We start from the raw sequence: 50,712 nt of genomic DNA, 5'->3' as shown, positions 1-50,712 counted from the left end.
CGTCTCCTCCGGGGCCGGCCCCGGCCCCGGGCCCCCGCCCCCGCGGGGGGGGCGCCCGGGGGGCCCCCCCCCCCCGCCCCCCCCCCCGGCCGGCCCCCCCCCCCCCCCCCCCCCCCCCCCGCGGACGCGTGGCACCGGACGGTAGTGGCCGGGCCGCTGCTGCGTCAGGGGCGTTCGAAGGCGAACCGCAGCGAGCGGACGCGGTTGTCGAAGTTCGACCCCGCCAGATCGGGCAGGCCCACCGCGCGCAGCCCCACCGGCCGGGTGAGCAGCTCCCGGAACAGCGCCTTCATCTCCACCCGGGCCAGATGGGCGCCCAGGCAGAAGTGCGGTCCGCCGCCGCCGAAACCCAGGTGCGGGTTGGGGGAGCGGGTGATGTCGAAGGCGTCCGGGTCGGGGAAGACCGCCTCGTCGCGGTTGGCGGACGCGTAGTACAGCACCACCTTGTCCCCGGGCTGGAACAGGTGGCCGCCCAGCGTGTGTTCGGCGGTGACCGTCCGGCGGAACTGGATGATCGGCGTCGAGTGCCGGATCATCTCGTCCACCGCGCCGTCCGCGTACTTCTCGAAGTCCGAGAGCAGCAGTTCCCGTTGGCCGGGGAAGTCGGTCAGCAGGGTCAGCCCGTGGCTGATGGCGTTACGGGTGGTCTCCACCCCCGCCACCATCAGCAGGCTGAAGAAGGCACCCAGCTGGCGGGCGCCGAGCGCCTGACCGTCCACGTTCGCGCGGACCAGGGCCGAGATCAGGTCGTCGGTCGGGTTCTTGCGCCGCTCCCGCCCGATGCCCGCGACCATCCGCTGCATCCGGGCCAGGGCCCGCAGGCCGCGGCCGGGCATCCGCAGCCGGGCGGCGAGGCCGCGTTCCACGCCGATGTTCTCGGAGGCGTGGTCGACCCGGGCGGCGATCTCGGCGCGGTAGCGCTCCGGGATGCCCATCATGTTGCAGATGACCTCCAGGGGCAGCCGCGAGGACACCGCCGAGACGAACTCGTCGGGACGCTCGGCCAGGACATCGTCCACGATCCGCGCCGCGACCGCGTGGATGTCCGCCTCGGCCGCCGCCAGCAGCCGCGGCGTGAACGCCCGCTGCACGATCTTCCGCAGCTGCGCGTGGTCCGGGCCGTCCAGGTTGACCATGGAGTCCCCGAACAGGGCCCGCACCCACCGGGCCGGCTCCGGCGTCGTGACCCCGGGGGCGCTGGAGAACACCTTCGGCAGCCGGCTCGCCTCCTGCACGTCCGCGTGGCGCACGAGGGCCCAGTGGCCGCCGCCGCCCCCCTCGGGGACGAACGCCGGGGAGTCCAGCGCGCGCAGCCGGGCGAAGGCCGCGAGGCGGTGGGCGGGGGGCCGCTGCCAAAAACCCGGCTCGGCCAGCTCCCCTCCGGGATCGGTACCGGAGCCGTGCCGTTGAGGAGGGAGTGTCATGGGGGCTGTCTCTTCCTGTCGCCGTTCTGCTGAGCTGCTGAACGGGTCCGGGGGCGTGGGGGTGACGGCCGGTCGCTCAGACTTCGGCCCCGGCACGGGCGGGTTGCCGGCCGCGGACGGCCAGGGCCATGCCGACCACCACCGTGGCCGTCGCGACCAGCCCCGCGTAGAGGACCGCGTACGAACCCGCCCAGGTGCAGGCCAGCAGCGCGAGGGCCGACACCGGCAGCACCATCTGCTGGGCGGGGCCGCGCTTGAAGTGGCGCGAGTGCAGCAGCCACACCATCAGCAGGAACAGTGCCGACGGGACGGTCACGGCGGCGTTCGCGGCGAGCTGCGAGACGTGCGCCTTGCCGACCGCGTGCTCCACCGCGACCTCGATGCCCGCACCGATCGCCGCACCCGAGGCGAAGACCAGCAGGTGGCCGTAGCCCCACGGAATCGCCTCCCGGTTGGAGGCCAGCCGCTCGTGCATCGGCGCCGCGAAGTAGATCCACCACGCCGCGAAGACGATCAGCAGTGCGCCCGCGGCGATGGGCAGCAGCTCACCCAGCGCCTCGTGCTCGTCGAGCGCCGACTTCACCGCCACCGTGCTCGCCGCGATGGTCTCGCCCAGCACGATGATGGTGAAAAGGCCGTACCGCTCCACGATGTGGTGGGCGTGCCAGGGCGTCTGGTGCCCGCGCTCCGCCAGCAGCGGCACCATCAGCTCGGCCACCACCATCACCACGAACAGCCAGCGCTTCGCGGCGTCCGGGGCGAACAGCAGCCCCACCCAGCCGGCCTGACAGACGACCAGACCGACCGCGTACTTCAGCGCCGTCGCACGCGCCTCACCGCTCTCCCCGGCCGCCGCGCGCAGCCACTGCGCGGTCAGCGCCACCCGCATGATCAGGTAGCCGATGACGGCCACCGTCCAGTCGTTCCCGTCGAAGGCCCGGCTCACCCCCGCCGCGTAGACGAGCACACCGGCGATCTGCACGAGCGTCGCGATCCGGTACGGCACGTCGTCGCAGTCGTAGGCGGAGGCGAACCACGTGAAGTTCATCCACGCCCACCACACCCCGAAGAAAACGAAGGCGTATCCGATCACCCCAGTCCCCGGATGGCCCTCCGCCAGCGCGTGCACCAGCCGCGCCCCCGCCTGGGCGATCGCGACGACGAAGCAGAGGTCGAAGAACAGCTCCAGCGAGGTCGCCGTCCGGTGCCCCTCGTCGCGGCTGCGGGCGGTCATCGGTACGTACGTCATACCGCCCAGCACACCAGGGCCCGCCCCCACCACCGGCGAGGCGCGCGGCCGACGCCCCCCGGGTACCCCGGGCGGGCCCGTGCCGGCCCGCCGACGACCGGCCCTGCCCGTGGCCTTCCTGGTCGGGCGCTACGGCGGCACCTTCGGGCCCTCCATCGGATTCGCCGCCGGCCTGCCCCTGCAGATCCAGAACGACTTCGAGACGCAGGCCGACCGCGCCACGACCAAGACCTGGACCGGACCGTTCATCGGCGCGAGAGTGACCATGCCGTCCTTCGGCGGCGTGGCCTCGGCCCTGGTCGTCGTGTTCCCCGCCCTGCCGTCCGGCGGCGACCAGGGAAGCTTCTGGGCGTTCTTCACGGGTTCCCTGGTGGCCTTCGCCTTCTCCGGACCGGGCAACGGATCGGCCTTCCGGCAGCTCCCGGTGATCTTCCGCGAGCAGCACGTGCGCCAGGCGGAGCGCCAGGGCCCCCAGGCGCAGGCGGCCGCTCTGAAGCAGCCGGAGAGGGAGGCGGGCGCCGTCACCGGCTCCTGCGCGACCTGTCTCGCGGTCTGCTGGTGCCGCTGCGCCCGCAAGGGCGCGGAGGCTGCCAGCTGACCGGAGCGGCGGCGAGGACCCGGGTAGGGGGCGCGGACGGCCGTACCCTGGAGGCATGAGCACTGCCCCAGCCTCCGACCCGCAGTCCCCGAAGCCCGAAGCCGGGGCGAAGCCCGAGACGAAGCCGAAGCCCAGGCCGAAGCTGGTCTTCGACGACCCGCTGGACCAGCAGTCGTCGGACGACACCGACCGGGGCTGGGGCGAGCGGCCACCCGCCGGCGGGAGTACGGGCGACTTGGCCCGCTTCCTCGACGAGAAGCCCCCGCACCACATCTGACCTTCCCCGGCGGTCAGAAGGTGTCGCGCGCTCCCGGAGTGCTCCCCGACGCCGTGATGCGCTCGCCGTTTCCGTTCCGCTGCGAGACCAGGACGTCGCGGATGTCCTTGAGCACCTCCAGCTCGGTGATCTCCATGTTTTCCTGCACGCCCTCCTTGGCCTTGCGGCGCGCTTCCACCCTGGCGAGGTACTTCGCCATGGGCAGGACCATCAGGAAGTACACGACCGCCGCGGTGATCAGGAAGCTGAGCGCCGCGTTGAGCACCGAGCCCCACATGATGTTGACGCCGGTCGGCTCGCCCTTCGCGTCGACCCCACAAGGTGCCTTCAGACACGAGGTGTAGACATCCAGGTTCTTGGTGCCGATGGCGCCCACGAGCGGGCTGATGATCCCCTTGACGATCGAGTTCACGATGTTCGTGAACGCCGCGCCGATGACCACGGCCACCGCCAGGTCGACCACGTTCCCGCGCATCAGGAAGGCCTTGAAGCCCGCCAGTACGTTTTCCCTCTTCTTCTCGCTCACCACTGAGCCTTTCCTCGTGCCTGCTGTAGACGGAGCTAACGGTTCCGAAAGCTACGGCAGTCACCGCACGGCGTGTCCAATCAGCGCCCTCGTCAGGGCGACTTGACTGCTCCTCAGTGCGAATCAGCACAGCGTCACCGCCAGCCGCGCCACAGCCCCCGCCCCCACGAGGGCGCGTGCCGTCTCCCGGGGCACGGACAGCACCACCAGCGCGCCACCGTCCCCGACGCCCGCCTCGGCGGCGGGCACCTCGGTCACCCGGGCACCCGTCGCCACCACCCGGGGCGGCCCGCCGCGCTCCGCCGCGACCACGTCGACCCGGTCCCCGGCACGCAGCAGCCGCACCGTCCCGGCGTCCGCGATGCGCACGGGCGCCGACACCATCCGCACCGCCGTGGGCGCCGGTTTCACCGCGGGCGCGGCCGCGGGCGCCCCCCGGGAGGCCTGCGCGTCCGTTCCGCCCACCGCCAGGGCGGCCGCCACCACGGCCAGCCCGGCCGAGGCGACCCGCCGCCGGCGGCGCACCGCGCGCCGCAGCCGCCCTCCGGCCCGGCCCACACGGAGCGGGGGAAAGGGAGGCACGGGGCGCCCGGGGGGACACGTGGAGGAGCAGACGGGACGCGAGCCCCCGCAGGAGGAAGCGGCGAAGGCGCCCGGGGCGGAAGCGGGGGACGAGGAAGCCGGGGACGAGGGAGAGGTCCTGGACATGATGAACACCGCCAAGCTGGTCGTGGTCCTTGAGTCCGGGCCCACTGCCCGGACTCCCTCACGATCCGCCTCTCCGCCAGGCCCCGCTCCAGCCTGTGGACAATCCCCAGGCTGTGGACAACGCCGTCACCTCCAGGGGTCAGCGCCCCGTCGGGACCTGGCAGGCATCCGAGAAACCCTGGCTGGTCAGCCCGAAAGCACTGTTGACCCGCGAACGCCAGTTCTCCAACGCGACGACCGCCGTGAGCTCGACGAACGCGGCCTCGCCGAGCCGGGAGATCAAATCGGCGGCCAGCTCGTCCGTGACCGCCGGCTCCGTCTCGGTCATCGCCTCGGCGTACTCCATGACCAGCAGCTCCAGCTCGGTGAACACCTCGCGCGACTCGCGCCACCGCGGCACCCGCTCGATCTTCTCCGGCGAGAACCCCTTCTCGTGGCCCTCCCAGTAGCCGAAGTCCATGCACCACGAGCAGTTGATGCGCGCGGCCGAAGCCATCACCGCCAGGTGCTTGAGGCCGGCGTCCAGCTTGTTCCACTTCGCGGCCCGCTGCTCCAAGCGGACGTACGAGAACAGCACGCGCGAATTGTGGCCGTACGCCTGACCCGGGTCGAGCACCTTGCCGTACGTGCGGCGCGAGTACCAAGCGCCGAGGCGCATGAGCAGGGTGCGGGGCGGGGTGAGCGAGATGCGCGGCATGACGGGCCTCTTCCGGCGCTGGGGGTCCCGGTGACCCCTTCGCCATGGAGACAGGACAGCCCGGCGGAATGTGACACCCCCAGGAAGTTCTTCCGCCAGGCGGTACGCGGGCCCGGGCGCCTGGGAAGGCCCGGGGAACGCCCCGACGGCCCCGGGGCCATCCCGCCGGCGCGCCCGGGACCGGGAAACGAGCCCCGAGCGGCGCCGACAGGGCTCAAGCGCTCCTCAGCCGGCACTACGGCAGTTCGATGCCCAGGTCCCAGCCGTCGTGAGCGTGCGTGCACAGACAGTCGCGCGCTTCGGTCGCCGGCAGCGCCGCCACCGCGTCGAAGAGGACCTCGCGCAGCCGGCCGACGTTCTCGCCGAACACCTTGAGGACCTCCGTGTGGGAAACGCCCTCACCCGTCTCGGCGCCCGCGTCCAGGTCCGTGACCAGCGCCATCGACGTGTAGCAGAGCCCCAGCTCGCGCGCGAGCACCGCCTCGGGGTGCCCGGTCATGCCGACCACCGACCAGCCGGCGGCCGCGTGCCACCGCGACTCCGCCCGCGTCGAGAACCTCGGCCCCTCCACGACCACCATGGTGCCGCCGTCCACCGGCTCCCACTCCCGCCCCCGCGCCGCGGCGAGCGCCACCGACCGGCCCACCGGGCAGTACGGATCGGCGAAGGTGGTGTGCACGACGTTCGGGACCGTGCCGTCGGGCAGCGGCTCGCCGTCGAAGAAGGTCTGCACCCGGGATTTCGTACGGTCGACCAGCTGGTCCGGCACCAGCAGCGTGCCCGGCCCGTACTCCGCCCGCAGACCGCCGACCGCGCAGGGGCCCAGCACCTGGCGAACGCCGACCGAGCGCAGTGCCCACAGGTTCGCCCGGTAATTGATCTTGTGGGGCGGCACGGTGTGGCTGCGCCCGTGCCTCGGCAGGAACGCGACCTGCCGTCCGGCCAGCTCGCCCACGTAGAGGGAGTCGCTCGGGGGCCCGTACGGCGTCTCCACCTGGATCTCGGAGACGTCCTCCAGGAAGGAGTAGAAGCCCGACCCGCCGATTACACCGATCTCTGCGTTCACCATGGCCTCACCCTAACGGGGGACGCACAAGGCCCCGCCGCCCAAGAGGGCGAGCGGGGCCTTGCGGCGAAACGGAAGACGTACGGGATCAGGCGGCGGAAGTGGAGCTGCTGCCCGTGCTCGAGGTCGCCGAGGAGGTCGAAGCGGCCGGGGCGGCGGAGGCGGTCGACGTCGTCGTGGACGACGAGGACGGCTTCGAGGCAGGCGTGCTGCTCGACGAGGCGCCGCGACTGTCGTTCCGGTAGAAACCGGAACCCTTGAAGACGATGCCGACCGCGGAGAACACCTTCTTGAGGCGTCCGTCGCAGCTCGGGCACACGGTCAGTGCCTCGTCCGTGAACTTCTGCACGGCCTCGAGGCCCTCACCGCACTCGGTGCACTGGTACTGGTAGGTCGGCACGAATTTCCTCCTGGCACTCTCACTCAATGAGTGCTAACGACGCTCCATGGTGACGTATTCCGGCGGATCAGTCCACCGTCACGGGCGTGCGGTGACCGATCCCACGCTCGTTCGCCGTGCCGCGGACGGCCGGCGCGGACGAGTTCACGATCCGGCTCGGGGCCTGCGGAGCCAGCTTCGCGCGCAGCGCCACCAGGGTGACGAGGGCGAGGGCCGTGGCGACCAGCGGCACCAGGAAGCCGTACGAGGACCCGTGCGCGTCCGTCAGACGGCCGGCCAGGGTCACGGCGGCGGCCTGCCCGAAGGCGACCGCTCCGGTCAGCCAGGTGAAGGCCTCGGTCCGCGAGGCGGCCGGGATCAGCTGCTCGATCATGGTGTAGCCGGTGATCAGCGCGGGGGCGATGCACAGGCCGACGACCAGGCCGAGCGCGCCCAGCAGGACCATGGAGTGCACGGCCCACAGCACGGAGGCGGCGGCGGTCAGGCCGACGTAGCCCAGGATCAGACGGCGGCGCGGGCCGATCTTCCAGGCGACGGCGCCCATCGTGATACCGGCGATCATGTTGCCGGCCGCGAAGATGCCGTACAGCAGGCCGTTGGCGCCCGGGTTGCCGATCTCGTTGGAGAAGGCGGCGAGCGAGACCTGCATGCCGCCGAAGACGGCGCCGATGCCGATGAAGGCGACGATCAGGACGCGCAGGCCCGGGAAGGACAGCGCGGACTGGTGCTTGCCGCCGGCCTCCGGCCGCGGGGCGACCTTCGGCTCGGTGGCGCGCTGCGCGGCGAAGAACAGGCCGCCGAGCAGGGTCAGGGCCGCCTCGGTCGCGAGACCGGCGGCCGGGTGGACGCCGGTGCACAGGGCGGTGGCGAGCACCGGGCCGACGACGAAGGTGAACTCGTCGGTGACGGACTCGAACGCGGCGGCCGTCGGCAGCAGCGGGGAGCCCTCGAGCTTGGCCGCCCAGCGGGAGCGGACCATGGGGCCGACCTGCGGGACGGAGGCGCCCGCCGGGACGGCGGCCAGTGCGAGCGCCCACAGCGGGGCGCCGAGGAGCGCCAGTGCCGTCAGCGCGGAGACCGCGGTGGCGTGCGCGAGGACGACCGGCAGCAGGACGGCGCTCTGGCCGCGGCGGTCGGTGAGCTTGCCCATGACCGGCGCGAACAGGGCCATGGAGACGCCGGTGACGGCGGCGACGATTCCCGCATCGCCGTAGGAGCCGGTGGAGTGCTGGACGAGCAGCAGGATGCTGATGGTCAGCATGCCGAAGGGCAGGCGGGCGGCGAAGCCGGGGAGGACGAAGGAGAGGGCGCCGGGCGTGCGCAGCAGCTGCCCGTAGCCGGGTCGGGCGGACTTGTCGGTCGTGACCGCGGATGTCACGGCCTGGCCTTTCCGCTGCCTGGTAGAGCGTCCCCGTCTGCGGACGGCGGGCCGCCTTGTGAGCGACCGCACCCGTACATGTGGGAGCCCCGAGAGCTGTCCTCTTGCGCAGAACCGAGTGATACCTGGGCGCCCACTGCGGAGTGGTGCCACGGCCGCTTTGCGGTCGCGCCAGCTCTGCGTCAGGCAGAGTTGGTTCGATCTGGTGTGCCTTCATCGTACAGGGAAACCCACTACCACGCCCTGTGATTACGGCGACAACGTATGCCTTCACCTGCGATTAACTGGAACTTTGCATTCCACGCCTCGGAAATAGGCGCAAGTCCTGCCGTAGGGCAGCGAAAATGGCCGAATTAGAACACCGCTCTAATGAAAAATGATCATTCGAGCGGCGTTCCGGCCACCGCCCGCTACCTACAGTGACGTTCCGCCACCGGTCCCCAGCCACCCCGCCAGCTTGCCGCCGCGCGCCACCGCCCGCAGCCGCGCCTCCGCCGCGTCCCGCACCGGATCGGTGGCCACCACCAGCAGCTCGTCCCCGCGCCGCAGCACGGTCGTCGGCGACGGAACGAAGCTCTTCGCGTCCCGGACCACCAGCGTCACCGACGCCCCCGCCGGCAGGCGCAGCTCGCCGACCTCCACGCCGTGCATCCGCGAGGCGGCCGGGATGGCGAAGGACAGCAGGTGCCCGCGCAGCTTCTCCAGCGGCGCCGACTCGATCCCGAGGTCCGAGGCCCCCGCGTCGCTGTCGCCCAGGTTCAGCTTGCGCGCCAGCCACGGCAGGGTCGGCCCTTGCACCAGCGTGTAGACGACCACGAGCACGAACACGATGTTGAAGACCCGGTCGCTGCCCTCGATCCCCGTCACCATCGGGATCGTCGCCAGGATGATGGGTACGGCGCCCCGCAGACCGGCCCACGACATCAGGGCCTGCTCCTGCCAGGGGATCCGGAAGGGCAGCAGGCTGACGAAGACCTCCAGCGGCCGCGCCACCATCGTCAGCACCAGTCCGATGATCACCGCGGGCCAGAAGTCGTTCACCAGCTCGTGCGGGGTCACCAGCAGGCCCAGCAGCACGAACATGCCGATCTGCGCGATCCAGCCCAGCCCGTCCGCGAACCCGCGCGTGGCCGGCCAGTGCGGCAGCTTCGCGTTCCCCAGCACCATCGCCGCCAGGTACACCGCGAGGAACCCGGAGCCGTGCGCCATCGCACCGGCCGCGTACGCGGTCACGGCTATCGCCATCACCGCGATCGGGTAGAGGCCCGAGGCGGGCAGTGCCACGTGCCGCAGGCCGTACGCCCCCAGGAAGCCCACCGTCAGGCCGATCGCGGCGCCGATCGCCAGCTCCAGCGCGATCTTGCCGAGCAGTACGTACCACTCGTCCACCGGGCCGACCGCCGCGAGGGACACCACCAGGATGACGACCGGAGCGTCGTTGAAGCCGGACTCGGCCTCCAGTACACCCGTCACCCGCGACGGCAGCGGAACCTTGCGCAGGACGGAGAAGACGGCCGCCGCGTCGGTCGAGGAGACGACCGCGCCGATCAGCAGCGCCTGACGCCACTCCAGCCCGACCAGGTAGTGCGCGCCCGCCGCCGTGACGCCCACGCTGATCGCGACACCGGCCAGCGACAGGACCACCGCCGCCGGCAAGGCGGGTTTGATCTCTTTCCACTTGGTGCCCAGACCGCCCTCGGCGAGGATGACGACGAGCGCCGCATAACCGATGACCTGCGTCAGCTCGGCGTTGTCGAATACGACGTTGCCGATGCCGTCCTGGCCTATCGCGACGCCTATGCCGAGGTAGATGAGCAGGCTGGGGAGGCCGCTGCGTGAGGAGATGCGCACCGCCGCGACGGCGACGAGCAGCACGAGCGAACAGACCAGCAGGAGCTCATTCAGCGTGTGGACAGTCAGCGGGCGGCCCTTTCCTCAGAGCGTGCCTGGGGATCGTTCCTCCGGCGGCACATTCGGCAAGTACTTCGTTACCTTACCTAATCTTTGACGCGCTCTTTACGCGATACCCACATTGTGAAACGCCTGATGCCGCCTGTCCTACGCACCTCGACCCCTGGCGGATCAACGAAGGCGGTCCTGCGCCTATGGTTGCTCCCAGCAATCCCAGGACCACCCTGCCCCTCTAAGGACAGCGATGCCCGCCAATGAATCCGGACCTTCCGTCAAGAAGAAGGGACGACGCGCACGCATGCTCGTGCTCGTCATGGTCCTGGCGCTCTTGGCGGGCCTCGGCTACGGCGCGTACTGGAGCGTGGACACCGTGCGCGCCTCCTTCCCGCAGACGACCGGCTCCCTCAAGGTCCCAGGCCTGACCGGGACCGTCGAAGTGAAGCGCGACGAGCACGGCATTCCGCAGCTCTACGCCGACCACGACGAGGACCTCTTCCGCGCGCAGGGCTTCGTGCACGCGCAGGACCGGTTCTGGGAGATGGACGTACGCCGTCACATGACCTCCGGCCGCCTGTCGGAGATGTTCGGCTCCGGCCAGGTCGAGACCGACGCCTTCCTGCGCACCCTCGGCTGGCGCCACGTCGCGCAGGAGGAGTACGACAAGAAGCTCTCCGCGGAGACCAAGAAGTATCTCCAGGCCTACGCCGACGGGGTCAACGCGTACCTGAAGGGGAAGTCCGGCAAGGACCTCTCCGTCGAGCACGCCGCCCTCAAGCTGACCGACGGCTACAAGCCGGCGCAGTGGACGCCGGTGGACTCGGTGGCCTGGCTCAAGGCGATGGCCTGGGACCTGCGCGGCAACATGCAGGACGAGATCGACCGCTCGCTGATGACGAACAAGCTCTCGCAGGCGCAGATCGACGAGCTCTACCCGCCGTACCCCTTCGACCGGAACAAGCCGGTCGTCGAGGGCGGCACCGTCGCGGGCGGCAAGTACGCGCCCCAGGGCACCCCGGGCGCCGGCTCGACCGGCACCGGCAGGGGCTCGGGCACCGGCACCGGCACCGGCACGGGAACCACGCCGGGCACCGGCACCGGCACGGCCTCCGGCTCCGGCTCGCAGACCACCCCCAACGGCGGCACCGGTACTCCCACCGGCCTCGCCGACAACGCCACCGCCCAGGGCGCGACCGTCGGCCTGCGCACGCAGCTCGGCGCCCTCGCCAAGACCCTGGACGAGATCCCGGCCATCCTCGGCCCCAACGGCAGCGGCATCGGATCGAACTCCTGGGTCATCTCGGGCCAGCACACGACCACCGGCAAGCCGCTCCTCGCGAACGACCCGCACCTGTCGCCGCAGCTGCCCTCGGTCTGGTACCAGATGGGCCTGCACTGCCGCGCCGTCTCGCCGCAGTGCCAGTACGACGTGGCCGGCTACACCTTCTCCGGCATGCCCGGCGTGGTCATCGGCCACAACGCCGACATCGCCTGGGGCATGACCAACCTCGGCGCGGACGTGACCGACCTCTACCTGGAGCAGGTCCGTCCCGAGGGCTACGTCTACGACAACAAGATCGTCCCCTTCACCACCCGTGAAGAGGAGATCAAGGTCGCGGGCGGCAAGAGCAAGAAGATCACCGTCCGCACCACCAACAACGGACCGCTGATCTCCGACCGCAGCGACGAGCTCGAGACCGTCGGCTCCCGCGCCCCCGTCCCCAGCTCGGCCCCGGACCGCGGCAACGGCTACGCCGTCGCCCTGCGCTGGACCGCCCTGGACCCGGGCAAGTCGATGGACGCGGTGTTCAAGCTCGACCGGGCCAAGGACTTCAACAGCTTCCGCGCCGCGGCGGCCGACTTCGAGGTCCCCTCGCAGAACCTGATCTACGCCGACAACAAGGGCGCGAACGGCAACATCGGCTACCAGGCCCCGGGCCGCATCCCGATCCGCAACCAGGGCGACGGCCGCCTGCCGGCGCCCGGCTGGGACCCCAAGTACGCCTGGAAGGGCGGCCGGGACGGCAACGCCGGCTACATCCCGCAGAACGAGATGCCCTGGGAGCTCAACCCGGCGCGCGGCTACATCGTCACCGCCAACCAGGCCGTCACCGAGTCCGGCACCGGCGCCGGCAAGTACCCGTACGTGCTGACCACGGACTGGGGTTACGGCGCCCGGAGCCAGCGGATCAACGACCTCATCGAGGCGAAGACCAAGGACAACGGCAAGATCTCCACCGACGACATGCGGACCATGCAGATGGACAACAGCAGCGAGATCGCCGCGCTGCTGACCCCGATGCTGGCCAAGATCCCGGTCTCGGACCCGGACGTGCGTTCGGCGCAGAAGCTGCTCGAGGGCTGGAACTACACGCAGGAGCCCGACTCCGCGGCGGCCGCGTACTTCAACGCGGTCTGGCGCAACATCCTCAAGCTGGCCTTCGGCGACAAGATGCCGAAGGAGCTGCGGGTCGAGGGCAGCTGCATGAACGTCAGCGAGGAGAGCACCGGCCCGAACGACGACCTCACCAAGACGGTCCGCGAGTGCGGTACGCGCGGCCCCGACTCGGCGCAGCCGGACGGCGGCGACCGCTGGTTCGAGGTGGTCCGCCGGCTGGTCAAGGACGAGAAGTCGCCGTGGTGGCAGGCCACCCCGAAGACCGTCCACGACAAGCCGATCAAGACCCGTGACGAGCTCTTCGCGCGGGCCATGGAAGACGCCCGCTGGGAGCTGACGGCCAAGCTCGGCAAGGACCAGTCGACCTGGAGCTGGGGCCGGCTGCACCAGCTGACGCTGAAGAACCAGACGATCGGCAAGGAGGGCCCGGGCTTCATGCAGTGGGTCCTCAACCGCGGCCCCTGGAACCTGGGCGGCGGCGAGGCCACCGTCAACGCGACCGGCTGGAACGCCTCCAGTGGCTACGAGGTCACCTGGGTGCCGTCGATGCGGATGGTCGTGAACCTCGGCGACCTGGACAAGTCCCGCTGGATCAACCTGACCGGCGCCTCGGGTCACGCGTACAACGGCACGTACACGGACCAGACGGCGCTGTGGGCCAAGGGTGAACTGCTGGAGTGGCCCTTCGGGAAGGACGCCGTCGACAAGTCGACAGTGGACACCCTGACGCTCAAGCCGTGATCACGAGACCGCGGCGGCGCCGGCTGGTCGGCTGACCGGCTCATCCGCTGATCGGTCGGCGGGCTGATCGGCTCATGGGCTGATCACGCGGTGAAGCGCACCACCCCCGACGGGGTGGCCACCGCCTGCACGGGGTGGTCGTGCGGTTCCTCCGGGACCCGCGCGACCACCTCTTCGTCGTACAGGAGCACCACCAGCGCGGGATGCGCGCCGGCGCGCTCCAGGCGTGCGAGCACCCGGTCGTACGAGCCCCCGCCGCGGCCCAGCCGCATCCCGCGCCCGTCCACCGCGAGCCCGGGCAGCAGCACGGCGTCGGCGCCGGTCACGGCGTCCGGGCCGAGCGGGGACCCGGAGGGCTCCAGCAGCCGCATCTTGCCCGGGTGCGCGGCTTCGGCGAGGCTGTCCGGGCCCTCGTACGCGGCCCAGTCCAGATCGTTGTCGGGCAGCAGCAGGGGCAGCAGCACCCGTTTGCCGGCCGCCCGCAGCGCGTCGAGCAGCTCGCGGGTGCCCGGTTCCGCGCCGACGGAGACGTACGCCGCGACCGTGCGCGCGCCGGCCAGTTCCGGCAGGGTGAGCGCGGACCGGGAGAGCGCGCGGGCCGCCGCCTCGCGGGCCCCGGGGGACAGGGCGCGGCGGGCGGAAAGGAGTTCCCGGCGCAGGGATGCCTTTTCGGGCACGACCGGGTGGTTCCCGGGCGAGTTCTGTACCACAGTCTCGTCACAATTCCTTTCACATATGGATCAAGTCGGGCATATTCGTCAGAACCGCGCTGAGCGCGCAGCGTGACCCACTATCGTTCTGCCCATGATTCAGTCGCACCCAGTGATCAAGAAGGCCGTTATCCCGGCTGCGGGGCTCGGCACTCGGTTCCTTCCGGCGACCAAGGCGACCCCGAAGGAAATGCTCCCGGTCGTGGACAAGCCGGCGATCCAGTACGTCGTCGAGGAGGCCGTATCGGCCGGCCTGGACGACGTACTCATGATCACAGGCCGTAACAAGCGGCCCCTCGAGGACCACTTCGACCGGAACTACGAGCTCGAGTCGGCTCTGATCGCCAAGGGTGACGACGACCGGCTGAAGAAGGTGCAGGAGTCCAGCGACCTGGCCACCATGCACTACGTCCGCCAGGGCGACCCGCGCGGTCTCGGCCACGCCGTCCTGTGCGCCGAGCCGCACGTCGGCAACGAGCCCTTCGCCGTCCTCCTCGGCGACGACCTGATCGACCCGCGCGACCCGCTGCTGCGCCAGATGGTCGACGTCCATGCCGCCACCGGCGGCACCGTCATCGCGCTGATGGAGGTCGACCCCTCCAACGTGCACCTCTACGGCTGCGCCGCCGTCGAGCCGACCGGCGAGGACGGCGTGGTCCGGGTCACCGGACTCGTCGAGAAGCCGGAGCCGGCCGAGGCGCCCAGCAACTACGCGGTCATCGGACGCTATGTCCTCCACCCCGCGATCTTCGGCATACTGCGGGAGACCGAGCCGGGCCGCGGTGGGGAGATCCAGCTCACCGACGCCCTGCAGAAGCTGGCCGCCGACGACAGCGTGGGCGGCCCGGTGCACGGCGTGGTCTTCCGAGGCCGCCGCTACGACACCGGGGACCGGGGTGACTACCTGCGGGCCATCGTCCGACTCGCGTGCGAACGTGAGGACCTTGGCCCGGAGTTCCGCACCTGGCTTCACCGTTACGTCACGGAGGAGATGTAGCACCTTGAGCAGTTCCGCACCGCAGGACGCCGGCCGGCACCGTCTGTGGTCGGTGGACGAGCACCTCGCGGACATCCTCGCCGCCGTCCGGCCGCTGGAGCCCATCGAGCTCCAGCTGCTGGACGCCCAGGGCTGTGTCCTGGTCGAGGACGTCACCGTGCCCGTCGCCCTCCCGCCCTTCGACAACAGCTCCATGGACGGGTACGCCGTCCGCACGGCCGACGTCCAGGGTGCGAGCGAGGAGTTCCCCGCGGTGCTCGCCGTCATCGGCGACGTGGCGGCGGGCAGCGGCGAGCTGCCCACCGTCGGACCCGGCCAGGCCGCCCGCATCATGACCGGTGCCCCGCTGCCGCCCGGCGCGGAAGCCGTCGTACCGGTCGAGTGGACCGACGGCGGCACGGGCGGAGGCGCCGCCTCCGGCATGACCCCGGCCAGCGCCGCGCCCGAGGGCGCGGCAGGCGAGGTACGCGTCCACCGCGCGGCCGAGGCACGGGCGCACGTGCGCCCGCGCGGAAGCGACGTACAGGCCGGAGACCTGGCGCTGGCCGCCGGCACCGTCCTCGGCCCGCCGCAGATCGCCCTGCTCGCGGCGATCGGCCGCGGCACCGTACGGGTCCGGCCGCGCCCGCGCGTGGTCGTCCTGTCCACCGGCAGCGAGCTGGTCCAGCCGGGTGAGGCACTGGCCCCCGGGACGATCTACGACTCCAACAGCTTCGCGCTGGCCGCCGCCGCGCGCGACGCCGGCGCCATCGCCTACCGCGTCGGCGCGGTCGCCGACGACGCCGACACCCTGCGCTCCACCATCGAGGACCAGCTGATCCGGGCCGACCTGATCGTCACCACGGGCGGGGTCAGCGTCGGCGCGTACGACGTGGTGAAGGAGGCCCTGACCGCCACCGCCAGCGGGTCAGGCGCCGACGGCGAGCCCTCGGGCGGCGGCGTCGACTTCCGCAAGCTCGCCATGCAGCCCGGCAAGCCGCAGGGCTTCGGCACCGTCGGCCCCGACCACACCCCGCTGCTGGCCCTGCCCGGCAACCCGGTGTCCTCGTACGTCTCCTTCGAGCTGTTCGTGCGCCCCGCGATCCGGGCGCTCATGGGCCTGCCGAAGTCCGAGGTCTCCCGGCCGAGCGTGCGCGCCGTGCTGAAAGCCGAGAAGCCGCTCGGTTCCCCGGCGGCCCGCCGTCAGTTCCTGCGCGGCAAGTACGACGCCGCGGCCGGCACGGTCGCCCCGGTCGGCGGATCCGGCTCGCACCTCATCGCCGCGCTGGCGCACGCCGACGCGCTGATGGTCGTACCGGAGGACGTCACCTCGGTGGAGCCCGGGGCCGAGCTGGAAGTGATCCTGCTCGGCTGAGCGGGGCCCGGTGCGGGTAGCGTGTTGCATCACACAGGCCCCAGGCTCAAGGGGGCCCGGAGCGGGAGCGGCACGCAGATATGAGTACGCAGAGCAGGCTGACGCACATCGACGAGGCCGGCGCGGCCCGGATGGTCGACGTCTCCGAGAAGGACGTCACCACCAGGACGGCGCGCGCCAGCGGACGCGTCCTCGTCTCGCCGCGGGTGATCGAGCTGCTGCGCGGCGAGGGTGTGCCGAAGGGCGACGCCCTCGCCACCGCCCGCATCGCCGGGATCATGGGGGCCAAGAAGACACCCGATCTGATCCCGCTCTGCCACCCGCTCGCGGTGTCCGGAGTGAAGGTGGACCTGAAGGTCGCCGACGACGCCGTCGAGATCCTCGCCACCGTCAGGACCACCGACCGTACGGGCGTCGAGATGGAGGCGCTGACGGCGGTCGCCGTCGCCGGCCTGACCGTGATCGACATGGTGAAGGCGGTCGACAAGGGCGCGGTCATCACCGACGTCCGGGTGGAGGAGAAGACGGGCGGCAAGTCCGGCGACTGGAGCCGCGCGTGACGCCCCCGCGCGGCGGCGAGGTGCACAGCCACGTGCCGCCGGAGACCGGCGGGGCCCCGGAGACGGGGCGGCCCGCCGCCGGGGCGCCCGTGGGGCGGGCCCTGGTCGTCACCGCCTCGAACCGCGCCTCCCAGGGCGTGTACGCCGACAAGGGCGGCCCGCTGCTGGCCGGGGCGCTGGAGAAGCTCGGCTTCACGGTGGACGGCCCGCGCGTGGTCCCGGACGGCGACCCCGTCGAGCGGGCGCTGCGCGAGGGCGTGGCCGCCGGCTACGACGTCATCCTGACCACCGGCGGCACCGGCATCTCGCCGACCGACCGCACCCCGGACGCCACCGGCCGGGTGCTGGACTACGAGATCCCGGGCATTCCGCAGGCCATCCGCGCGGAGGGCCTGGCCAAGGTACCCACCGCTGCCCTGTCGCGGGGCCTGGCGGGCGTGGCCGGGCGCACGCTGATCGTGAACCTGCCCGGTTCCACGGGCGGCGTGAAGGACGGCCTCGCGGTGCTGGCGCGGATCCTGCCCCACGCCGTCGACCAGATCCGGGGCGGCGACCATCCCAGACCCGACGCGGCGGCCGGGAGCCCGAGCTGAACGGCCCCTCCTGGCCGGTGGTGCTGACGGACGGCGATGTCACGCTCCGGCCGATAAAGCTGCGGGACCAGCGCGCCTGGCGCGAGGTCAACCAGCGCAACCGGGACTGGCTGCGACCGTGGGAGGCGACGATCCCGCCGCCCACGCCGTGGGGGCCGGTGATCCACCGGCCGACGTACCGGCAGATGGTCCGCCATCTGCGGGCGGAGGCGCAGGCGGGGCGGATGCTGCCCTTCGTCATCGAGTACCGGGGGCGTCTGGTCGGCCAGCTGACGGTCGCCGGGATCACCTGGGGCTCGATGTGCGCCGCCCATGTGGGCTACTGGGTGGACCGGGACGTGGCCGGCCGTGGGGTGATGCCGACGGCGGTCGCGCTCGCCGTGGACCACTGCTTCCAGAAGGTCGGGCTGCACCGGATCGAGGTGTGCATCCGCCCCGAGAACGGGCCCAGCCGCCGGGTCGTGGAGAAACTCGGGTTCCGTGAGGAGGGGCTGCGGCCGCGTTATCTACATATCGACGGGGCGTGGCGCGACCACCTGGTCTTCGCGCTGACGGCGGAGGAGGTTCCGCAGGGGCTGCTGCGCCGCTGGCAGCGGACGCGCAAGCGGGAAAGCCCGCCGTCGGCGCCCGCGTAAAAACAGGTAATCGCAAAAGCGTTCGAATTTATGGACGGCTCGCCCATAACCTGATCCGAAGAATCACAAAAAAAGTCGGTGATATCAGCCGGATCGTGCGACACACCGGCCCAATTGGCTGATCCCCTCGGCCGCGCCCCTCTACGGTGTGAGGTGTGAGCAGCAGCGGCCTCATCTACGCAGTCATCGTCGGGGCCTGGGCCGCCTACTTGGTGCCCATGTGGCTCCGGAGGCAGGACGAGCTGAACGAAGCGCGTCCGACGGAACGCTTCTCCACCGCCATCCGGCTGCTTTCCGGCCGGGCGGGAATGGAGCGCCGTTACGCCAAGGGGCTGCGGGAGCGCGGTGAGGATCAGGCTGAGGCCCAGCCCCACGCGGACCCGGAAGCGGCGACGGAAACGGTGAATTCCGTGGACGCCGACGCCCGGGCCATCGGCGTACCCCCGACCAGGGTGGAGCTGAGATCGGCCGAGGCCGAGCGGGCCCGCCGTCAGCAGCGCCTCCAGGTACTCGCACGCCGCAGGCGCACCACCGCGCTCCTGTTCCTCGCCTTCAGCGGCGGCGCGGTCGCCGCCGCCGTCGGCGGGATCCGGTACCTGTGGGCCCCGGCCGTGCCGGCCCTGCTGCTGAGCGCCTACATCATGCACCTGCGGGTCCAGGAGCGGCGGCGCTACGAGTTCACCATGGACCGCCGCCGGGCCGAGGCGGCCGCCCGCAGCCTGCGCGAGAACCGCACCCAGCGCCACCGCGAACAGCCGGAACCCCCCGCGGGCGCCGAACCGGACCCCGCGCCGCCGGTCTCCCCGCAGGAGGCCGGGCGCCGCGCGCTCGTCGAGCAGACCGACCACGCCGAGTGGGTGGACCAGCAGCGCGAGCGCGAGCGCGGCCCGGCGCGCGGTGACAGCTGGGAGCCGGTCCCGGTCCCGCTGCCGACGTACGTGACGGCCCCGGTCGCCCCCCGCGCCACCGGCCCGGTGAACCCGGACGGCTGGAGCGCGGCCCGCTCCAGCACCGCCGAGCCGACCGACCCCCGCCTGCGCGCCCAGCCGGCCGCCCCGAAGCCGGACCCGGCTCCGCAGCCCGCCCCGCCCCGCCCGCGCGGCCGCGACCTCGGCCGCACCCCGCTCTTCGACCAGTACGAGAGCGACGACCGCCCCCGCGCCGCCAACGAGTGACGGGTGACCTGCGCGGACCTCCGGACAACGCGTTTTGGAGCACCCGCGCGGGGATGCTAATGTTTCACACGTCGCAAGGGCCTGTGGCGCAGTCTGGTAGCGCACCTCGTTCGCATCGAGGGGGTCTGGGGTTCAAATCCCCACAGGTCCACAAACGACAGTTCTTGAGTAGCTCTCAGGAATCGTCTCGAGATCCCGTTCCGCCGAAAGGCGGGGCGGGATCTCGGCGTTTCCGGGGTGTGTTCGCGACGGTGTCGTCCGATCGCCCGTCCCGGTCGTGATTCAAGTAACCCTCGGCCTCGGCCGCAGCGACGCGTCGCACGGCCGGGCAGCCGACGCCGAGCAGACGACCGGTGGACGACCTCCGGCATGTCACCGGACCTGGACCGTGGCGCAGGTGAAGGTCGTGTTCTGGAGCAGGGCCGGAGTGACGGCCACGCCGGTCAGGTGCTCCGCCAGAGCGAACGCCGCCGGTGAGGACAGATCCGTTTCCGCAGACCCGTCCTCGAAGTGGAAGCCGATCCGTTCCATGACGTCGAGGAACTCGTCCGGTGCGGCGCCCCACCGGTCCTCCGGGAACATGGGGTCGAAGCACAGCCGCAGGACCTGGTCCTCCGCCCAGAGGAAGGTGCCGACGGCGTTGACGTTGACGAAGTGAGAGATCCAGCTCGTCCCGGCCGAGGCCGGCAGCACCCGGTCTTCGGTGACTCCGAGGTAGCCGTTGGGTTCGACCAGGAGCGTCCAGAGGCCCACGGTCGTCATGGCGACCAGCTGACGGGCGCCGTCCTCCAGGTCGTACTGGGCAAAAGCGGCGTCGGTGACGGCGGCTATGCCCCGCAGGGGAGCTTCCGGTCGTCCTTCGAGCCGGGCCGTCAGCTCAGCGGGCGACAGGCCCCGTACCAGGGTGAAGCAGTACGCCTCGGCAAGGTCGGGAAAGTCGCTTTCGAACCATGCGTAGTCCGCTCCGGTCTTCGTCATGCCGACCATCCTCGCTGCTGCGTCTGACAGCGGCGGGCCAGGGGGGAAGCGGCCTTCCCCGGTCTCTGGAGCGGCTGGTCAGCGCCGCGCCGAGTACGCCCGTGGCCAGGCCGGGGCCACCGGGGCGGCCGCGCAGCCCCACTGCCCCCGTGTCATTTCCGTACTCCCCTCGCCGACCACGCCACCCTGCGTGCCGCAGCCGCTCGAACGGCAACCCGTGACGCGGCGGACCCTGCGGGAGGGGGCGTCGGGACAATGGGGGCATGGTGGATGTGGATGGGGCCGTCGCGCAGGCGTGGGAAGCGTTGGGCGGGGACGGGGAGTTGGCCGGGCGGGTGCGTTTCCGGGGGCCGGGCGGGCTGGAGGGGCCGCTGCCGGTGCGGGAGTTGGCGCGGGCCTGCGTGGGGGTGTGCGGGCTGGCGGCGGCCGAGCTGGCCGCCGTACGGGCCGGGGGCACGGCGCTCGACGCGGCTCCGGTCGTGGTGGACGAGGGGGCCGTGGCCACGGCGTTCGTCAGCGAGCGGCACCTGCGGGTGGAGGGCAGGGCGCCGGTGAGCTTCGCGCCGCTGTCGGGGTTCTGGCGGGCGGCCGACGGGTGGGTGCGGACCCACGCCAACTACCCGCACCACGAGGCCGCCCTGGTGCGGGCGCTCGGCGTGCCCCGGACCCCGGAGGCGGTGCGGGAGGCGCTCGCGGGGCGGAGCGCGGTGGAGGCGCAGGAAGCGGTCTACGCCGAGGGCGGGCTCGCCGTCGCGGTCGCGCGGGAGTACGGGGAGCCGCAGCCGCTGGTCGAGTGGGTACGGGGGCCCGCGCGCGGCCGGCTGCCGGCGCCGGCCGGGCCGCCCGCGTCCGGGGTGCGGGTGCTGGACCTGACCCGGGTCATCGCGGGGCCCGTCGCGACGCGGACGCTGGGGCTGCTGGGCGCCGACGTGCTGCGGATCGACTCCCCGGGGCTGCCCGAGGCGGACGACGCGTACGCGGACACCGGCTTCGGGAAGCGTTCCGCGCTGCTGGACCTCGCCGGCGCGGCGGATCGGGCCGTGCTCGAGGGCCTCCTCGACACGGCCGATGTGGTGGTGACGGGGTACCGGCCCGGGGCGCTGGAGCGGTTCGGGCTGGGAGCGCGCGAGCTGCTGGAGCGCCGGCCGGGGCTGGTGGTGGCCGAGCTGTGCGCGTGGGGGTGGCGCGGGGCGTGGGCGGGCCGCCGCGGCTTCGACTCGCTGGTGCAGGCCGGGTACGGGGTCGCCGCCCGGTGCGCGGGGGAGGACGGTGCCCCGGGGGTGCTGCCGGCGCAGGCCCTGGACCACGGCACCGGGTACCTGGTGGCCGCGGGCGTGCTGCGGGCGCTGGCGGAGGGCGGCGGCCGCGCGCTGCGGTTCTCGCTGGCGGGGACGGCGTCGTGGCTGGTGCGGGAGGTTCCCGCCGCGGGGGCGGGGGCGCCGGGCCACTCGGCGGAGCCGTGGCTGCGCGAGGCGGATTCCGCATACGGGAGGCTGCGGTACGCGGCGAGCCCGTTCGGGGACTGGGTGCGGGGGCCGTCCCGGTGGGGTGCGGACGAAGCCGCCTGGCTCCGCCGCTGACCCGTCGGCACGGCCCCGCGGGGGCGGTTCAGGAGGCGGCGGCCGGCAGCGGCTTCGTCATGCAGCGGCTGGACTCGTAGAAGCGGTAGTAGCCGAACTTCTCGGACATGCTGTAGCCCGACGAGAGGTAGAGGGCGATGGCCTCCGGCTGCTGGTCTCCGGTCTCCAGGACCATGCGGCTGCGGCCCGCCGCCAGGGCGTTGGCCTCCAGCTCCGCCAGGATGCGGCGGGCCAGTCCCAGGCCGCGGGCCCGCGGGACCACGTACATGCGCTTGACCTCGGCGTCGCCGTCCGAGTAGCCCTCTTCGTTCTTGTCCTGGCTGCGCCAGGCGCCGCTGGCCACCGGGGCGCCGGAGGCGTCGTAGGCGATCAGGTAGAGGCCGTTGGGCGGGACGAACATCGCCGGGTCGAGGAAGGTGGCGTCGCCCTCGCCGTCGTAGCGCTGCTGGTACTCCACCTGGACCTGGGCGTCGAGCTCCGCCGCGTCCGGGTGGTCGTACGGCACGGCGCGGATGTTTATACCGTGAGACATTCGAATATCGTACGGATCCATCCCGCTATGGTGCAGGGATGCTCACCGTGACCACCGTGAATGTGAATGGGATCCGCGCCGCCGCCAAGAAGGGCTTCGTGGAGTGGCTCGCCGGATCCGACGCCGACGTCGTGTGCCTGCAGGAGGTGCGGGCCGAGGAGGCGCAGATTCCCGCGGAGGCCAGGGACCCCGAGGGCTGGCACACCGTGTTCGCGCCGGCCGCCGTCAAGGGGCGGGCCGGCGTCGCCCTGTACACGCGGCGGGCACCGGAACGGGTGCGGGTGGGATTCGGGAGCGACGAGTTCGACGCGAGCGGGCGGTACGTGGAGGTCGACCTGCCCGGCGTCACCGTCGCCAGCCTGTACCTGCCGTCCGGGGAGGCCGGCACCGCGAAGCAGGACGAGAAGTACCGGTTCATGGAGGAGTTCGCCGCCTACCTCCGGGCGCTGAGGGCGAGGGCCGCCGCCGACGGGCGGGAGGTCGTGGTGTGCGGGGACTGGAACATCTGCCACCGCGAGGCCGACCTCAAGAACTGGAAGACCAACCGCAAGAACGCGGGCTTCCTGCCCGAGGAGCGGGAGTGGCTGGGGAAGGTGTACGCGGAGGCCGGGTACGTCGACGTCGTGCGCGAGCTGCACCCGGAGACGGAGGGGCCGTACTCGTGGTGGTCCTACCGGGGGCGGGCCTTCGACAACGACGCCGGCTGGCGCATCGACCTCCAGGTGGCGAGCCCGGGGCTGGCCGCGAAGGCCGTGAAGGCCTTCGTCGAGCGGGCCGAGACGCACCCCGAGCGCTGGTCGGACCATGCGCCGGTGACGGTGGTCTACGAGCTCGGGGTCTGAGGGGCCTGAGGGGTCTGAGGGGCCTGGGGTGCCTCGGGCGTCTGGGGGCTCTCGGGCGTCTGGGGTGGCTCGGGGGCCGGAGGGGACTGCTGGTGCAGGCGGTCCATCGCCATCGTCAGCTCCGCCTCGACCACGCTCTTCGCCAGCGGGCGCAGCCGCGCCACGGCGTCCCGCCCGATGTGGGCGGAGATCAGCTCGGTGAACAGCTCCGCCATCGCGTCGGCGTGCTCGCGGACCCGGCGGCCCGTCTCCAGTACCGCCGACAGCGGTACGCCCTCGCGGACCAGGGCCGAGGAGACGTCCAGCAGGCGCCGGCTGACGTGCACGATCTCCTCGCCGTCGGTGGCGAGGTACCCGAGGTCGAGGGAGGCCGCCAGGTTCTCCGGGGTGACCTCGCCCTCGAAGTAGTCGGCCAGGGCCTCGGGCGAGAGCCTGACCGGGGTCTCCTCCGACCAGCCGATGCCGAGCAGCTCGCCGAGCTGGCCGACGTCGCGGCCCTTCTCGAAGGCGGCGGTCAGTTCGGCGATGCCGCCGAGGGTGTGGCCGCGTTCGAGCAGGGCGGCGATGGTGCGCAGCCGGGCCAGGTGCTGGTCGTCGTACCAGGCGATGCGGCCCTCGCGGCGCGGCGGCGGGAGCAGCTTGCGCTCGCGGTAGAAGCGCAGGGTGCGCAACGGAATGCCGGCCGCCTCGGCCAGTTCCTCCGTCCGGTACTCGCGCTCCACGGCGGGCTCCGCCTCTCTCGTCGCCGGTCTCTCCACACGCGCAGCCTAGGGGTTGTCCCGCGGATCGGTCCCGCGGATCATGGCGCGGCCGTTCCATGGGGGCGCCGCCGCGCCGTACTCGCGGTAACTTTCCGGGCGCGACCCCTACCCATGGGTACGGGGCTGCTCTACTCTCCCGATTGCGCCAGTGATTGCTGGCAACGTTGCGGTTCGGATTGCGGTGCGGAAGGCGGCGGGCATGGGCGGCAAGGGCAGGACGGCCGGCGGGGGGCGTGAGCACGTACGCGTGGCGGTGATCGGGTCCGGCTTCGGCGGGCTCGGCGCGGCCGTGCGGCTGCGGCGCGAGGGGATCACCGACTTCGTCGTACTGGAACGGGCCGACTCCGTCGGCGGCACCTGGCGCGACAACAGCTACCCCGGGTGCGCCTGCGACGTGCCCTCCCACCTGTACTCCTTCTCCTTCGCGCCCAACCCGGACTGGCCGCGGACCTTCTCCGGGCAGCCCGCCATCCGCGCATACCTGGAGCACGTCGCCGACACCTTCGGGCTGCGCCGGCACATTCGGCTCGGTCACGAGGTCCTGATGATGCGCTGGGACGCGCAGGAGCTGCGCTGGGAGATCGAGACGTCCGCGGGCGGGCTGACCGCCGACGTCGTGGTGTCGGCGACCGGACCGCTGTCCGACCCGAAGATGCCCGAGGTCCCCGGGCTCGCCGAATTCCCCGGCAAGGTCTTCCACTCCGCGCGCTGGGACCACGACTACGACCTGAGCGGCAAGCGCGTCGCGGTGATCGGTACGGGCGCCTCCGCGATCCAGATCGTGCCGGCCATCGCCCCCCGGACGGCCCGCCTGACGCTCTTCCAGCGCACCCCGCCGTGGGTGCTGCCGCGCACCGACCGCGCCATCAGCACCGCCGAGCGCTGGCTGCACCGGCAACTGCCCTTCACCCAGGCGGCCCGCCGCGGGCTGCTGTGGGGCATTCGCGAGATCCAGGTCAGCGCCTTCACGAAGCGGCCGAACCAGCTCGGGCTGATCGAATCCCTCGCCAAGGCCAACATGGCGCGCTCCGTCAAGGACCCGGCGCTGCGGGCCAGGCTCACGCCCTCCTACCGGATCGGGTGCAAGCGGATCCTGCTCTCCAGCGAGTACTACCCGGCGCTGGCGCGGCCCGACGTGGACGTGGTCGCCTCCGGGCTCAAGGAGATCCGGGGTTCGGTGCTCGTCGCCGCCGACGGGACCGAGACCGAGGTGGACGCGATCGTCTTCGGCACCGGCTTCCACGTCACGGACATGCCGATCGCCGACCGGGTGGTGGGGGCCGACGGGCAGACCCTCGCGGACTCCTGGAAGGACGGGATGCAGGCGCTGCGCGGGGCGACAGCGGCCGGCTTCCCCAACTGGATGACGATCATCGGACCGAACACCGGCCTCGGCAACAGCTCGATGATCCTGATGATCGAGTCCCAGCTGAACTACATGGCGGACTACCTGCGCCAGCTCTCCCTCCTCGAAGGGAACGGCCCGGGCGGGCGCACCGCCCTCGCGGCCCGCCCGTCCGCCGTCAACCAGTGGAACCGGCGCGTCCAGGCGCGGATGGAGCGGACGGTGTGGAACACCGGCGGCTGCACCAGCTGGTACCTGGACTCCCAGGGCCGCAACACCACGGTCTGGCCGGGGACGACGGGCGAGTTCCGGCGCGAGACGCGCACGGTCGACCTGTCGGAGTACGAGGTCGTACGCGCGCGCGAGCGCGGCCGCGCCGCGGCCTCCGCGGCCCCCGCCTCCGTCTCCCCGGCCCCCGTCTCCCCGGCGGCCGCCCCCGCCGCGGAGGGAGCCGCGTGAGCCGGCCCGGGCACGTCACCACCGGCCGGTACGCGCCCCCGGCCGCCGCCCGCGAGCTGGTCGCCGTATCCGCCGACGGGGCACGGCTGCACGTGGAGGTGCACGGGGAGGCAGGGGCCCCGGCGGTCGTGCTCTCCCACGGCTGGACCTGCTCCACCGCCTTCTGGGCGGCACAGATCCGCGACCTGGCCCGCGACCACCGGGTCATCGCCTACGACCAGCGGGGCCACGGCCGCAGCCCGGCGGCCACCGACCACAGCACCACCGCCCTCGCCGACGACCTGGCCGCCGTGCTGAAGGCCGCCCTCGCCCCCGGGGAACGGGCCGTGGTCGCCGGGCACTCCATGGGCGGCATGACCGTCATGGCAGCCGCCGGCCGCCCCGAGTTCACCGAGCACGCCGCGGCCGCCCTGCTGTGCAGCACCGGGAGCTCGCGGCTGGTCGCGGAGGCGACCGTACTGCCGCTGCGCGCCGGGCGCGCGAGGACCCGCGCCACCCGCGCGGTGCTCGCCTCGCGCGCCCCGCTCGGCCCCGTCACGCCGGTCGCCCGCGCCGTGCTCAAGTACGCGACCATGGGCGCCGGGACCGCGCCCGACCGGGTGGAGGCCTGCGCCCGCATCGTCCACGCCTGCCCTGCCGGGGTGCGCCACGCCTGGTCCGAGGTGCTGGCGGGGCTGGACCTGGACGCCGCACTGGCCCGGCTCACCGTACCGACCGCCGTCATCGGGGGCAGGGACGACCGGCTCACCCCGGTGGCGCAGGCCCGGCGGCTCGCGGCGGCGCTGCCGCACTGCGTGGGCCTCACCGAACTCACCGGCACGGGGCACATGACCCCCGTCGAGGCGCCCGAGGCCGTCACCGGCGTCCTGCGGGAGCTGACGGACCGGTACCTCGGCACGGCCGCTCCCGGTCACCTCGCCGCGGCTCCCGGTCACTCCCGCACCGGCCCCGGTCCGTTCGCCGCATCCGCCGCAGAGAAGGAGAAGACCGCGTGAGCGCTCGCAGGAGTCTGGAAGGCCAGGTCGCCGTCGTCACGGGCGCCGCCCGCGGGGTCGGCGAGCTGCTCGCCCGCAAGCTGTCCGCGCGCGGTGCCAAGGTCGCCCTGGTGGGGCTGGAGCCGGAGGCGCTCAAGCGGGTCTCCGAACGGCTGCACACCGACAGCGACCACTGGCACGCCGACGTCACCGACCACGAGGCCATGGCCCGCGTCGCGCGGGAGGTCAAGGAACGCTTCGGGAAAGTCGACATCGTCGTCGCCAACGCCGGAGTCGCCGCCGGCGGGCCGTTCGGGGACTCCGACCCCGTGGCCTGGCGCCGCGTCATCGAGGTCAACCTGATCGGCGGTGCCGTCACCGCCCGCGCCTTCCTGCCCGTACTCATGGCGAGCCGCGGCTACTTCCTCCAGATCGCCTCGCTGGCCGCGATCACCCCGGCGCCGATGATGACGGCGTACTGCGCCTCCAAATCCGGCGTCGAGGCCTTCGCGCACAGCCTGCGCGCCGAAGTCGGCTACAAGGGGGTCAAGGTGGGCGTCGGCTACCTCTCCTGGACCGACACCGACATGGTGCGCGGCGCCGACCAGGACGAGGTCATGCGCGACCTGCGCCGGCGGCTGCCGTGGCCCTCGAACCGCACCTATCCGCTGGGCCCGGCGGTCGACCGGCTCGTGGCCGGCGTCGAACGCCGCTCGGCGCACGTGTACGCGCAGTGGTGGCTGCGCGGGATGCAGGGCGTCCGCGGCTACCTGCCGGCGGTCATCGCGGCGGCCGGCGCGCGGGAGATGAAGCGCGTCGAACCGAGGCTCGGCGAGGTCGCCACGGGGCTCGTCGGGGCGGGCGGGGCGGCCGACGAACAGGAGCGCTCCCGGCACCGCTGATCGAAATGCGTGCTTTGTCCCCTCGTGTCAGTCTGGTCGAGGCCCAACCACCGACACCCCGTACGGAGTGAAAAAGCATGGGTATCAAGGACCAGTTCCAGGACAAGGCGAACGAGATCAGGGACCGGGCAGAGAAGGCCGGGCAGGGCGTGAAGGACGAGATGGCCGAGCGCACCGCCAAGGCGAGGCAGAAGAAGGACACGGGTTCGAGCTCGCGGTCGAAGCCGCAGTCGCAGTCGCACGACGGCATCAAGGACGAGCTCGACGACCGGACCTGAACCGCCGGAACTGAACCGCTGAACCACCCCGCACGTCGCCGAGGGGCGTGATCCGGAGTCCGGATCACGCCCCTTCCGCGTGCCGCGCGCCGCCGCCCGCGCCTACTCCCGCGGCGGCAGCTTCGGACGCCGCCGGTCCGGTACGTCGGTGTAACCGGGCGGCACGGCGGCGGGGTCCTGCTCCAGCAGCTCCAGCGCCAGGTGCACGGCGTCGTCCAGCTGCGCGTGCCGCCCCTCCGCCCAGTCGAGCGGGGTGCGCAGGATCGCCAGGTCGGGCTCCACGCCGTGGTTCTCCACCGACCAGCCGTACTCCGGGAACCAGGCGGCGTTCATCGGGACCGTGATCACCGTCCCGTCGCCCAGGGTGTGCCGGCCGGTCATCCCGACGACCCCGCCCCAGGTGCGCTGGCCCACCACCGGGCCGAGGCCCAGCAGCTTGAACGCGGCGGTGATCATGTCCCCGTCGGAGGAGGTCGCCTCGTCGGCCAGGGCCACGATCGGCCCGCGCGGCGCGTTGGACGCGTACGAGACGGGCTGGGCGTTGCGCGTCAGGTCCCAGCCGAGGATCGAACGGGTGAGCTTCTCCACCACCAGTTCGCTGATGTGCCCGCCCGCGTTGCCGCGTACGTCCACGATCAGGGCGGGCCGGGACATCTCCATGCGCAGGTCGCGGTTGAACTGCGCCCAGCCCGAACCGCCCATGTCGGGGATGTGCAGGTAGCCGCAGCGCCCGCCGCTGACCTCGCGGACCACCGCGCGGCGTTTGGACACCCAGTCCTGGTAGCGCAGCGGCCGTTCGTCGATGAGCGGTACGACCGCCACCCGCCGGGCCCGGCCCTCGCCCTCGGCGGGCTGGAAGGTGAGCTCGACGGTCGTGCCGCCGGCCGCCGACAGCAGCGGATAGGGGCCGGCGACCGGGTCCACGGGGCGGCCGTCGACGTGGGTGAGGACCGCGCCCTCGCGGATGCCGGTGCCCGCGAGCGGGGAGCGGGCCTTGGAGTCGGAGGACTCGCCGGGCAGGATCCGCTTGACCACCCAGCCCTCCTGCCGGTGCACGAAGTTGGCGCCGAGCAGCCCGATGGCCCGCTGATAGTGGGGCGGCCCCTCGTTGCGGCGGGCGGGGGAGACGTAGGCGTGCGAGGTGCCGAGTTCGCCGAGCACCTCGCGCAGCAGGTCGGCGAACTCGTCGGGGGAGGCGACTCGTTCGACGAGGGGGCGGTACTGGCGCAGTACGCCGTCCCAGTCGATCCCGCACATCTTCGGTTCCCAGAAGTAGGCCCGGATGATGCGGCCGGCCTCCTCGAAGGCCTGGCGCCATTCGGCCGCCGGGTCCACCTCGTGCAGGATGCGCCGCAGGTCGAGGTAGACGGTGGAGTCGCCGTCGCCCGACTCGGTCGCCGGGACGGCGCGCAGGTCGCCGTCGTCGTTGACGACGAGACGGGTGCCGTCGCCGCTGGCCGCGAACCAGTCCAGTCCGGAGGCCAGTTCGCTCTTGCGGGCCTTGGTCATGTCGAAGTGCTCCAGCGTGGGCTTGCCGCTGGTGTCGGCCGGGTTGGCGAAGGTCTCGCCGAGCGCGCCCGAGATGGGCCAGCGCAGCCAGACCAGTCCGCCGCCGTGCACCGGGTGGAGGGCCGAGTACTTCGACGCGGAGACGGGGAAGGGCGTGACCCGGTTCTCGAGGCCCTCGACCTCCACCGTGACCGTGCCGTCGCCCTCCCCGGACTCGCCCTCGACCGGATCGAGCCCGCCGGCCGCGGGCCGCCCGTCGGGGGAGAAGGCGAAGGGGGACGGGGTGGCGGAGGAGAGCGGCACCAGGTAGGGGCGGCAGCCCAGCGGGAAGGACAGGTCGCCGGTGTGCACGTCGTACACCGGGTCGAAGCCGCGCCAGGACAGGAAGGCGAGGTAACGGCCGTCGCGGGTGAAGACCGGGTTCTCGTCCTCGAAGCGGCCGTTGGTGACGTCGACGACGACGCGCGCGCCGGGGCCGGAGATCTTCGCCATCTTGATCTGCCGCAGGGAGCGTCCGATGCCCGGGTGGGACCAGGTCAGCCAGCAGCCGTCGGGGGAGAAGGCGAGGTCGGTGACGGGGCCGTTGATGGACCGGATGAGTTCGGTGACCTCCCCGTTGGACTCCTCCGTGGCGTCGAGCAGCAGCAGCCGCCCGTCGTGGGAGGCGATGGCGAGCCGCTCCCCGTCGGGATCCGAGACCAGCTCCGTGACGCGGCCCAGCTCGCCGGAGGCCAGCCGGCGCGGCTCGCGGTCGCCGGAGGCGCGCGGGAGGTAGGCGATCTCGATCGCGTCCTCGCCCTCGGCGTCGGTGACGTAGGCGACCTGCCCGCTGCTGCCGAGCATCTCGGGCAGCCGTACCCGTACGCCCGGGGTGTCGGCGATGGTGCGGGCCGGCCCGTCGCGGTGGGTGAGCCAGTACAGGCTGCCGCGTACGACGACGGCGCTGGCCCGCCCGGTGGTGTCCACGGATAGCGAGTCGACGTTGCTGGCGGCTGGCACCTGGTACGTACGCCGCCCCGCGCGCGGGCCGCCGAGCCGGACCGGGAGCTTCCGCGGGAAGGCTCCCTCGGCGAGGGAGTCGACGAGCCAGATGTCGCCCGCGCACTGGTAGACCACGCGTGAGCCGTCGCTGGAGGCGTGCCGGGCGTAGAACTCGTCGTGGTCGGTGTGGCGGCGCAGGCCGGTGCCGTCGGGCAGGCAGGAGTAGAGGTTGCCGATGCCCTCGTGGTCGGAGAGGAAGGCGATCCTGCCGTCCACGAACATCGGTGCTTCGAGGTGCCCCTCGATGTCCTCCAGGAGCCGCTGCCCGTGCAGCCACAGCCGGCCGGTGGCGCCTCCCCGGTAGCGCTTCCAGGCGGCGGGTTCGTGCGGGGGCTTGCCGGTCAGCAGCAGGCTGCGGTGCTCGCCGTCGACGTCGAGCACCTGGATGTCGGAGACCGGGCCCCAGGGGAGACGGCCGCCCGGGCTGCCGTCGGTCGGCAGTTTGTAGGCCCAGGAGTAGTAGGAGAAGGGCTGCCCGTGCGAGGAGACGACCAGGACGTTGCCGTCCGGGTCCCAGCCGCAGACCCGGGTGTCGGTGGAGCCCCAGTGGGTGAGCCGGCGGGCCGGACCGCCGTCGACGGGGGCGAGGTGGATCTCGGGGTCGAGGCTGCGCCAGGTGGTGAAGGCGATGTGCCGTCCGTCCGGGGAGAAGCGCGGGTGCCCGACCCGGGTGCGGTCCACGGTGAGGCGCCAGGCCCGGCCGGGGGTCTGGCCCTCGGGGACCAGCGGGGCGACCCAGAGGTCGTCTTCGGTGGCGAAACACAGCAGGTCGTCGTGGAGGTGCGGGAAGCGGAGGTACGCGACGTCGTGACTCACCCCCCCATGCTTTCCGCGCCAGGGGGGCCCGGCAACTCGTACAGGTGACGCGGTCGCCACCCGTGCGGGTGAGGCGCGGGGTGACCCACGCCACGCCCATAACGAAACGGAACGGTTTCGTTTCGTTAGCCCATGGAGGTAGTCTCTGGAGTACGGAACCGTTTCGTTCGGAGGTGGACGCGATGAAGGCAAGCTGCCGGGTGGGCGACGTGATGTCGGCCCGGCGTAGCCGGATCACCCCCGAACGGGAAGCCGAACTCCACGGGGCGGTCCTCGACCTCCTGCGCGAGGTCGGTTACGAGGCGCTGACCATGGACGCGGTCGCCGCCCGTACGAAGTCCAGCAAGGCCACCCTCTACCGCCAGTGGGGGAGCAAGCCGGAGCTGGTCGCCAAGGCCCTGCGGTGCACCCAGCCGGTCTCCCTCCGGGAGATCGACACGGGCAGCCTGCGCGGGGACTTCGCGAAGATGGTCGAGTGCTCCGACGACGCGCAGATGGCCAAGGACACCGCGCTGATGCGGGGCCTGGCCCATGCGGTCCACGAGAGTCCGGAGCTGCACCGGGCACTGCGCGACCTGCTGGTCGACCCGGAGATCAACGGTCTCCACGTGATGCTCCAGCGCGCCGTGGAGCGGGGCGAGATCCGGCCGGACTGTCCGGCGCTGGACTTCGTACCGCACGTGCTCATCGGGGCGTTCATCGCGCTCCCGCTGATCGAGGACCGGTCCGTCGACCGGACCTTCCTCGGCCAGTTCATCGACGCCGTGGTCTTCCCCGCCCTCGGCGTCTGACGTCCCGCCCGGGTACTTCGCCCGGGGCCGGCTACCCGGCCCCACGGTTCCGTGAAGTACAGCTCCACAGAAGTACAGAACGTCCTTCCTGCTGCTCCTGACACGCCGCTCTCGTCGTCGGGCCGGCTTTCCACGCCCAGATCCGTCCCGGATCCATCCCACGACCTGAATCGGGAGAACCACGACGTGGCAACCTTCCTCTACCGGCTCGGGCGCGGTGCCTTCAGGCGCCGCGGCCTGGTCGCCCTCGTATGGGTGGCGCTGCTGTTCGCCGCGGGCTTCGGCGCCGCGACGGCCCCCGCGCCCACCTCCGGCTCGTTCTCCATACCCGGCACGGAGGCCCAGAAGGCCTTCGACCTGCTGGACGAGAAGTTCCCGGGCATGTCCGCCGACGGCGCGACCGCCCGCATCGTCGTCAAGGCCCCGGCGGGCGCCAAGGTCACCGACCCGGCTCCCAAGGCCGAGGTCGAGAAGCTGATCTCCGGCCTGAAGAGCGGCGCCGGCGCCGCCCAGATCGCCTCCGTCGACGACCCGTACCAGACGAAGGCGGTGAGCCAGGACGGCTCCACCACCTACGTCAGCGTGAAGTACAAGGTCAGCGGCATGGAGCTGAAGGACGACACCCGAGAGGCCCTGAAGGACTCGGGCCATGCCGCCCAGAAGGCCGGCCTCCAGGTGGAGATCGGTGGCGACGCGCTGATGGAGGCTCCCGAAACGGGCTCCGGCGAGGCCATCGGCATCATGGTCGCCGGGATCGTCCTCGTCATCACCTTCGGCTCGCTGATCGCGGCCGGCCTGCCGCTGCTGACGGCGCTGATCGGCGTCGGCATCGGCGTCTCCTCGATCACCGCGCTCGCCAGCGTCCTCGACCTCGGCTCCACCACCTCCACCCTGGCGATGATGATCGGCCTCGCGGTCGGAATCGACTACGCGCTCTTCATAGTCTCCCGCTACCGCGTGGAGCTCGCCGAGGGCCGTGAGCGCGACGAGGCCGCCGGCCGCGCCGCCGGAACCGCCGGCTCCGCCGTGGTGTTCGCCGGTCTGACCGTCGTCATCGCCCTGGTGGGCCTGGCCGTCGTCAACATCCCGATGCTGACGAAGATGGGTGTCGCCGCCGCCGGGACGGTGGTCATCGCGGTGCTCGTCGCCCTGACGCTGGTTCCGGCGATCCTGGGCTTCGCGGGCAGGAAGGTGCTCCCGGCCGGCCAGAAGAGCAGGCTGTTCGGCAAGGGCCGTCCGGCCGACGCCGAGCCCAAGGCCAACGGCGGCACCCGCTGGGCCCGCTTCGTGCTGCGCCGCCCGGTCGTGGTGCTGCTGGCCGGTGTCATCGGCCTCGGCGTCATCGCGGTCCCGGCGAGCAAGCTGGAGATGGGCCTGCCGGACGACGGCTCCAAGCCGGTCTCCACCAGCCAGCGCAAGGCGTACGACATGCTGTCCGAGGGCTTCGGCCCCGGTTTCAACGGCCCGCTGATGGTGGTCGTCGACGGCGACAAGGCGCTGGCCGACCGCACCGCCGAACGGATCAAGGGCCTGGACGGGGTGGCGGCCGTGATGCCCCCGCTCCAGAACCAGGCCAAGGACGCCGCGATCGTCAGCGTGATCCCGAAGGACCGGCCCTCCTCCACCGAGACCGAGGACCTGGTCCACTCGATCCGCGAGGGCAACGGCAAGGACGTGCTCGTCAGCGGTCAGACCGCGATGAACATCGACTTCTCGCAGAAGATGAACGACGCGCTGCTGCCCTACCTGGCGCTCGTCGTCGGCCTCGCCTTCCTGCTGCTGATGCTGGTCTTCCGCTCGATCCTGGTGCCGCTCAAGGCGGCCCTCGGGTTCCTGCTGTCGGTCGTCGCCGCCCTCGGCGCGGTCGTCGCGGTCTTCCAGTGGGGCTGGCTGGGCTCGCTCTTCGGCGTGGAGCAGACCGGGCCGATCATGTCGATGATGCCGATCTTCATGGTGGGCGTGGTCTTCGGTCTCGCCATGGACTACGAGGTCTTCCTGGTCACCCGCATGCGTGAGGCGTACGTCCACGGCGAGCGTCCGGGCCAGGCCGTGGTGACCGGCTTCCAGTACAGCGCCCGGGTGGTGGTGGCCGCCGCCGTCATCATGATCGCCGTCTTCTCCGGCTTCCTCGGCGCCAACGACTCGATGGTGAAGATGATCGGCTTCGGCCTGGCCGTGGCCGTCCTCTTCGACGCCTTCGTGGTCCGCATGGCCATCGTTCCGGCGGTGCTGGCGCTGCTGGGGCACAGGGCCTGGTGGCTGCCGAAGTGGCTCGACCGGATCCTGCCCGACGTGGACGTGGAGGGCGAGAGCCTGCGCAAGCACCTCGGCGAGTCGGGAGCCGGCTCGCCGGGCGACCCCGACAAGCGGCGCGAGCTCGTCGACGCCTGAGCGGAGGCCCGGGCCGGCGGCTGAGCCGGCCCGGGCCGACCGCCGGGGTCACCTGGCCGGCTCGTCCGGCCGGGCCCGGCCGCGTCAACCGGCCGGGCCCGGCTACGTCAACCGGACGGGTCAACTTCGGGCCCGGAAACCCACACCCGCAGAACACCGGCCCCGCATCTGGAACACCCAGGTGCGGGGCCGGTGGCGTTCCGCTACGCCGTCCGGGTGGTGGCGTACGTGTGGCGCAGGAAGCGGCGGAGCGCGGCGCTGTCGAACTGGAGGACGGCGACCCCCTCCGGCGAATGGAACTCGACCACCACCTGTACGCGCCCGCACGGCCAGACGCGTACGTCCCCGCTACCGGACGGGGCGAGCAGGCCGGCCTCCAGGAGGGCGAGGGGGAAGACCCACTCGTTGTCGGTGTCCTCGGGGGACAGCTCGGCCGGGAAGACCACGCGCACGGCCAGCGGCTCCGCGGCGGTGAAGCGCAGGGCCACCGGAATGGCCCGGTAGAGGGGGTCGTCGGTGATCACGCGGGCCCGCACCCGCTCCTCGACGGCGGTGCCGGCCGCGGTCGCGGTGGCCGTCGCGGTGGACGTCCCCGTCGGCGTGGCGGTCACGGTCGCCGTCGCGGCGGAGGCGGTGCCCGCGGTCGGGCCGGAGGGTGCTGGTGGATTCTCGGCGGTGGCTGACATCGACAAGACTCCTCTAAATCGGAACATTTGCGTCCGTTTGTCCGTCCAGCCTCGCACATTCCCACGAAAGCGCACGGATCTATTTGTGACCTGCCTGCTCTTGCCAACCGTTTGCAACTGGGCACTACTCTTGAACGGTTAAAGACTTGTGCGAGAAAGAGGAAGCGGAGCTTCTCCATGCATGTGCCCGACGGATTCATCAACACACCCGTCTCGGTTGCCGCAGGAGTAGCGGCCGCCGCGGCCGTCGCGGTCAGCCTGCGCGGCGCCCGCCGCGAGCTCGACGAACGCACCGCCCCGCTGGCCGGGCTCGTCGCCGCCTTCATCTTCGCCGTGCAGATGCTGAACTTCCCGGTCGCCGCCGGCACCAGCGGACACCTCCTCGGAGGGGCCCTCGCCGCCATACTCGTCGGCCCGTACACGGGTGTGCTGTGCGTCTCCGTCGTCCTGCTGATGCAGGGCATCCTCTTCGCCGACGGCGGCCTGACCGCGCTCGGGGTCAACGTCCTCACCATGTCGGTGGTCACCGTCGTCGTCGCGTACGCCGTCTTCCGCGGGCTCCTGAAGCTGCTGCCCGCCGGCCGCCGCCCGGTGACCGTCGCCGCGTTCGCCGGTGCCCTGCTCTCCGTCCCCGCCGCGGCCGCCGCCTTCGCCGCCCTCTACGCGCTGGGCGGCACCACCGACGTCCCGATCGGCAAGGTCGTCACCGCCATGGTCGGCGTCCACGTCCTCATCGGCATCGGCGAGGCCGCCATCACCGCCGCGACCGTCGGCGCCGTGATCGCCGTACGCCCCGACCTGGTGCACGGCGCGCGCCGGCTGACCACGCCGCTGAAGCTGCGCGTCGGCGGTGAGCTGGTCGACGCCCCCGCGCCCGCCGCCGCCGCGCCCGCCGAAGACGCCTCCCGCTCCACCCGCACGCTGTGGCTGACCGGCCTGGCCACCGCCCTCGTCCTGGCCGGCTTCGTCTCCTTCTACGCCTCCGCCAGCCCCGACGGCCTGGAGAAGGTCGCCGCCGACCAGGGCATCGACAGCAAGGTCGAGGAGCACGCCGCCGCCGGCTCCCCGCTCGCCGACTACAGCGTCAAGGACGTCTCCGACGCACGGCTGTCCGGCGGCCTCGCGGGCGTCATCGGCGTCGGCACGACCGTCGCCGTCGGCACCGGTGTCTTCTGGACCGTGCGCCGCCGCCGCGCGCGGGACCTGACCGCGACTTCCACGGCCGCCCCCTCGGCCCCCTGACATGGGTGCCGGGCACGCGCACAAGCTCTACCGGCACGGGCACTCGCCCGTGCACGAGCTGCCGCCGCACTGCAAGATCGCCGCGACGTTCGCGTTCGTGGTGGTCGTCGTGTCCACCCCGCGCGAGGCCATGTGGGCCTTCGCCGGGTACGCGGTCCTCGTCGCCGGCGTCGCGGCGGCGGCCCGGATCCCCGCGGGCTTCCTGCTGCGGCGGATGCTGATCGAGGTGCCGTTCGTCCTCTTCGCGGTGCTCATGCCCTTCGTGTCGCAGGGCGAGCGGGTGGAGGTCCTCGGGATGTCCCTGAGCGTCTCCGGCCTCTGGGGTGCCTGGAACGTCCTGGCCAAGGGCACCCTCGGCGTGGCCGCCTCCGTACTGCTCGCCTCCACCACCGAACTGCGCGCGCTGCTGCTGGGGCTCCAGCGGCTGAAGCTGCCGCCGCTGCTGGTGCAGATCGCCTCCTTCATGATCCGGTACGGCGACGTCATCACCGACGAGCTGCGCCGCATGTCGATCGCCCGGCGCTCGCGCGGGTTCGAGGCGCGCGGCGTCCGGCACTGGGGGGTGCTCGCCAAGACGGCCGGCGCCCTCTTCATCCGCTCCTACGAACGCGGCGAGCGGGTCTACCTCGCGATGGTCAGCCGCGGCTACGCCGGCTCCATGCCGGTGATCGACGACGTCACGGCCACGCGCGCCCAGTGGGCGTACGCGGCCGTGCTCCCGGTGACGGCGCTCGCCGTCTGTCTGATGGGATGGACGCTGTGACGTCTCCTTCCGCCCCCGCTTCTTCCGTTCCTCCCGCCGGTTCCGGCGCGCCGTCCCTGGAGGTGTCCGGGGTCGCGTACGCCTACCCGGACGGGCACCAGGCCCTCTTCGGGGTCGACCTCACCGTCGGCCGCGGGGAGCGGGTGGCGCTGCTCGGCCCCAACGGGGCGGGCAAGACCACCCTCGTGCTGCACCTCAACGGCATCCTGGGCGGCGGGGTCGGTTCGGTGACCGTGGCCGGGCTGCCGGTGGAGAAGCGGAACCTCGCCGAGATCCGGCGCCGGGTCGGCATCGTCTTCCAGGACCCCGACGACCAGCTGTTCATGCCGACCGTGCGCGAGGACGTCGCCTTCGGCCCGGCCGCGGCCGGGCTGCGGGGCGCGGAACTGGAGGAACGGGTCCGCGAGGCGCTCGACCTGGTCGGCATGGCGGCCTTCGCCGACCGGCCCCCGCACCACCTGTCCTTCGGCCAGCGGCGCCGGGTGGCGGTGGCGACCGTACTGGCGATGCGGCCGGAGATCCTCGTACTGGACGAGCCCTCCTCCAACCTGGACCCGGCCTCGCGGCGCGAGCTCGCCGACATCCTGCGCTCGCTGGACGTCACCGTCCTGATGGTCACCCACGACCTGCCCTACGCGCTGGAGCTCTGCCCCCGCTCGGTGATCCTCAGCGAGGGGGTCATCGCCGCCGACGGGCGTACGAGGGACCTGCTGTGCGACGACGCGCTGATGCGGCGGCACCGCCTCGAGCTGCCGTTCGGTTTCGACCCGAGGTCGGTTGCCGCCGGGTAAGCGGAGGCCGCTGGTCCGGACGTGGCATAAGAGGGGTACGGCGATTGTTGGTCTGCTCGTGAACATCCAGGGTGTGGTGACCGGGGGCTTCGAGCCCGTCAGAGACGCCTTCGCGCGTAATTTCGAGGTCCTCGGGGACCGGGGCGCGGCCGTGGCCGTGTACCGGGACGGCCGCAAGGTCGTCGACCTGTGGGGCGGCACGAAGGACGCCGACGGCGATGCCGCCGGACCCTGGACCGAGGACACCGCCACGATCGTGCGCTCCGCCACCAAGGGCGTCGCCGCCGCCGTCCCGCTGCTGCTGCACCAGCGCGGACTGCTGGACCTGGACGCGCCGGTGGGCTCGTACTGGCCCGAGTTCGAGGCGGGCGGCAAGGGGAAGGCGCTGGTCCGCCACCTGCTGGCCCACCAGGCCGGTGTCCCCGCGCTGGAGCGGGGCCTGACCACGGCGCAGGCCGTCGACGGGGTGAGCGGGGCGCGTGCGGTCGCCGCGCAGCAGGCCTTCTGGGAGCCCGGTTGCGAGCACGGCTACCACGCGCAGACCTTCAGCTGGCTGGTGTCCGAGCTGGTGCTGCGGGCGACGGGCCGTACCGTCGGCGGGATCCTCGCCGAGGAGATCGCAGAGCCGCTGGGGCTGGACTTCTGGATAGGCCTGCCGGAGGGCGAGGCGGCGCGGGTGGGCCGGGTGGCACCGGTCGAGCCGCCGCCCGGCGCGGGCCTGCTCAAGACCCGGCCGCGAAGGAACGTTTCCGAGGCGTACGCCGACCCGGACTCCCTCACACGGCGCGCCTTCGCCGCCATCGCCCCCCTGCCGGACGAGAACGACCCCGTCTACCAGGCGGCCGAACTGCCCGGTTCCGCCGGCATCGGCACGGCGCGCGCCCTGGCCCGCTTCTACGCGGCGACCATCGGCGTGGTGGAGGACGGGGCGCGGATCTTCACCCCGGCCACCACCGCGCTGGCCGGCACGGAGTTCGCGTCCGGGCCCGACCGGGTGCTGGTCGTGAACACCCGCTTCGGCCCGGGCTACATGCTGCACGGCCCGGCGTCGCCGCTGCTGTCGCCGGCCTCCTTCGGCCATCCGGGACGCGGCGGGTCACTGGCCTTCGCGGACCCGGAGGCGGGGATCGGCTTCGGCTACGTGACCAACGCGCACGCCAAGTCGGTCACCGCCGACCCGCGCGCGCAGGCGCTGGTGCGGGCGCTGAGGTCCTGCCTCTGACGCCGTCGGCCGGCGCGGCGTCAACTCGGCGCCACGAAAGTCACCCGCGCCGGCGCGGCAGCGGTCAGGCGGTCTCGCGTACGTCGGCCAGCGCGGCCGCGGCGTGCCCGATGAGCTCCTTCGGGGGCATGGGGAACACGGTGTGCGGGGTGCCGGCCGCCGCCCAGACCACGTCGTGCTCCAGCAGCGACCGGTCGGCCAGCACCCGGGTGCGGGTGCGGTGGCCGAAGGGCGGGACGCCGCCGATGGCGTAGCCGGTGGTCTCGCGGACCAGCGCGGCGTCGGCGCGGGTGACTTTCGCGGCGCCGAGTTGACGCCGTACGGCCTCGACGTCGACCCGGGAGGCGCCGTCCATGAGGACCAGCACCGGGACGCCGTCCGCCGCGAAGACCAGCGACTTCACGATCTGACTGAGCTCGCAGCCGATCGCGGCGGCGGCGTCGGCGGCCGTACGGGTCCCTTCGGGGAAGGAGCGGACGTCGAGGTCGAGGCCCAGCTCGGTGAGGGCCCGGGCGAACAGGGGGTGCGCGGTGGTGGTCGTCATGCCGGGACGCTAGCGCCGCGCGGGGGTCGCGGGCGAGGCGTTTTACCCGGCGCTGCCCACCGGCGGTTCGCTGCTCCCCGCGCGCCCTGGCCCGACACGCCGCCGGCCCGCAGCCCCCGGACCGGCCCGCCCGCCCCGCCTCCGCCCCCTGTCAGGACGCGTTCAGCACGGTCGCGACGACGGGGCCCGCGCTGTCGCCGCCGTGGCCGCCTCCCTCGACCATCGCGGCCGCCGCCACGTCACCCCGGAAGCCCGTGAACCAGCTGTCCGGAGCCGCCGCGCCGTCGACCTCCGCCGAGCCGGTCTTCGCACCCTTGTCGGAGCCGCCGACCGCGGACATGGCGCCCGCCGCGGTGCCGCCGGGGGCGGCCGCCTGCTTCATCATCCGCACCAGCTGCGCCGACACCCCGGGCGCCAGCGACCGCGGGGCGGAGGCCAGGGTGCGGCCGTCCAGCGAGGCCTTGACCAGCACCGGCTGACGGAACACCCCGGTCCGGGCGGTCGCCGTGATCGAGGCCATGTTCAGGGGGTTCATCAGGACGGGCCCCTGGCCGATGTACTCGGCGGCCGCCGCCGCACCGGAGGTCACCGGCACGCTGCCGTCCTGCGACGGGATGCCGGTCTTCCAGTCCAGCCCGATGCCGAAGGCCTCCTTGGCCACCCTCGGCAGCGCGCCGTTGTCGCCGACCTCGTCGATCAGGCCGATGAAGGCGGTGTTGCAGGACTTGGCGAAACTGGTCGAGAAGGGCTGCCCCTTGAGCGAGAAGCCGTCCAGGTTCCGGAAGGGCTTGCCGTCCCACGACACGCTCGGCGCGCAGTCCGCCGGGCGGTCCGCCGCCACCAGGCCCTTCTCCAGCAGCATCGCCGCCGTCACGATCTTCATCGTCGAGCCGGGTGCCCGCCGGCCCTGCATCGCCGCGTTGAAGCCGTCCCTGCGGTGGTTGGCCACCGCCAGGATGTCGCCGGTGCTCGGCTGGACGGCGACGACCGAGGCCTCGGCGTGCTGGGCCACCGCCTTCTCGGCCGCCGCCTGCACATCGGCGTCCAGCACGGTCCGGATCTCCCCGGGCCGGCCCTCCACCAGCGTCAGCAGGCTCCGCCTGGGCGCGTCCTGGGCGGCGGGTTCGATCCACAGCTCGACGCCGGGCGTGCCGCCGGTCTTTTCCCCGTACGTCTTGCGCAGCGCGTCCAGCACCGGCCGCAGCGACGGGTACTGCTCGGCCGTCAGCTCCTTGCCGTTGCGGTCGACCGCCTTGACCGGTGGGCTGGCCGGGGTGCCGGCGCGCAGCTTCTCGTCCTTCTGGAGCTGCGGGTGGATGACGGAGGGCTGCCAGTCGACGAGCGGTCTGCCGTCGCTGACGCCGCGTACGACCGTCAGCCGCGAGTCGTACGCGAGGGGCTTGGTCGTGCCCCCGTAGCCGATTTCGGCCTCGACCCTGAACGGCACGGTGGTGCCGTCCGCGGTGCCGGGGGTGATGACGGCCTTGGTCACCATCGCCTTGGCCCGGTAGTCGGCCACCGCGGTCCGCGCGGCCTGTGCGTCGGTGGTGAGCTCGGCGGCCGTGCGGTCGTCGCCGGCCGCCCACGCGGCGAGGAAGGCCCGCGCGGTGGCGGCGGCCTCCTTGCCGGTGACCGGTCCGCTCGCCGTCTCGGCGGGCGCCGCGCTGGTCCGCGTACCGCCGCCCTGGTCGCCGCTCTCCCCGACCAGGGTGTACACCCCGTACGCCGTTCCGCCGACCATCGCGAGGAACACCCCGCCGACGATGGCACCTTTCGCCGCCCCGTTCATGCGTCCCCTCCCCAGGAGCCCCCGTCCTCTGAACGTGTTCAAAGAACATAGGGAAGGGACCTTACCTGTCGGTATCGGTCAGATCCAGGTATCCAGCCACATCCGGCCACGCCACGAGTCCATCGGCAGGGTCTGGCCGGTGTAGATCGGCCAGAAATAGATGAAGTTCCAGATGATGAGCAGGACGAGGACGCCCGCGCCGATCGCGCCCACCGCCCGTCGGCGCTCCGAGGAACCCGCCGGGCCGAGCATGGCGCCGATCATCATCGCCACCGCCAGGCACAGGTACGGGACGAAGACCACCGCGTAGAAGTAGAAGATGGTCCGCTCCTGGTAGTTGAACCAGGGCAGCAGGCCGGCGCCGAGCGCGCACGCGATCGCTCCCGCGCGCCAGTCCCGGCGGAAGAACCACCGGTACAGCACGTACAGCAGCGCGAAGCAGCCCGCCCACCACAGCAGCGGCGTGCCGAGGGCCAGTACCTCGCGCGCGCACTTGCCCGCCTCGGACGCGGGGCAGCCGTCGGTGCCGGGCGCCGGGGACTCGTAGAAGTAGGAGACGGGCCGGCCCAGGACCAGCCAGCTCCACGGGTTGGACTCGTAGGTGTGGCCGGAGGTCAGGCCCACGTGGAACCGGTAGACCTCCGTCTCGTAGTGCCACAGGCTGCGCAGCCACTCGGGGAGGAAGGACAGCGCGCTGTCCTGGTCGTTCTTGGCGGCCCAGTCGCGGAAGTAGCCGCCCTTGCCGTTGTCGGGGCTGAGGATCCAGCCCGTCCAGGAGGCCACGTACACGGCGACCGCCACCGGCACCGTCGACAGGAAGCCGGGCAGCGCGTCGCGGCGCAGCATCGCCGCGTACGGGGCGCCCGCGCCGGCGGTGCGGCGCGCGGCCGCGTCCCACAGCACGGTGAGGATCCCGAAGAAGGCCAGCACCACGAGGCCGTTCCACTTGGTGCCGAAGGCCAGGCCCAGGCAGACGCCGGCCAGCAGCCGGTACGGGCGCGGGCCCAGCCGCAGGGTCTCCGCGATCCGCGCGTCGGGGTGGGCGCGGCCCTCCTCGTCGACCGGCAGGGCCGCCGCGAGCCGGGCGCGCGCCTTGTCCCGGTCGATGACCAGCGCGCCGAAGGCCGCCAGGACGAAGAACATCAGCACCAGGTCGAGCAGTGCGGTCCGGCTCATCACCAGGTGCAGCCCGTCGACCGCCAGCAGCGCGCCCGCCAGGCAGCCGAGGAAGGTGGAGCGGAACAGGCGCCGGCCGATGCGGCACACCATCAGCACCGACAGGGTGCCGAGCACCGCCGTCATGAAGCGCCAGCCGAAGGGTTCGAAGCCGAACATCCACTCGCCGAGGCCGATCACCCATTTGCCGACGGGCGGGTGCACGACGTAACCCGGGTCCAGGGGGAGCGGTACGGCGTCGGGATTCGACAGAATCGACTTGTCGACATCCTTGGGCCAGCTGGCTTCGTAGCCCTGCTTGATGGTGGCCCACGCGTCCTTGGCGTAGTACGTCTCGTCGAATATCACCGCCTTGGGGCTGCCCAGGTGCGTGAACCGCAGCACCCCCGCCACCAGCGTGACCAGCAGCGGACCCGCCCAGGCCATCACCCGCCGCCAGGTCCGCCGGCTCGGCCCGGGGATCCCGAGCGCCGTCCACAGCTGTGCGGAGGGGCGTGCGTACGGGGGCACGAGGCGGGTGCGGACATCGGTCACCGGCGCGGCCGGCGCGTAGCCGAACGCGCGCAGGCGGCGCAGCCACACGGGCGGCTCGTAGTCGGAGTCGCCTCCGCCCGGCGGGACGGGCGGGGCCCCCGCGGGGCTGGGCGGCGGCGTCGCGGTACTGGTCACCGGGTCATCGTAGGGAACGCCCCTGTGCGAGCCCCAGTCCCCACGAGCCCCAATGAGAGGATGAGCCGGTGACAGCTGACCAGCCCCGCGGTGCCGAAGCCTCCCCCTCCCACGGCGTACTCGTCCTCGCCGGGACCCCCATCGGCGATCTCGCCGACGCCCCGCCCCGGCTCGCGGCCGAACTGGAGCGGGCCGATGTGATCGCCGCCGAGGACACCCGGCGGCTGCGCCGGCTCACCCAGGGGCTCGGCGTGCACACCACCGGGCGCGTCCTGTCGTACTTCGAGGGCAACGAGTCCGCACGCACCCCCGAACTGGTCGAGGCGCTGGAGGCCGGCCGGCGGGTGCTGCTGGTGACGGACGCCGGAATGCCCTCGGTCTCCGACCCCGGCTACCGGCTGGTCGCCGCCGCCGTCGAGAAGGACATCAAGGTCACGGCCGTGCCCGGCCCGTCCGCCGTGCTCACCGCGCTCGCCCTGTCCGGGCTGCCCGTGGACCGCTTCTGCTTCGAGGGCTTCCTGCCGCGCAAGGCGGGCGAGCGCCTCGGCCGGCTCCGCGAGGTGGAGGGCGAGCGGCGCACGCTCGTCTACTTCGAGGCGCCGCACCGGCTCGACGACACCCTGGCGGCCATGGCCGAGGTGTTCGGCGCCGGCCGACGGGCGGCCGTGTGCCGCGAGCTGACGAAGACGTACGAGGAGGTCAAGCGCGGCGGCCTCGGCGAGCTCGCCGAGTGGGCGGCCGAAGGCGTGCGCGGTGAGATCACCGTCGTCGTGGAGGGCGCCCCGGCGGCCGCGCCCGGCGACGTGGACGACGAGGAGCTGGTGCGGCGCGTACGCGTGCGCGAGGAGGCCGGCGAGCGCCGCAAGGAGGCCATCGCGGCGGTCGCGGCGGAGGCCGGCGTACCCAAGCGCGAGGTCTTCGACGCGGTCGTGGCGGCAAAGAACGCGCCACAGAAGATGCCGTGAACCGGTAAAGGGCTAACCTGAAAAGCAAAGCTCAGACCGCGCACCCGGCGTCTTTGGGCATGACTGGGCCAAAGACAGTCCATAACTGGACATGGCCTGATGCGCTCCCGCCCGAAGAGGCGTCCACTGGACATGGCACCAGTGGAACAAGAGGAGCTGGCATGAGTGAGATCGCAGACACCCCGGTATCCGTCACGGCCGCGGGACCGGCCCCTGTTCCCGCCTCCGGCGTACAGACCGTGCACGAGGCGTACTCCTTCGCGTGCATGAAGTGCGGCTACGGCTGGGAACAGGCCTACGCGATAGAGCACCACGTCGACGGCAAGGGCGAGCCGTTCATCATGTACACGGTGAACGGCGAGCGGGTGCCCTCCCCCCTGTCGAACCCGACCTGCCTCAACTGCGGCGGACACGTCGTACGGATCATGCGCGAGGGCCAGGTCTCCACGGTGCTCGGCACCATCGACCGGCTCTACCACCACCGCATCGCCCCCGGGATCGCCGGACCCGTCCCGGCCGGGGAGAACGCCCCCCGCCCCCCGAAGCCGCGCGGGGGCCCGGCGCACGACTCCCCGGGGCCCGTGGCCGTCGACGTCTCCGAGCCGCGCCGAGGCCTGCTCTCCCGCCTCCGGGGGTTCTTCGGGCGGTCATAAGATCGGCTCATGAGCTCTAGCCCCTCCTCCTCCGCGGCCGCCGCCGGCAAGAACGCGTCCCAGACCGCGCCGAAGGCCGAGTCGAAGGCCGCGTCGAAGGACGTCCCGCCCCCGCTGCCCGAGCCGCTTCGGGTGGCGGTGGCCGACTCCCACACGCACCTCGACATGCAGTCCGGCACGGTCGAGGAGGGGCTCGCGAAGGCCGCGTCCGTGGGCGTGACCACCGTCGTCCAGGTGGGATGCGACGTGAAGGGCTCGCGCTGGGCGGCCGAGACCGCGGCCGCCCACGCCAACGTCCACGCCGCCGTGGCCCTCCACCCGAACGAGGCCCCCCGCATCGTCCACGGAGACCCTGCGGGAGGCTGGTCCCGGCAGGGCGCCCGGCCGGGCGGCGGCCAGGCGGCGCTCGACGACGCGCTCGCCGAGATCGAGGCGCTCGCCGCGCTGGACCACGTCAAGGCGGTCGGCGAGACCGGCCTCGACCACTTCCGCACCGGCCCCGAGGGGATGGCCGCGCAGGAGCGTTCCTTCCGGGCCCACATCGAGATCGCCAAGCGGCAGGGCAAGGCCCTCGTCATCCACGACCGCGACGCCCACGCCGACGTCCTGCGGATCCTGCGGGAGGAGGGCGCCCCCGAACGCACCGTCTTCCACTGCTACTCCGGCGACGCCGCGATGGCCCGCGAGTGCGCCGCCGCCGGCTACTACATGTCCTTCGCCGGCACCGTCACCTTCAAGAACGCCGCACCGCTGCGCGAGGCCCTCGCCGTCGCCCCTCTCGAACTGGTGCTGGTCGAGACCGACGCCCCGTACCTCACCCCCGCGCCCTATCGCGGACGGCCCAACGCCCCGTACCTGATTCCGCTGACGGTACGGGCCATGGCCGCGGTACGCGGCATCGACGAGGACGTCATGGCCACCGCCCTCGCCGCGAACACGGCCCGCGCCTTCGACTACTGACCGGCCGCCACCCCACCACCCCCGCCGCGCCTTCGCGCAGCCGTTCGGTCGACACGCTGTGTGGTCGAACGGCTTTGGTGCGTGACGCCCGCTGCCGCTAGGGTGCCGTGCCCGAGCAGCCGGGGCGGGACCAGTGGAGCGAGCGACACCAGTGGAGCGAGCGACGTGAGCGAGACGCAGGGCAGTCACCGCCGTGCCCCCTGGCCGGAGACCCAGCGGGACCCCGGCCCGTACGAAGGCCCGTACGCCCACCCCGACCCCCAGGTCCCCGCCCCCCGCGCCGAGGGCCGCCGGGCCGCCCGGCGCCGCGCGGCGGCGGCCCCCGCCGACGCCCCGCCGCCCACCCCGCCACTCACCCCGGACCCCGGCCGCCCGGACCCCGGCCGCCCCGGCGGCCGGCGCAGAGCCGCCACCGGCAGCGGCCGCCGCACCACCGCCGAACCGGCGCCGCCGCCCCCGGCCGCCCCGGACGCCGACCCCGCCGCCGCCCGCCCGCCCGGCCCCCGGGCCGGCCGGCGCAGGCGCTCCGCCCCCGCCCCGGCCGGCCCGGGCGTGGCCACCGCCCGCGACAGCTGGCGGCGCATCGTCCCCCAAGCCCTCGTCGTGGCCTTCCTGGCCGGCGGCACCACCGCCTTCGTCGCCGCCGACAAGGCCGTGCGGCTCACCGTCGACGGAGTACCGCGCACCCTGCACACCTTCGCCGGGAGCGTGGACGAACTCCTTGCGTCCGAAGGCCTCGGCGTCGGCCCCCACGACCTCGTCGCCCCCGCCCCCGGCTCCGCCCTCGACGACGGCCAGCAGGTCGTCGTCCGCTACGGCCGCCCCCTGCGGCTCACCCTCGACGGCACCACCCGGCAGACCTGGACCACCGCCCGCACCGTGGACGCGGCCCTGCGCCAGCTCGGCGTCCGCGTCGAGGGCGCCTACCTCTCCACCCCCCGCACCGCACCCGTCCCCCGCACCGGCCTCACCCTCGGCGTGCGCACCGAACGCGGCGTCACCTTCATGGCCGACGGCCGCGAACGCACCATCCGCACCAACGCCGCCACCGTCAAGGAGGCCCTCGACCAGGCCGGCATCACCCTCCACGGCCAGGACACCACCTCCGTCCCCCCGGACTCCTTCCCCCGCGACGGCCAGACCGTCACCGTGCTGCGCATCACCGGCACCCGCGAGGTCCGCGAGGAACGCATCCCGTACGACACCGAACGCGTCGAGGACCCCGGGCTCTTCGCCGGCACCGAGGTCGTCGAGCGCGTCGGACGGCCCGGGGCGCGCCGGGTCACGTACGCCCTGCGCACCGTCAACGGGGTCCGCCAGCAGCCCAGGAAGATCGCCGAGGAGGTCGTCCGGGAGCCCGTCACCCAGCGGGTGCTGGTCGGCACGAAGCCGCTGCCCACCTCCGTCGCCGGGGCCGACGGCCTCAACTGGGCCGCCCTGGCCCAGTGCGAATCCGGCGGCCGCCCCTCCGCCACCGACCCCTCGGGCACCTACGGCGGCCTCTACCAGTTCGACGTGAGCACCTGGCGGGCCCTCGGCGGCAGCGGCCGCCCGCAGGACGCACCGGCCTCGGAGCAGACGTACCGGGCGAAGAAGCTCTACGTGCAGCGGGGGGCGAGTCCGTGGCCGCACTGCGGCCGTAGGCTTGAGCGGTGAGCACCGCAGAGCAGCAGCCCCACGAGACCTCCGAGGTCCCTTCCGACGCCCTCCTCGGGCCGGCCGACATCCGAGAGCTGGCCGCCGTCCTCGGCGTACGCCCGACGAAGCAGAAGGGCCAGAACTTCGTCATCGACGCCAACACGGTGCGCCGGATCGTGCGCACCGCCGGGGTGCGTCCGGACGACGTGGTCGTGGAGGTCGGCCCGGGCCTGGGTTCGCTGACGCTCGCCCTGCTGGAGGCCGCCGACCGGGTGACCGCCGTCGAGATCGACGACGTCCTGGCCGCGGCGCTGCCCGCCACCATCGAGGCGCGGATGCCGCACCGGAAGGACCGTTTCGCTCTGGTCCACTCCGACGCGATGCTCGTCACCGAGCTCCCCGGCCCGGCGCCGACCGCGCTCGTCGCGAACCTGCCCTACAACGTGGCCGTGCCGGTCCTGCTGACCATGCTCGACCGCTTCCCGAGCATCGAGCGGACCCTCGTCATGGTCCAGTCCGAGGTCGCCGACCGGCTCGCCGCCCGCCCCGGCAACAAGGTGTACGGAGTCCCCTCCGTCAAGGCCGCCTGGTACGCGGACGTCAAGCGCGCCGGAGCCATCGGCCGCAACGTCTTCTGGCCCGCGCCGAACGTCGACTCCGGGCTCGTCTCGCTCGTACGGCGCTCCGAGCCGGTGAAGACCACCGCCTCCAAGGCGGAGGTCTTCGCGGTCGTCGACGCCGCCTTCGCGCAGCGGCGCAAGGGACTGCGAGCCGCGCTGGCCGGCTGGGCCGGGTCGGCCGCCGCCGCCGAGGAGGCGCTGGTCGGCGCCGGCATCTCCCCGCTGGCGCGCGGCGAGTCCCTGACGGTGGAGGAGTTCGCGGCGATCGCCGAGCACAAGCCGGCCGTCGGGAGGCCCGCGCTGTGAGCGTGACGGTACGCGTCCCCGCGAAGGTCAACGTCCAGCTGGCGGTGGGCGCCGCCCGCCCCGACGGTTTCCACGACCTCGCCAACGTCTTCCTGGCCGTCTCCCTGTTCGACGAGGTCACCGCCACCCCGGCCGACGGGCTGAGGGTGACCTGCGAGGGCCCCGACTCCGACCAGGTGCCGCTGGACCGCACCAACCTCGCGGCGCGCGCCGCCGAGCTCCTCGCGGCCCGCGCCGGCATCGAGCCCGCCGTCCACCTCCACATCGCCAAGAACATCCCCGTGGCCGGCGGGATGGCCGGCGGCAGCGCCGACGGGGCGGGCGCGCTGCTGGCGTGCGACCTGCTGTGGAAGCTGGACACCCCCCGCCAGGAACTGCTGGACCTCTGTGCGGAGCTGGGCAGTGACGTCCCCTTCAGCCTCGTCGGGGGCGCCTCGCTGGGCACCGGGCGCGGCGAGTTCCTCACCCCGGTGGCCGCCGGGCGGTTCCACTGGGTGTTCGCGGTCGCCGAGGGGGGCCTGTCCACCCCGGCGGTGTTCCGCGAGTTCGACCGCCTGACCGCCGGTACGGACGTGCCGGCGCCCGAGGCGTCCCCGGTGCTGCTCGAAGCCCTCGCCTCGGGCGACGCCGACGCGCTGGCCGCCGTCCTGCCCGGGTCCAACGGCCTCCAGGACGCCGCCCTGTCGCTGCGCCCGCAGCTCGCCGCCACCCTCGCGGCGGGCGTCGCCGCCGGGGCGCTGGCCGGACTGGTCTCCGGGTCGGGGCCGACGACGGCCTTCCTGGTGCGGGACGCCGGATCCGCCGCGGAGGTCGCCGCCGCGCTGGAGGCCTCCGGCACCTGCCGTGCCACCCGGGTCACCTCCTCCCCGGCCCCCGGAGCGACGGCCGTGACCGCCTGAGCGGCGGCCGGGAAGGCGGGCGCGCCGGGAGGGCGCGCGGGGCCGCCCGGCCGCGCGCGGCTACCTAGGCACGGGATGAGTACCCGCGCCCTGTCGGAGGGCGGGGCGCGGCCGCGACCGTAGGGGCATGACAGTCAGCGCACGCGGCATGGCCGCCGCCACGCCCGCCTCCCGCGACCGGTACGTGGACCTGCTCCGGGTCGCCTCCCTCGCCACCGTCGTGTTCGGGCACTGGCTGATGGCCGCCGTCAGCACCGACGGCATAGGGAACCTCCTCGCGCTCGTGCCCCCGCTCCAGGTGCTCACCTGGGGGCTGCAGGTCATGCCGGTGTTCTTCTTCGTCGGTGGGTTCTCGCACGCCCTGTCGTACCGCTCGCTGGAGCGCCGCGCCGAGGGCCGGCCCGTCTACGCCGTCTTCCTGCGCGCCCGTCTCCAGCGGCTGCTGCGGCCCACCCTGGTCTTCGTCCTCGTCTGGGCGGCCCTCGCCCTGCTCGTGCAGCTCGCGGGCGCGGACGACGGCCGGCTGGCCGGCGCCGCGCTGCGGATGGTGACGCAGCCGCTGTGGTTCATCGGGATCTACCTGGCGATGGTGGCCTTCACCCCGCCGCTGCTGAAGCTGCACGCCCGCTGGGGCTGGGCCGCCTTCGCCGTCCTCGCCGGCGCCGCGGCCCTGGTCGACGTACTGCGCTTCGCGCTCGGCGTCCCGTACGCGGAGTTCCTGAACTTCGCCTTCGTCTGGCTCGCCGTGCACCAGCTCGGCTTCCTGCGCGCCGACGGCCGCATCACCCGGCCCGCCCTCCTCGGCGCCGCCGGGCTCGCCGGGGCGGTGCTGCTCGTCGCGGCCGGACCGTACCCGCTGTCGATGGTCGGGATGCCCGGGGAGAAGGTGTCCAACATGGCCCCGCCCACCCTCGCCCTGCTCTGCCACGGCATGTGGCTGGTCGGCGCCGTCCAGCTGCTCGCCCGGCCCGCGACGGCCTGGCTCGCCCGGCCGCGGGTCTGGCGCGGGGTCGTCGCCGCCAACGGCGTCGCCATGACCGCCTTCCTCTGGCACCTCACCGCCATGCTGGCCGTGTACGCCGCCCAGCTCACCCTGGGTCTGCCGCTGCCCGAGCCGGCCACCGCCGCCTGGTGGGCGCAGGTGCCGCCGCGGATCCTCCTGGCGGCCGCCCTCACGGCCGCGCTCGTGGCCTGCT

At 72.9% G+C, this 50,712-nt stretch carries 46 protein-coding genes and 1 tRNA gene (1 of these 47 only partly in view); 29 read left to right on the top strand and 18 right to left on the bottom strand.

Annotation, left to right across the window (positions count from 1 at the left end):
* Positions 1–164: 164 nt before the first annotated feature.
* Positions 165–1,424, bottom strand: coding sequence for a cytochrome P450 (locus ACFY7H_RS18890; RefSeq protein ID WP_388939328.1), 1,260 nt, complete (start codon positions 1,422–1,424; stop codon positions 165–167).
* A gap of 76 nt (positions 1,425–1,500) precedes the next feature.
* The gene (locus ACFY7H_RS18885; RefSeq protein ID WP_388939326.1) at positions 1,501–2,673 is read right to left on the bottom strand and encodes a low temperature requirement protein A; all 1,173 of its coding nucleotides are present in this window, start codon (positions 2,671–2,673) and stop codon (positions 1,501–1,503) included.
* A 79-nt stretch (positions 2,674–2,752) separates the two neighbouring features.
* Here ACFY7H_RS18885 and ACFY7H_RS18880 point away from each other — a divergent pair, with 79 nt between their 5' ends.
* Together ACFY7H_RS18880 and ACFY7H_RS18875 are read left to right on the top strand one after the other, a co-directional pair.
* On the top strand, positions 2,753–3,271 hold the full coding sequence (locus ACFY7H_RS18880; RefSeq protein ID WP_388939325.1) for a hypothetical protein: 519 nt from the start codon (positions 2,753–2,755) through the stop codon (positions 3,269–3,271).
* A 55-nt stretch (positions 3,272–3,326) separates the two neighbouring features.
* A complete protein-coding gene (locus tag ACFY7H_RS18875) occupies positions 3,327–3,548 on the top strand; it encodes a hypothetical protein (protein WP_388939324.1) in 222 nt (73 codons plus the stop codon).
* Positions 3,549–3,561: 13 nt separating this feature from the next.
* On the opposite strand, the gene mscL is transcribed toward ACFY7H_RS18875, so the two are convergent.
* The 7 genes from mscL to ACFY7H_RS18840 form a co-directional block, all read right to left on the bottom strand.
* A complete protein-coding gene (mscL, locus tag ACFY7H_RS18870; RefSeq protein WP_388939322.1) occupies positions 3,562–4,074 on the bottom strand; it encodes a large conductance mechanosensitive channel protein MscL in 513 nt (170 codons plus the stop codon).
* 123 nt (positions 4,075–4,197) lie between these two features.
* Entirely contained in the window at positions 4,198–4,632 is a 435-nt protein-coding gene (locus ACFY7H_RS18865; RefSeq protein WP_388939321.1) for a hypothetical protein, read from the bottom strand.
* A 289-nt stretch (positions 4,633–4,921) separates the two neighbouring features.
* Positions 4,922–5,479, bottom strand: coding sequence for a carboxymuconolactone decarboxylase family protein (locus ACFY7H_RS18860; RefSeq protein ID WP_388939320.1), 558 nt, complete (start codon positions 5,477–5,479; stop codon positions 4,922–4,924).
* 235 nt (positions 5,480–5,714) lie between these two features.
* Positions 5,715–6,548 carry an S-methyl-5'-thioadenosine phosphorylase gene (locus tag ACFY7H_RS18855; RefSeq protein WP_388939318.1) on the bottom strand — a complete coding sequence of 278 codons (834 nt, stop codon included), beginning with the start codon at positions 6,546–6,548 and terminating at the stop codon, positions 5,715–5,717.
* An 85-nt stretch (positions 6,549–6,633) separates the two neighbouring features.
* A complete protein-coding gene (locus ACFY7H_RS18850) occupies positions 6,634–6,945 on the bottom strand; it encodes an FmdB family zinc ribbon protein (protein ID WP_388939316.1) in 312 nt (103 codons plus the stop codon).
* A 67-nt stretch (positions 6,946–7,012) separates the two neighbouring features.
* On the bottom strand, positions 7,013–8,323 hold the full coding sequence (locus ACFY7H_RS18845) for an MFS transporter (RefSeq protein ID WP_388939314.1): 1,311 nt from the start codon (positions 8,321–8,323) through the stop codon (positions 7,013–7,015).
* Between the two features lie 414 nt (positions 8,324–8,737).
* On the bottom strand, positions 8,738–10,198 hold the full coding sequence (locus ACFY7H_RS18840; RefSeq protein WP_388939313.1) for a potassium/proton antiporter: 1,461 nt from the start codon (positions 10,196–10,198) through the stop codon (positions 8,738–8,740).
* A gap of 280 nt (positions 10,199–10,478) precedes the next feature.
* Here ACFY7H_RS18840 and ACFY7H_RS18835 point away from each other — a divergent pair, with 280 nt between their 5' ends.
* Positions 10,479–13,370, top strand: coding sequence for a penicillin acylase family protein (locus tag ACFY7H_RS18835; protein WP_388939312.1), 2,892 nt, complete (start codon positions 10,479–10,481; stop codon positions 13,368–13,370).
* A gap of 83 nt (positions 13,371–13,453) precedes the next feature.
* On the opposite strand, the gene ACFY7H_RS18830 is transcribed toward ACFY7H_RS18835, so the two are convergent.
* The gene (locus tag ACFY7H_RS18830) at positions 13,454–14,047 is read right to left on the bottom strand and encodes a 5-formyltetrahydrofolate cyclo-ligase (RefSeq protein WP_388939310.1); all 594 of its coding nucleotides are present in this window, start codon (positions 14,045–14,047) and stop codon (positions 13,454–13,456) included.
* Between the two features lie 127 nt (positions 14,048–14,174).
* Between ACFY7H_RS18830 and galU the strand changes: the two genes are divergently transcribed.
* From galU to ACFY7H_RS18795, 7 genes are all read left to right on the top strand, one after another.
* Entirely contained in the window at positions 14,175–15,077 is a 903-nt protein-coding gene (gene galU, locus ACFY7H_RS18825; RefSeq protein WP_388939308.1) for a UTP--glucose-1-phosphate uridylyltransferase GalU, read from the top strand.
* Between the two features lie 4 nt (positions 15,078–15,081).
* On the top strand, positions 15,082–16,431 hold the full coding sequence (glp, locus tag ACFY7H_RS18820) for a gephyrin-like molybdotransferase Glp (protein WP_388939306.1): 1,350 nt from the start codon (positions 15,082–15,084) through the stop codon (positions 16,429–16,431).
* 80 nt (positions 16,432–16,511) lie between these two features.
* Positions 16,512–16,991 (top strand): cyclic pyranopterin monophosphate synthase MoaC, encoded by a 480-nt coding sequence (moaC, locus tag ACFY7H_RS18815; protein WP_388939304.1) that lies wholly within the window; start codon positions 16,512–16,514, stop codon positions 16,989–16,991.
* Positions 16,992–17,023: 32 nt separating this feature from the next.
* Positions 17,024–17,584, top strand: coding sequence for a molybdenum cofactor biosynthesis protein B (locus ACFY7H_RS18810; protein ID WP_388939567.1), 561 nt, complete (start codon positions 17,024–17,026; stop codon positions 17,582–17,584).
* Between the two features lie 17 nt (positions 17,585–17,601).
* The gene (locus ACFY7H_RS18805; RefSeq protein WP_388939301.1) at positions 17,602–18,219 is read left to right on the top strand and encodes a GNAT family N-acetyltransferase; all 618 of its coding nucleotides are present in this window, start codon (positions 17,602–17,604) and stop codon (positions 18,217–18,219) included.
* A gap of 155 nt (positions 18,220–18,374) precedes the next feature.
* A complete protein-coding gene (locus ACFY7H_RS18800) occupies positions 18,375–19,394 on the top strand; it encodes a hypothetical protein (protein ID WP_388939300.1) in 1,020 nt (339 codons plus the stop codon).
* Between the two features lie 77 nt (positions 19,395–19,471).
* Positions 19,472–19,545: transfer RNA gene (locus ACFY7H_RS18795), tRNA-Ala, on the top strand.
* Between the two features lie 221 nt (positions 19,546–19,766).
* Here ACFY7H_RS18795 and ACFY7H_RS18790 read toward each other — a convergent pair.
* Complete coding sequence (locus tag ACFY7H_RS18790) at positions 19,767–20,372, bottom strand: DUF6461 domain-containing protein (protein WP_388939299.1); 606 nt, start codon at positions 20,370–20,372, stop codon at positions 19,767–19,769.
* Positions 20,373–20,635: 263 nt separating this feature from the next.
* On the opposite strand from ACFY7H_RS18790, the gene ACFY7H_RS18785 reads away from it, so the two are divergent.
* Entirely contained in the window at positions 20,636–21,952 is a 1,317-nt protein-coding gene (locus ACFY7H_RS18785; RefSeq protein WP_388939297.1) for a CoA transferase, read from the top strand.
* Positions 21,953–21,980: 28 nt separating this feature from the next.
* On the opposite strand, the gene ACFY7H_RS18780 is transcribed toward ACFY7H_RS18785, so the two are convergent.
* Entirely contained in the window at positions 21,981–22,484 is a 504-nt protein-coding gene (locus ACFY7H_RS18780) for a GNAT family N-acetyltransferase (RefSeq protein ID WP_388939295.1), read from the bottom strand.
* Between the two features lie 38 nt (positions 22,485–22,522).
* On the opposite strand from ACFY7H_RS18780, the gene ACFY7H_RS18775 reads away from it, so the two are divergent.
* Positions 22,523–23,326, top strand: a complete 804-nt coding sequence (locus tag ACFY7H_RS18775) for an exodeoxyribonuclease III (protein WP_388939293.1) — start codon at positions 22,523–22,525, stop codon at positions 23,324–23,326.
* On the opposite strand, the gene ACFY7H_RS18770 is transcribed toward ACFY7H_RS18775, so the two are convergent.
* Positions 23,308–24,084: a MerR family transcriptional regulator gene (locus ACFY7H_RS18770; RefSeq protein WP_388939291.1), complete on the bottom strand. Its 777-nt coding sequence runs from the start codon at positions 24,082–24,084 to the stop codon at positions 23,308–23,310. The two genes, ACFY7H_RS18775 and ACFY7H_RS18770, sit on opposite strands and share 19 nt — an antisense overlap.
* Before the next feature lie 202 nt (positions 24,085–24,286).
* Here ACFY7H_RS18770 and ACFY7H_RS18765 point away from each other — a divergent pair, with 202 nt between their 5' ends.
* From ACFY7H_RS18765 to ACFY7H_RS18750, 4 genes are all read left to right on the top strand, one after another.
* Positions 24,287–25,891, top strand: coding sequence for a flavin-containing monooxygenase (locus ACFY7H_RS18765; protein ID WP_388939290.1), 1,605 nt, complete (start codon positions 24,287–24,289; stop codon positions 25,889–25,891).
* Positions 25,888–26,886: an alpha/beta fold hydrolase gene (locus ACFY7H_RS18760; protein ID WP_388939289.1), complete on the top strand. Its 999-nt coding sequence runs from the start codon at positions 25,888–25,890 to the stop codon at positions 26,884–26,886. Before ACFY7H_RS18765 ends, ACFY7H_RS18760 begins: the two co-directional genes overlap by 4 nt.
* On the top strand, positions 26,883–27,767 hold the full coding sequence (locus ACFY7H_RS18755; RefSeq protein ID WP_388939287.1) for an SDR family oxidoreductase: 885 nt from the start codon (positions 26,883–26,885) through the stop codon (positions 27,765–27,767). The genes ACFY7H_RS18760 and ACFY7H_RS18755 overlap by 4 nt, the downstream gene beginning before the upstream one ends.
* Before the next feature lie 77 nt (positions 27,768–27,844).
* Entirely contained in the window at positions 27,845–28,045 is a 201-nt protein-coding gene (locus ACFY7H_RS18750; protein WP_388939285.1) for a hypothetical protein, read from the top strand.
* 102 nt (positions 28,046–28,147) lie between these two features.
* Here the strand turns inward: ACFY7H_RS18750 and ACFY7H_RS18745 are convergent, their stop codons facing one another.
* A complete protein-coding gene (locus ACFY7H_RS18745) occupies positions 28,148–31,411 on the bottom strand; it encodes a S41 family peptidase (RefSeq protein ID WP_388939284.1) in 3,264 nt (1,087 codons plus the stop codon).
* A gap of 182 nt (positions 31,412–31,593) precedes the next feature.
* Here ACFY7H_RS18745 and ACFY7H_RS18740 point away from each other — a divergent pair, with 182 nt between their 5' ends.
* Together ACFY7H_RS18740 and ACFY7H_RS18735 are read left to right on the top strand one after the other, a co-directional pair.
* Positions 31,594–32,202, top strand: coding sequence for a TetR/AcrR family transcriptional regulator (locus ACFY7H_RS18740; RefSeq protein WP_388939282.1), 609 nt, complete (start codon positions 31,594–31,596; stop codon positions 32,200–32,202).
* A 186-nt stretch (positions 32,203–32,388) separates the two neighbouring features.
* The gene (locus ACFY7H_RS18735) at positions 32,389–34,593 is read left to right on the top strand and encodes an MMPL family transporter (RefSeq protein WP_388939281.1); all 2,205 of its coding nucleotides are present in this window, start codon (positions 32,389–32,391) and stop codon (positions 34,591–34,593) included.
* Between the two features lie 203 nt (positions 34,594–34,796).
* Here ACFY7H_RS18735 and ACFY7H_RS18730 read toward each other — a convergent pair whose 3' ends face one another.
* Positions 34,797–35,279, bottom strand: a complete 483-nt coding sequence (locus ACFY7H_RS18730) for an SsgA family sporulation/cell division regulator (RefSeq protein WP_388939279.1) — start codon at positions 35,277–35,279, stop codon at positions 34,797–34,799.
* 177 nt (positions 35,280–35,456) lie between these two features.
* On the opposite strand from ACFY7H_RS18730, the gene ACFY7H_RS18725 reads away from it, so the two are divergent.
* Genes ACFY7H_RS18725 through ACFY7H_RS18710 form a run of 4 tightly spaced genes read left to right on the top strand, consistent with a single transcriptional unit; the run spans position 35,457 to position 39,297 of the window.
* Entirely contained in the window at positions 35,457–36,521 is a 1,065-nt protein-coding gene (locus ACFY7H_RS18725) for an energy-coupling factor ABC transporter permease (RefSeq protein ID WP_388939277.1), read from the top strand.
* A 1-nt stretch (position 36,522) separates the two neighbouring features.
* Positions 36,523–37,284, top strand: coding sequence for a cobalt ECF transporter T component CbiQ (cbiQ, locus tag ACFY7H_RS18720; RefSeq protein WP_388939276.1), 762 nt, complete (start codon positions 36,523–36,525; stop codon positions 37,282–37,284).
* Complete coding sequence (locus tag ACFY7H_RS18715; protein WP_388939274.1) at positions 37,272–38,075, top strand: energy-coupling factor ABC transporter ATP-binding protein; 804 nt, start codon at positions 37,272–37,274, stop codon at positions 38,073–38,075. The genes cbiQ and ACFY7H_RS18715 overlap by 13 nt, the downstream gene beginning before the upstream one ends.
* A gap of 58 nt (positions 38,076–38,133) precedes the next feature.
* Positions 38,134–39,297, top strand: coding sequence for a serine hydrolase domain-containing protein (locus tag ACFY7H_RS18710; protein WP_388939272.1), 1,164 nt, complete (start codon positions 38,134–38,136; stop codon positions 39,295–39,297).
* Positions 39,298–39,361: 64 nt separating this feature from the next.
* On the opposite strand, the gene ACFY7H_RS18705 is transcribed toward ACFY7H_RS18710, so the two are convergent.
* From ACFY7H_RS18705 to ACFY7H_RS18695, 3 genes are all read right to left on the bottom strand, one after another.
* Complete coding sequence (locus tag ACFY7H_RS18705; RefSeq protein WP_388939270.1) at positions 39,362–39,841, bottom strand: YbaK/EbsC family protein; 480 nt, start codon at positions 39,839–39,841, stop codon at positions 39,362–39,364.
* Positions 39,842–39,992: 151 nt separating this feature from the next.
* Positions 39,993–41,630: a penicillin-binding transpeptidase domain-containing protein gene (locus tag ACFY7H_RS18700; RefSeq protein ID WP_388939269.1), complete on the bottom strand. Its 1,638-nt coding sequence runs from the start codon at positions 41,628–41,630 to the stop codon at positions 39,993–39,995.
* Positions 41,631–41,708: 78 nt separating this feature from the next.
* A complete protein-coding gene (locus ACFY7H_RS18695) occupies positions 41,709–43,475 on the bottom strand; it encodes a dolichyl-phosphate-mannose--protein mannosyltransferase (RefSeq protein WP_388939267.1) in 1,767 nt (588 codons plus the stop codon).
* 68 nt (positions 43,476–43,543) lie between these two features.
* Here ACFY7H_RS18695 and rsmI point away from each other — a divergent pair, with 68 nt between their 5' ends.
* The 7 genes from rsmI to ACFY7H_RS18660 form a co-directional block, all read left to right on the top strand.
* A complete protein-coding gene (gene rsmI, locus ACFY7H_RS18690) occupies positions 43,544–44,440 on the top strand; it encodes a 16S rRNA (cytidine(1402)-2'-O)-methyltransferase (RefSeq protein WP_388939265.1) in 897 nt (298 codons plus the stop codon).
* 161 nt (positions 44,441–44,601) lie between these two features.
* Positions 44,602–45,093, top strand: a complete 492-nt coding sequence (locus ACFY7H_RS18685; RefSeq protein ID WP_388939263.1) for a hypothetical protein — start codon at positions 44,602–44,604, stop codon at positions 45,091–45,093.
* A 9-nt stretch (positions 45,094–45,102) separates the two neighbouring features.
* Positions 45,103–46,053, top strand: coding sequence for a TatD family hydrolase (locus ACFY7H_RS18680; RefSeq protein ID WP_388939261.1), 951 nt, complete (start codon positions 45,103–45,105; stop codon positions 46,051–46,053).
* Between the two features lie 165 nt (positions 46,054–46,218).
* Positions 46,219–47,709 (top strand): ubiquitin-like domain-containing protein, encoded by a 1,491-nt coding sequence (locus ACFY7H_RS18675; RefSeq protein WP_388939259.1) that lies wholly within the window; start codon positions 46,219–46,221, stop codon positions 47,707–47,709.
* The gene (gene rsmA, locus ACFY7H_RS18670) at positions 47,706–48,617 is read left to right on the top strand and encodes a 16S rRNA (adenine(1518)-N(6)/adenine(1519)-N(6))-dimethyltransferase RsmA (protein ID WP_388939257.1); all 912 of its coding nucleotides are present in this window, start codon (positions 47,706–47,708) and stop codon (positions 48,615–48,617) included. Before ACFY7H_RS18675 ends, rsmA begins: the two co-directional genes overlap by 4 nt.
* Positions 48,614–49,516: a 4-(cytidine 5'-diphospho)-2-C-methyl-D-erythritol kinase gene (locus tag ACFY7H_RS18665; protein WP_388939255.1), complete on the top strand. Its 903-nt coding sequence runs from the start codon at positions 48,614–48,616 to the stop codon at positions 49,514–49,516. The genes rsmA and ACFY7H_RS18665 overlap by 4 nt, the downstream gene beginning before the upstream one ends.
* Before the next feature lie 127 nt (positions 49,517–49,643).
* Positions 49,644–50,712 carry the 5' portion of an acyltransferase gene (locus ACFY7H_RS18660; protein ID WP_388939254.1) on the top strand. The gene runs 254 nt beyond the window's last position, so 1,069 of the gene's 1,323 nt are visible here — the first part of the coding sequence; its start codon is at positions 49,644–49,646; its stop codon lies beyond the right edge, outside the window.

The organism is Streptomyces sp. NPDC012794 (assembly GCF_042901085.1).
Classification (GTDB): Bacteria; Actinomycetota; Actinomycetes; order Streptomycetales; family Streptomycetaceae; genus Streptomyces.
Note: the sequence above shows the minus strand (reverse complement) of the source record. Positions and strands in the feature narration are given on the sequence as shown.

Excerpts from the sequence above, each read along its gene's own strand:
- ACFY7H_RS18790 (WP_388939299.1), bottom strand. The coding sequence starts at position 20,372 with ATGACGAAGACCGGAGCGGACTACGCATGGTTCGAAAGCGACTTTCCC.
- ACFY7H_RS18835 (WP_388939312.1), top strand. The coding sequence starts at position 10,479 with ATGCCCGCCAATGAATCCGGACCTTCCGTCAAGAAGAAGGGACGACGC.
- ACFY7H_RS18715 (WP_388939274.1), top strand. The coding sequence starts at position 37,272 with ATGGACGCTGTGACGTCTCCTTCCGCCCCCGCTTCTTCCGTTCCTCCC.
- moaC (WP_388939304.1), top strand. The coding sequence starts at position 16,512 with ATGAGTACGCAGAGCAGGCTGACGCACATCGACGAGGCCGGCGCGGCC.
- ACFY7H_RS18730 (WP_388939279.1), bottom strand. The coding sequence starts at position 35,279 with ATGTCAGCCACCGCCGAGAATCCACCAGCACCCTCCGGCCCGACCGCG.
- ACFY7H_RS18705 (WP_388939270.1), bottom strand. The coding sequence starts at position 39,841 with ATGACGACCACCACCGCGCACCCCCTGTTCGCCCGGGCCCTCACCGAG.
- ACFY7H_RS18765 (WP_388939290.1), top strand. The coding sequence starts at position 24,287 with ATGGGCGGCAAGGGCAGGACGGCCGGCGGGGGGCGTGAGCACGTACGC.
- ACFY7H_RS18775 (WP_388939293.1), top strand. The coding sequence starts at position 22,523 with ATGCTCACCGTGACCACCGTGAATGTGAATGGGATCCGCGCCGCCGCC.
- ACFY7H_RS18680 (WP_388939261.1), top strand. The coding sequence starts at position 45,103 with ATGAGCTCTAGCCCCTCCTCCTCCGCGGCCGCCGCCGGCAAGAACGCG.
- ACFY7H_RS18860 (WP_388939320.1), bottom strand. The coding sequence starts at position 5,479 with ATGCCGCGCATCTCGCTCACCCCGCCCCGCACCCTGCTCATGCGCCTC.
- cbiQ (WP_388939276.1), top strand. The coding sequence starts at position 36,523 with ATGGGTGCCGGGCACGCGCACAAGCTCTACCGGCACGGGCACTCGCCC.
- ACFY7H_RS18740 (WP_388939282.1), top strand. The coding sequence starts at position 31,594 with ATGAAGGCAAGCTGCCGGGTGGGCGACGTGATGTCGGCCCGGCGTAGC.
- galU (WP_388939308.1), top strand. The coding sequence starts at position 14,175 with ATGATTCAGTCGCACCCAGTGATCAAGAAGGCCGTTATCCCGGCTGCG.
- ACFY7H_RS18700 (WP_388939269.1), bottom strand. The coding sequence starts at position 41,630 with ATGAACGGGGCGGCGAAAGGTGCCATCGTCGGCGGGGTGTTCCTCGCG.
- ACFY7H_RS18685 (WP_388939263.1), top strand. The coding sequence starts at position 44,602 with ATGAGTGAGATCGCAGACACCCCGGTATCCGTCACGGCCGCGGGACCG.
- ACFY7H_RS18890 (WP_388939328.1), bottom strand. The coding sequence starts at position 1,424 with ATGACACTCCCTCCTCAACGGCACGGCTCCGGTACCGATCCCGGAGGG.
- ACFY7H_RS18780 (WP_388939295.1), bottom strand. The coding sequence starts at position 22,484 with ATGTCTCACGGTATAAACATCCGCGCCGTGCCGTACGACCACCCGGAC.
- ACFY7H_RS18785 (WP_388939297.1), top strand. The coding sequence starts at position 20,636 with ATGGTGGATGTGGATGGGGCCGTCGCGCAGGCGTGGGAAGCGTTGGGC.
- ACFY7H_RS18855 (WP_388939318.1), bottom strand. The coding sequence starts at position 6,548 with ATGGTGAACGCAGAGATCGGTGTAATCGGCGGGTCGGGCTTCTACTCC.
- ACFY7H_RS18750 (WP_388939285.1), top strand. The coding sequence starts at position 27,845 with ATGGGTATCAAGGACCAGTTCCAGGACAAGGCGAACGAGATCAGGGAC.
- ACFY7H_RS18725 (WP_388939277.1), top strand. The coding sequence starts at position 35,457 with ATGCATGTGCCCGACGGATTCATCAACACACCCGTCTCGGTTGCCGCA.
- ACFY7H_RS18885 (WP_388939326.1), bottom strand. The coding sequence starts at position 2,673 with ATGACGTACGTACCGATGACCGCCCGCAGCCGCGACGAGGGGCACCGG.
- ACFY7H_RS18875 (WP_388939324.1), top strand. The coding sequence starts at position 3,327 with ATGAGCACTGCCCCAGCCTCCGACCCGCAGTCCCCGAAGCCCGAAGCC.